This window comes from Paracoccus halophilus (genome assembly GCF_000763905.1).
Taxonomy (GTDB): domain Bacteria; phylum Pseudomonadota; class Alphaproteobacteria; order Rhodobacterales; family Rhodobacteraceae; genus Paracoccus; species Paracoccus halophilus.
Genome location: NZ_JRKN01000019.1, coordinates 1 through 55,095 on the forward strand (window position 1 = coordinate 1; position 55,095 = coordinate 55,095).

At 66.7% G+C, this 55,095-nt stretch carries 53 protein-coding genes, 2 tRNA genes and 1 pseudogene (1 of these 56 only partly in view); 25 read left to right on the top strand and 31 right to left on the bottom strand.

The window, feature by feature from the left end:
• Positions 1-288 precede the first annotated feature (288 nt).
• Positions 289-687, top strand: a complete 399-nt coding sequence (gene msrB / locus IT41_RS12840) for a peptide-methionine (R)-S-oxide reductase MsrB (protein ID WP_036742012.1) — start codon at positions 289-291, stop codon at positions 685-687.
• 33 nt (positions 688-720) lie between these two features.
• On the opposite strand, the gene IT41_RS12845 is transcribed toward msrB, so the two are convergent.
• Positions 721-1,179, bottom strand: a complete 459-nt coding sequence (locus IT41_RS12845; protein ID WP_052081518.1) for an outer membrane protein assembly factor BamE — start codon at positions 1,177-1,179, stop codon at positions 721-723.
• Between the two features lie 113 nt (positions 1,180-1,292).
• Here IT41_RS12845 and IT41_RS12850 point away from each other — a divergent pair, with 113 nt between their 5' ends.
• Entirely contained in the window at positions 1,293-1,814 is a 522-nt protein-coding gene (locus IT41_RS12850; protein WP_036742015.1) for a YceD family protein, read from the top strand.
• Positions 1,815-1,824: 10 nt separating this feature from the next.
• Here the strand turns inward: IT41_RS12850 and betA are convergent, their stop codons facing one another.
• The 3 genes from betA to betI form a co-directional block, all read right to left on the bottom strand.
• Complete coding sequence (gene betA / locus IT41_RS12855; RefSeq protein WP_036742017.1) at positions 1,825-3,477, bottom strand: choline dehydrogenase; 1,653 nt, start codon at positions 3,475-3,477, stop codon at positions 1,825-1,827.
• 83 nt (positions 3,478-3,560) lie between these two features.
• Positions 3,561-5,006 (bottom strand): betaine-aldehyde dehydrogenase, encoded by a 1,446-nt coding sequence (gene betB / locus IT41_RS12860; RefSeq protein ID WP_036742019.1) that lies wholly within the window; start codon positions 5,004-5,006, stop codon positions 3,561-3,563.
• Positions 5,003-5,572 carry a choline-binding transcriptional repressor BetI gene (gene betI, locus IT41_RS12865; RefSeq protein WP_036742021.1) on the bottom strand — a complete coding sequence of 190 codons (570 nt, stop codon included), beginning with the start codon at positions 5,570-5,572 and terminating at the stop codon, positions 5,003-5,005. The genes betB and betI overlap by 4 nt, the downstream gene beginning before the upstream one ends.
• Before the next feature lie 120 nt (positions 5,573-5,692).
• Here betI and choX point away from each other — a divergent pair, with 120 nt between their 5' ends.
• The 3 genes from choX (at position 5,693) to choV (ending at position 8,640) form a co-directional block, all read left to right on the top strand.
• Positions 5,693-6,646: a choline ABC transporter substrate-binding protein gene (gene choX / locus IT41_RS12870; RefSeq protein ID WP_036742023.1), complete on the top strand. Its 954-nt coding sequence runs from the start codon at positions 5,693-5,695 to the stop codon at positions 6,644-6,646.
• 109 nt (positions 6,647-6,755) lie between these two features.
• Complete coding sequence (gene choW, locus IT41_RS12875; protein WP_036742026.1) at positions 6,756-7,607, top strand: choline ABC transporter permease subunit; 852 nt, start codon at positions 6,756-6,758, stop codon at positions 7,605-7,607.
• A complete protein-coding gene (gene choV / locus IT41_RS12880) occupies positions 7,600-8,640 on the top strand; it encodes a choline ABC transporter ATP-binding protein (protein ID WP_036742028.1) in 1,041 nt (346 codons plus the stop codon). Before choW ends, choV begins: the two co-directional genes overlap by 8 nt.
• 78 nt (positions 8,641-8,718) lie before the next feature.
• On the opposite strand, the gene IT41_RS12885 is transcribed toward choV, so the two are convergent.
• The gene (locus IT41_RS12885; RefSeq protein ID WP_231564745.1) at positions 8,719-9,642 is read right to left on the bottom strand and encodes a DMT family transporter; all 924 of its coding nucleotides are present in this window, start codon (positions 9,640-9,642) and stop codon (positions 8,719-8,721) included.
• A 38-nt stretch (positions 9,643-9,680) separates the two neighbouring features.
• A complete protein-coding gene (locus IT41_RS12890; protein ID WP_036742030.1) occupies positions 9,681-10,277 on the bottom strand; it encodes a LysE/ArgO family amino acid transporter in 597 nt (198 codons plus the stop codon).
• 83 nt (positions 10,278-10,360) lie between these two features.
• Between IT41_RS12890 and IT41_RS12895 the strand changes: the two genes are divergently transcribed.
• Positions 10,361-11,230, top strand: coding sequence for a LysR family transcriptional regulator ArgP (locus IT41_RS12895; protein WP_036742031.1), 870 nt, complete (start codon positions 10,361-10,363; stop codon positions 11,228-11,230).
• A gap of 41 nt (positions 11,231-11,271) precedes the next feature.
• Here IT41_RS12895 and IT41_RS12900 read toward each other — a convergent pair whose 3' ends face one another.
• From IT41_RS12900 to IT41_RS12945, 10 genes are all read right to left on the bottom strand, one after another.
• A complete protein-coding gene (locus IT41_RS12900; RefSeq protein WP_036742032.1) occupies positions 11,272-12,015 on the bottom strand; it encodes a YebC/PmpR family DNA-binding transcriptional regulator in 744 nt (247 codons plus the stop codon).
• A gap of 38 nt (positions 12,016-12,053) precedes the next feature.
• Positions 12,054-12,311 carry a ribbon-helix-helix domain-containing protein gene (locus IT41_RS12905; RefSeq protein WP_081967557.1) on the bottom strand — a complete coding sequence of 86 codons (258 nt, stop codon included), beginning with the start codon at positions 12,309-12,311 and terminating at the stop codon, positions 12,054-12,056.
• Positions 12,304-12,516, bottom strand: coding sequence for a DUF4169 family protein (locus IT41_RS12910; RefSeq protein ID WP_036742180.1), 213 nt, complete (start codon positions 12,514-12,516; stop codon positions 12,304-12,306). Before IT41_RS12910 ends, IT41_RS12905 begins: the two co-directional genes overlap by 8 nt.
• A gap of 5 nt (positions 12,517-12,521) precedes the next feature.
• Positions 12,522-13,916 carry a class II fumarate hydratase gene (gene fumC / locus IT41_RS12915; RefSeq protein WP_036742038.1) on the bottom strand — a complete coding sequence of 465 codons (1,395 nt, stop codon included), beginning with the start codon at positions 13,914-13,916 and terminating at the stop codon, positions 12,522-12,524.
• A 106-nt stretch (positions 13,917-14,022) separates the two neighbouring features.
• On the bottom strand, positions 14,023-14,592 hold the full coding sequence (locus IT41_RS12920) for a class I SAM-dependent methyltransferase (RefSeq protein WP_074948139.1): 570 nt from the start codon (positions 14,590-14,592) through the stop codon (positions 14,023-14,025).
• Positions 14,593-14,656: 64 nt separating this feature from the next.
• Positions 14,657-15,139 carry an SspB family protein gene (locus tag IT41_RS12925; protein ID WP_036742181.1) on the bottom strand — a complete coding sequence of 161 codons (483 nt, stop codon included), beginning with the start codon at positions 15,137-15,139 and terminating at the stop codon, positions 14,657-14,659.
• A 140-nt stretch (positions 15,140-15,279) separates the two neighbouring features.
• Positions 15,280-15,356 (bottom strand) — tRNA-Asp (locus IT41_RS12930).
• Between the two features lie 27 nt (positions 15,357-15,383).
• Positions 15,384-15,460: transfer RNA gene (locus tag IT41_RS12935), tRNA-Asp, on the bottom strand.
• 163 nt (positions 15,461-15,623) lie between these two features.
• Entirely contained in the window at positions 15,624-16,439 is an 816-nt protein-coding gene (locus IT41_RS12940; protein ID WP_036742044.1) for a PRC-barrel domain-containing protein, read from the bottom strand.
• Between the two features lie 136 nt (positions 16,440-16,575).
• Positions 16,576-17,691, bottom strand: coding sequence for an anhydro-N-acetylmuramic acid kinase (locus tag IT41_RS12945; RefSeq protein WP_036742046.1), 1,116 nt, complete (start codon positions 17,689-17,691; stop codon positions 16,576-16,578).
• A 56-nt stretch (positions 17,692-17,747) separates the two neighbouring features.
• On the opposite strand from IT41_RS12945, the gene tyrS reads away from it, so the two are divergent.
• Positions 17,748-18,986: a tyrosine--tRNA ligase gene (gene tyrS / locus IT41_RS12950; protein WP_036742049.1), complete on the top strand. Its 1,239-nt coding sequence runs from the start codon at positions 17,748-17,750 to the stop codon at positions 18,984-18,986.
• Positions 18,987-19,217: 231 nt separating this feature from the next.
• On the top strand, positions 19,218-19,979 hold the full coding sequence (locus tag IT41_RS20765) for a hypothetical protein (RefSeq protein ID WP_139221703.1): 762 nt from the start codon (positions 19,218-19,220) through the stop codon (positions 19,977-19,979).
• Positions 19,980-20,259: 280 nt separating this feature from the next.
• On the opposite strand, the gene IT41_RS12955 is transcribed toward IT41_RS20765, so the two are convergent.
• The 3 genes from IT41_RS12955 to IT41_RS12965 all read right to left on the bottom strand — a co-directional run bounded on the left by IT41_RS12955 (position 20,260) and on the right by IT41_RS12965 (position 21,905).
• Positions 20,260-20,712, bottom strand: coding sequence for a YaiI/YqxD family protein (locus IT41_RS12955; protein WP_036742051.1), 453 nt, complete (start codon positions 20,710-20,712; stop codon positions 20,260-20,262).
• A gap of 100 nt (positions 20,713-20,812) precedes the next feature.
• Positions 20,813-21,406 carry a peptidylprolyl isomerase gene (locus IT41_RS12960; protein WP_036742053.1) on the bottom strand — a complete coding sequence of 198 codons (594 nt, stop codon included), beginning with the start codon at positions 21,404-21,406 and terminating at the stop codon, positions 20,813-20,815.
• Positions 21,396-21,905, bottom strand: a complete 510-nt coding sequence (locus tag IT41_RS12965; protein ID WP_036742055.1) for a peptidylprolyl isomerase — start codon at positions 21,903-21,905, stop codon at positions 21,396-21,398. Before IT41_RS12965 ends, IT41_RS12960 begins: the two co-directional genes overlap by 11 nt.
• 177 nt (positions 21,906-22,082) lie before the next feature.
• On the opposite strand from IT41_RS12965, the gene IT41_RS12970 reads away from it, so the two are divergent.
• The 3 genes from IT41_RS12970 (at position 22,083) to ftsY (ending at position 25,504) form a co-directional block, all read left to right on the top strand.
• Positions 22,083-23,279 carry a phosphoglycerate kinase gene (locus IT41_RS12970; RefSeq protein ID WP_036742056.1) on the top strand — a complete coding sequence of 399 codons (1,197 nt, stop codon included), beginning with the start codon at positions 22,083-22,085 and terminating at the stop codon, positions 23,277-23,279.
• 121 nt (positions 23,280-23,400) lie between these two features.
• Complete coding sequence (locus IT41_RS12975; protein ID WP_036742184.1) at positions 23,401-24,330, top strand: class I fructose-bisphosphate aldolase; 930 nt, start codon at positions 23,401-23,403, stop codon at positions 24,328-24,330.
• 121 nt (positions 24,331-24,451) lie between these two features.
• Complete coding sequence (gene ftsY, locus IT41_RS12980; protein ID WP_036742059.1) at positions 24,452-25,504, top strand: signal recognition particle-docking protein FtsY; 1,053 nt, start codon at positions 24,452-24,454, stop codon at positions 25,502-25,504.
• A gap of 59 nt (positions 25,505-25,563) precedes the next feature.
• Here ftsY and hisG read toward each other — a convergent pair whose 3' ends face one another.
• From hisG to hisS, 3 genes are read right to left on the bottom strand one after another with little or no spacing between them, the layout of a single operon-like run.
• The gene (gene hisG / locus IT41_RS12985) at positions 25,564-26,241 is read right to left on the bottom strand and encodes an ATP phosphoribosyltransferase (RefSeq protein ID WP_036742063.1); all 678 of its coding nucleotides are present in this window, start codon (positions 26,239-26,241) and stop codon (positions 25,564-25,566) included.
• Positions 26,238-27,299, bottom strand: coding sequence for an ATP phosphoribosyltransferase regulatory subunit (locus IT41_RS12990; RefSeq protein WP_036742066.1), 1,062 nt, complete (start codon positions 27,297-27,299; stop codon positions 26,238-26,240). Before IT41_RS12990 ends, hisG begins: the two co-directional genes overlap by 4 nt.
• Entirely contained in the window at positions 27,296-28,777 is a 1,482-nt protein-coding gene (gene hisS / locus IT41_RS12995; protein ID WP_036742069.1) for a histidine--tRNA ligase, read from the bottom strand. Before hisS ends, IT41_RS12990 begins: the two co-directional genes overlap by 4 nt.
• Before the next feature lie 47 nt (positions 28,778-28,824).
• On the opposite strand from hisS, the gene IT41_RS13000 reads away from it, so the two are divergent.
• Positions 28,825-29,037, top strand: coding sequence for a SlyX family protein (locus tag IT41_RS13000; RefSeq protein ID WP_036742071.1), 213 nt, complete (start codon positions 28,825-28,827; stop codon positions 29,035-29,037).
• Positions 29,038-29,104: 67 nt separating this feature from the next.
• Here the strand turns inward: IT41_RS13000 and IT41_RS13005 are convergent, their stop codons facing one another.
• Positions 29,105-29,614, bottom strand: a complete 510-nt coding sequence (locus IT41_RS13005) for a DUF4177 domain-containing protein (RefSeq protein WP_036742073.1) — start codon at positions 29,612-29,614, stop codon at positions 29,105-29,107.
• A 190-nt stretch (positions 29,615-29,804) separates the two neighbouring features.
• On the opposite strand from IT41_RS13005, the gene fabI reads away from it, so the two are divergent.
• Genes fabI through IT41_RS13040 form a run of 7 tightly spaced genes read left to right on the top strand, consistent with a single transcriptional unit; the run spans position 29,805 to position 37,881 of the window.
• The gene (gene fabI, locus IT41_RS13010) at positions 29,805-30,569 is read left to right on the top strand and encodes an enoyl-ACP reductase FabI (protein ID WP_036742076.1); all 765 of its coding nucleotides are present in this window, start codon (positions 29,805-29,807) and stop codon (positions 30,567-30,569) included.
• A 13-nt stretch (positions 30,570-30,582) separates the two neighbouring features.
• The gene (locus tag IT41_RS13015; protein WP_081967559.1) at positions 30,583-33,060 is read left to right on the top strand and encodes a DUF3141 domain-containing protein; all 2,478 of its coding nucleotides are present in this window, start codon (positions 30,583-30,585) and stop codon (positions 33,058-33,060) included.
• Positions 33,060-34,469: a bifunctional enoyl-CoA hydratase/phosphate acetyltransferase gene (locus IT41_RS13020; RefSeq protein ID WP_052081520.1), complete on the top strand. Its 1,410-nt coding sequence runs from the start codon at positions 33,060-33,062 to the stop codon at positions 34,467-34,469. Before IT41_RS13015 ends, IT41_RS13020 begins: the two co-directional genes overlap by 1 nt.
• A complete protein-coding gene (locus IT41_RS13025) occupies positions 34,466-35,650 on the top strand; it encodes an acetate/propionate family kinase (protein WP_036742078.1) in 1,185 nt (394 codons plus the stop codon). The genes IT41_RS13020 and IT41_RS13025 overlap by 4 nt, the downstream gene beginning before the upstream one ends.
• A complete protein-coding gene (locus IT41_RS13030; RefSeq protein WP_036742080.1) occupies positions 35,647-36,300 on the top strand; it encodes a CoA transferase subunit A in 654 nt (217 codons plus the stop codon). The genes IT41_RS13025 and IT41_RS13030 overlap by 4 nt, the downstream gene beginning before the upstream one ends.
• Before the next feature lie 9 nt (positions 36,301-36,309).
• Positions 36,310-36,966: a 3-oxoacid CoA-transferase subunit B gene (locus IT41_RS13035; RefSeq protein WP_036742082.1), complete on the top strand. Its 657-nt coding sequence runs from the start codon at positions 36,310-36,312 to the stop codon at positions 36,964-36,966.
• A gap of 48 nt (positions 36,967-37,014) precedes the next feature.
• Positions 37,015-37,881: an alpha/beta fold hydrolase gene (locus tag IT41_RS13040; RefSeq protein WP_052081522.1), complete on the top strand. Its 867-nt coding sequence runs from the start codon at positions 37,015-37,017 to the stop codon at positions 37,879-37,881.
• Positions 37,882-41,876: 3,995 nt separating this feature from the next.
• Here IT41_RS13040 and IT41_RS22055 read toward each other — a convergent pair.
• Positions 41,877-42,035, bottom strand: a pseudogene (locus tag IT41_RS22055) (peptidoglycan-binding domain-containing protein); the annotation flags it as partial.
• 39 nt (positions 42,036-42,074) lie between these two features.
• Between IT41_RS22055 and IT41_RS21340 the strand changes: the two are divergent.
• A complete protein-coding gene (locus IT41_RS21340; protein ID WP_175496425.1) occupies positions 42,075-42,329 on the top strand; it encodes a hypothetical protein in 255 nt (84 codons plus the stop codon).
• Positions 42,330-42,565: 236 nt separating this feature from the next.
• On the top strand, positions 42,566-43,183 hold the full coding sequence (locus IT41_RS13055) for a hypothetical protein (RefSeq protein WP_036742089.1): 618 nt from the start codon (positions 42,566-42,568) through the stop codon (positions 43,181-43,183).
• 2 nt (positions 43,184-43,185) lie between these two features.
• On the opposite strand, the gene IT41_RS13060 is transcribed toward IT41_RS13055, so the two are convergent.
• The 5 genes from IT41_RS13060 to IT41_RS13080 form a co-directional block, all read right to left on the bottom strand.
• The gene (locus IT41_RS13060; RefSeq protein WP_036742092.1) at positions 43,186-44,298 is read right to left on the bottom strand and encodes a hypothetical protein; all 1,113 of its coding nucleotides are present in this window, start codon (positions 44,296-44,298) and stop codon (positions 43,186-43,188) included.
• A gap of 8 nt (positions 44,299-44,306) precedes the next feature.
• Positions 44,307-45,302, bottom strand: a complete 996-nt coding sequence (locus IT41_RS13065; RefSeq protein ID WP_139221702.1) for a hypothetical protein — start codon at positions 45,300-45,302, stop codon at positions 44,307-44,309.
• On the bottom strand, positions 45,299-46,030 hold the full coding sequence (locus IT41_RS13070; protein WP_036742098.1) for a hypothetical protein: 732 nt from the start codon (positions 46,028-46,030) through the stop codon (positions 45,299-45,301). Before IT41_RS13070 ends, IT41_RS13065 begins: the two co-directional genes overlap by 4 nt.
• Positions 46,031-46,154: 124 nt before the next feature.
• The gene (gene miaB / locus IT41_RS13075) at positions 46,155-47,480 is read right to left on the bottom strand and encodes a tRNA (N6-isopentenyl adenosine(37)-C2)-methylthiotransferase MiaB (protein ID WP_036742195.1); all 1,326 of its coding nucleotides are present in this window, start codon (positions 47,478-47,480) and stop codon (positions 46,155-46,157) included.
• Positions 47,481-47,551: 71 nt separating this feature from the next.
• On the bottom strand, positions 47,552-49,228 hold the full coding sequence (locus IT41_RS13080; protein WP_036742101.1) for an amidohydrolase family protein: 1,677 nt from the start codon (positions 49,226-49,228) through the stop codon (positions 47,552-47,554).
• A 153-nt stretch (positions 49,229-49,381) separates the two neighbouring features.
• Between IT41_RS13080 and IT41_RS13085 the strand changes: the two genes are divergently transcribed.
• Complete coding sequence (locus tag IT41_RS13085; protein WP_036742104.1) at positions 49,382-50,743, top strand: aminotransferase; 1,362 nt, start codon at positions 49,382-49,384, stop codon at positions 50,741-50,743.
• 24 nt (positions 50,744-50,767) lie between these two features.
• Here the strand turns inward: IT41_RS13085 and IT41_RS13090 are convergent, their stop codons facing one another.
• On the bottom strand, positions 50,768-51,037 hold the full coding sequence (locus IT41_RS13090; RefSeq protein WP_036742108.1) for a DUF3572 domain-containing protein: 270 nt from the start codon (positions 51,035-51,037) through the stop codon (positions 50,768-50,770).
• Positions 51,038-51,152: 115 nt separating this feature from the next.
• Between IT41_RS13090 and IT41_RS13095 the strand changes: the two genes are divergently transcribed.
• The 3 genes from IT41_RS13095 to IT41_RS13105 all read left to right on the top strand — a co-directional run bounded on the left by IT41_RS13095 (position 51,153) and on the right by IT41_RS13105 (position 53,788).
• Positions 51,153-52,547, top strand: a complete 1,395-nt coding sequence (locus IT41_RS13095) for a diguanylate cyclase domain-containing protein (protein WP_036742110.1) — start codon at positions 51,153-51,155, stop codon at positions 52,545-52,547.
• Between the two features lie 105 nt (positions 52,548-52,652).
• A complete protein-coding gene (locus tag IT41_RS13100) occupies positions 52,653-53,078 on the top strand; it encodes a DUF983 domain-containing protein (RefSeq protein WP_231564746.1) in 426 nt (141 codons plus the stop codon).
• Positions 53,075-53,788 carry an NUDIX hydrolase gene (locus IT41_RS13105; protein ID WP_036742113.1) on the top strand — a complete coding sequence of 238 codons (714 nt, stop codon included), beginning with the start codon at positions 53,075-53,077 and terminating at the stop codon, positions 53,786-53,788. Before IT41_RS13100 ends, IT41_RS13105 begins: the two co-directional genes overlap by 4 nt.
• Before the next feature lie 79 nt (positions 53,789-53,867).
• On the opposite strand, the gene gltX is transcribed toward IT41_RS13105, so the two are convergent.
• Positions 53,868-55,095, bottom strand: partial view of a glutamate--tRNA ligase gene (gltX, locus tag IT41_RS13110; protein WP_036742116.1) — the 3' portion only. Its footprint extends 113 nt past the window's final position; the window shows 1,228 of its 1,341 coding nt (coding positions 114-1,341); its start codon lies beyond the right edge, outside the window — the gene reads right to left on this strand; its stop codon occupies positions 53,868-53,870.

A 55,095-nucleotide genomic window follows, 5' to 3' on the forward strand; every position in this document is an offset into this window, starting at 1 on the left:
GAGCCGCTTTGCGCTCGTATCGTTTCCGGGTGATTTCGGTCCAGGGCATCATGATCTCCGTTCGTTCTCACAAACAAACAGAATCATAACTCGCTGAAATCACCCAACTCATTTCCGATCAGGCTCTCAGCGTCGCTGGCCGCGATAGCGATCTGATAACGCCCCTTGGTCATGGCCATGACCGCACCCCTGAATGACCGATCCGGGCCGCGATCGACACGGCCGCCTTGCTCGTATCCTATCTGCCCCTATCTTGTAACAAGGGCGCAACAGGAAAGAAGAGGCAAGATGTCTGACCGGATCAAAAAAACCGACGAGGAATGGCGCGCGGAGCTGGACCCCGAGACCTTTCGCGTCACCCGCCAGGCCGGCACCGAACGGCCATTCTCGCATCCCGGCTTTCCGAACGGGCCGGGACATTACGCCTGCGTCTGCTGCGGCGCAGAATTGTTCGAGGGCGATGCGAAATTCGAAAGCCATTGCGGCTGGCCCAGCTTTTCGCGCCCCGGCGGCGCTATCGACGAACACAGCGACACCAGCCATGGCATGATCCGCACCGAGGTCCGCTGCCATCGCTGCGACGCGCATCTGGGCCATGTCTTCCCCGACGGGCCGCCACCCACGGGTCTGCGCTACTGCATCAACGGCGTCGCGCTGCGCTTCGTGCCCCAGGACCGGGCCGGTTGAAACCGGCCCCGCCCTTGCCGCGCGGGGCGGCGATCAGGTTTCGCTCAGCAGCTCGCCCGCCTGAACGCGGCCGACATTGCCCAGGAGCTGGCGGATCAGGCCGATGCTGGTGATGCCGCTGTCGGTGACGCGGCGCGACAGGACGACGACCTGGCCGCGCTCCAGCCCGAAGCGCTCGATATTGGCGACGGTGCCGGATTCGTCAAAGCTGATCGCCACCACCTGGCGGTCGATCTCCTGCGGTTCGCGCGGGCCATAGAAGCGCCAGCGCGAGCCGACATAATACCATGCCGAGCCGGTCAGCAGACCCTGCGCCGAAGGCCGGCCGATCAGCCCCTCGAGCTCGCCCAGCGAGGTCTGGCCGACCACGACCTGCGCCAGTTCCTCGTCCGGGGGCACATAGCCGTGATTGCGATAGGTCGCCGTGCAGGCAGCAAGCCCCAGGGGAGCAGCCAAAGCCAGGGCCACGATCTGCCGCCGGGAAATCTTCATTGTCACTCTGTCCCTCATCGCGCCTGTTGACGCCGCCCGACCGGCTTAGCAAACTCGCGCCCGGCGCTCAAGATTATCCAGACCAAGGGCTGATTTGCCCGCGAAAGGCCCCGATGACCGAACCGAAAAACACACCGACCAGCTATCGGGTCGCCCATCTGAACCCGCATCAGCCGACCGAATTCGCGCTGGCGCCCGATGCCGCCAGACGTCAGGCGCTGGCGGGCGAACTGGATCTGCGCGACCTGCCGCGGCTGGATTTCTCGGGCCGGATCCGTGCCATCGGCAATGATTCCTGGCGCGTCGAGGGCAGGCTGTCGGCGCGCGTCGTCCAGCCCTGCGTGGTCACGCTGGCGCCCGTCACCACCGATCTGCACGAGGATGTCGAGCGCATCTTTTCCCCCCATGTCACGCCACCCGAGGGCGAGGAGGTGGAGATGCCCGACGATGCCATCGAGCCGCTGGGCCAGTTCATCGACCTCGATGCGATCATGGCCGAGGCGATTGCACTTGCCCTGCCGCTTTACCCAAGGGCCAGGGGCGCCGCGCTGGACGCCCACGAGGAACCCCCGGCCGAGGAAACGCGCAAGCCCTTTTCCGGTCTGGCCGACCTGCTGGGAAAAGGCGGCGAATAGCCGCCCGGGCCTAGGACGAGCGCTGCTCGGTCTGCCAGTCGCGGCTGATCTCCGGGCCCAGATTCAGCGGCGCCAGCATGCCCTGACCCAGAATGTGATCGGCGGCCTTCTCGCCGGTCATGATCGAGGGCGCGTTCAGGTTGCCATTGGTGACGCGCGGAAAAACCGAGCTGTCGGCGACGCGCAGCCCCTCGACCCCGATCACGCGCAGTTCCGGATCGACCACCGCCATCGGATCCGTGGCGGCGCCCATCCGCGCCGTACCGCAAGGGTGATAGGCCGATTCCGCATGTTCTCGAATGAAATCGTCGATCTGGGCATCGCTGACCACCTCCTCCCCCGGCTGGATCTCGTGACCTTTGTATTCGGCGAAGGCAGTCTGTCCGAAGATCTCGCGCGTCAGCCGGACACAGGCGCGGAACTCGGCCCAGTCATCGGCATGCGACATATAGTTGAAACGGATCTCGGGCGCCTCCTGCGGATCGGCCGATTTCAGCCTGATCGTGCCGCGCGATTTCGAGCGCATCGGCCCGACATGAACCTGGAAACCATGCCCCTCGGAGGCGGCCTTGCCATCGTAGCGCACCGCCAGCGGCAGGAAATGATACTGGATATCGGGATATTCGATCCCGGCAGCCGACCGGATGAAACCGCAGCTCTCGAACTGGTTCGAGGCCCCCAGCCCGGTCCCCGTCGCCAGCCATTGCGCCCCGATCGAGCCCTTGCCCCACAGGTTCCAATGCTTGTAAAGCGTGATCGGCTTGGTGGCGGCATATTGCATATAGACCTCCAGATGGTCCTGCAAATTGGCCCCGACGCCGGGCCGGTCCGCCCGCACCTCGATCCCGTGGTCGCGCAGATGCCCGGCCGGTCCGATCCCCGACAGCATCAGAAGCTTGGGCGTGTTGATCGAGCTGGCCGACAGGATCACCTCGCGTTTCGCGCGAAAGACATTGATCCCGCGCGTGTTCCTGACCTCGACCCCGACCGCGCGGCCAGCCTCGAAGATCACCCGCCGCGCCAGCCCGCGCCGCAGCCGCAGCAGGCCGGTCTCCTGCGCCGGGCGCAGATAGGCATTGGCGGCGGACCAGCGCCGGCCCTCCCAGATGGTGGCCTCCATGGCGCCGAACCCCTCCTGCCGGGCGCCGTTGTAATCCTCGGTAAAGCCATAGCCGGCCTCGCGCCCGGCCCGGATAAAGGCATTGAACAGCGGATTTTTGCGCGAACCGCGCGTCACATGCAGCGGCCCCTCGGTGCCGCGGTAATCGCTCACCGCGCCATGCGAGGTCTCCATGCGCTTGAAATAGGGCAGGACATCGGCATAGGACCAGCCCGCCGCGCCGGATTCCGCCCAGAAATCAAAATCCTTCGCATGGCCCCGGACAAAGACCATGCCGTTGATCGAACTCGAGCCGCCAACCACCTTGCCGCGCGGCGTGACCAGCCGCCGGCCACCCAGATGCGGCTCCGGCTCGGTGGAAAACCCCCAGTCGTAGCGACGCATGTTCATCGGATAGCTCAGCGCCGCCGGCATCTGGATGAAGGGGCCGGCATCCGTGCCGCCATATTCGATCACATCGACGCGCTTGCCGGCCATGACCAGCCGATAGGCCAGCGCGCAGCCGGCCGAGCCCGCCCCCACGATAACATAATCCGCCTCCATGACAGCCTCCTCTCGCGCAAAGCCCGCGCATTTTCTTCTTCACACAAATATCCATGCCGGCCGCGCGACCGGCATGACGGCGCTCAATAGGGCGCCTCGACCGGGCTCATGCCGACATAGACGGTCTTGAGCTGCGAATAATGCTCGATCGCGGCGGCCGAGTTCTCGCGCCCGATCCCGGACAGCTTGACGCCGCCAAAGGGCGCCTCGACCGGCGTCAGGTTATAGGCGTTGATCCAGGCGGTTCCCGCCTGCAGGGCGCCCGCGACACGGTGTCCGCGCGCCAGATCGCGGGTGAACACGCCGGCGGCCAGACCGTAGGGCGTGGCATTGGCGCGGGCGATCGCCTCGGCCTCGGTCGCGAAACCCAGAACCGACATGACCGGGCCGAATATCTCCTCGCGCGCGATCCACATCCCGTCCGCGACATCGGCGAATACCGTGGGCGGCACGAATGCCCCCTCGCCGGGGCCGCCGCAGATCAGCCGCGCGCCCTCGGCCTGGCCCTTGGCAATCGCCTCGCGAATCCTGGCGGCCTGGGCCGGGCTGACAATGGGCCCGTGCTGGGTGGCCTCGTCCAGCGGATCGCCGATCCTGACCCGGGCCGCGCGCTCGGCCAGCCGGTCGAGGAATTGCGGCAGGATCCCGTTCTGCACGAAAACCCGCGTGCCATTGGAACAGATCTGCCCCGAACTGTAGAAATTCGCCAGAATCGCCGCGCCCACGGCATCCTCAAGGCTGGCATCGTCAAAGACGATCAGCGGCGACTTGCCACCCAGTTCCATGGTGACATGGCGCATATCGGCGGCGGCGGCGGCATAGACCCTTTTGCCGGTGCCGACCGAGCCGGTCAGCGAGACCTTGGCCACGCGCGGATCGGTGACCAGCGCCGCCCCCACCGCGCCGCGCCCCTGCACGACGTTGAAGATGCCGGCGGGCAGCCCGGCCTCGGCAAGGATCGCGGCCAGTTGCAGCGCGCCGAGCGGCGTTTCCTCGCTGGGCTTGAAGACCATGGCATTGCCCATGGCCAGCGCCGGCGCGGCCTTCCAGCAGGCGATCTGGCTAGGATAGTTCCAGGTGCCGATCCCCGCGCAGACCCCCAGGGCCTCGCGGATGGTATAGACGAAATCGCCGCCCAGCGGGATGCTTTGTCCGGTCACGGTGGGCGCGAGCCCGCCGAAATATTCCAGCGCATCCGCGCCCGAGGGCCAGTCAGCGACCCGCGTTTCCTGAATCGGCTTGCCGGTATCCAGCGTCTCCAGCCGCGCCAGTTCCTCGCCACGCTCGCGGATGATCCGGGCCGCGGCGATCAGCACCCGGCCACGCTCCACCGGGCGCAGGGCGGCCCAGGCGGGCTGGGCGGCCTGGGCGGCGGCGGTCGCCTGCGCCACCTGCTCCGCGCTGGCCTCGCGCAGATTGGCGATGACCTCGCCGGTATAGGGATAGTGGACCGCGAGTTCGGCCCCCGCGCCCTCGACAAAGGCGCCATCGATATACAGGCTGGCGGTCGGCTGTGCGGAGTGGCTCATGGTAGCACCTTTTTCAGATAATCCAGAATCAGCCCCTCGGCCCCGGCCCCGTCCACCTGGTCGGACAGGGCGGCGCGCAGGTAAAGGCCGTCGATCAGCGCGCCCAGCGTGCGCCCGACATGATCCGCCTCAGCGCCGACCAGCGGCCGCAGGTCGTTGACCAGATTGGAATGCAACCGGCGGTGATAGACATGCAGCAGCCGCGCCGCCTGCGGCTCGACCAGCGCCAGCGCATAGAAGTTCAGCCAGGCGGCAACGGTTTCGCGGTGAAAGTTCACGTCGTCGAAACTGGCATGGATAATGGCCAGCAGACGCGCCCGCGGCGTGCCCGCCCCCTTCAGCGCGGCCCGCGCCGAGCGGCCGTACTGGGTCAGGACGTGACGCATCGCGGCCAGAAAGATCTGCTCTTTCGAGCCGAAATAGTGATGCGCCAGCGCCGGCGACATCCCCGCCGCGCGCGCGATCTGGGCGACGGTCACGTCCAGCGTGCCCGCCCGCCCCACGGTCGAGATGACAGCGTTGATTATCGCTGCCTTTCGGATAGGTTCGGCACCCAGTTTGGGCATGATGCCACCGCTTCGCTGACCCGTCGCGCGATCGGTGTCGCGTCCGGCTGTTATTTGATTGACTGATCAGTCAATATAAGCTTACCTTGAACCAAGGGTCAATAACGCAGGGAGATAAAGATGACATTACGTCGCACCGCCACCGCCACCGCAGCCGGGTGCCTCGCGGCGGCGCTTGCCGCGAGCGGCGCCATGGCGCAGGAGCCGGTCGCCTGCCGGCAGGTGGTCTTTTCGGATGTGGGCTGGACCGATATCAGCGCCACCACGGCGCTGGCGACGACCGTGCTGCAGGCGCTCGGCTATCAGACCGAGATCAAGATCCTGTCCCTGCCGGTGACCTATACCGGCATGGCGCAAGAGGATATCGACGTGTTCCTGGGCAACTGGATGCCCAGCCAGGAAAACGACATCAAGCCCTATCGCGATTCGGGCACCGTCGAGGTGCTGCGCACCAATCTGACCGGTGCCAAGTACACGCTGGCCACCAACCAGGCCGGCGCCGATCTGGGCATCGACGATTTCGCCCGGATCGCCGAGCACAAGGACGCGCTGGACGGCAAGATCTATGCCATCGAGCCGGGCAATGACGGCAACCGCCTGCTGCTGGAAATGGTGGCGGAAAACAAGTTCGAACTGGGCACGTTCGAGATCGCCGAAAGCAGCGAACAGGGCATGCTGGCGCAGGTCGCCCGCGCCGACTCTGCCGGCGAGCCGATCGTTTTCCTGGGCTGGGAGCCGCATCCGATGAACAGCCAGTTCAAGATGACCTATCTGGCCGGCGGCGACGATATCTTCGGCCCCGATTTCGGTGGCGCCCGCGTCGACACCAATATCCGCGCCGGCTATGTCGAGGCCTGCCCGAATGTCGGCAAGTTCCTGCAAAACCTGGAATTCACCCTGCCCATGGAGAACGAGATCATGGGCATGATCCTGAACGACAATGAAAGCCCGGCGGATGCGGCAAAGGCATGGCTCAAGGCCAATCCCGACGCGGCCAAACCGTGGATCGAGGGCGTCACCACCGCCGATGGCGGCGATGCCGCCGCCGCGCTGGACGAGGCCCTGTCGCAATAGGCCATGACCGGGGCGGGTGTCCCGCCTGCCCCGCGCCCTCGCCGGGCACGCCGGGACCGGCCGCCTGGCCCGCCGGCATTCCCGCGCATCTGGCAGAAAGAAAGGACGCATGGAGAAACTGACCGCGCTACTGACCGAAACCAAGATCCCGGTGGGCAAGACCGCCAAGTCGATCTTTGACTGGCTGAACGCCAATGCCACCTTCATCTTCAACGCGATCTCGAACCTGCTCGACGGGTTGATCAACGGCATTCTCGCCGCTCTCGAGTATCCGCATCCGCTGGTGTTCACCGCCCTCGCGGTGGCGCTGACCTGGGCGCTGCAACGCAGATGGCAGACCTGCCTGCTGATCGCGCTCGGTTTTCTCTTCGTGCTCAATCAGGGCTATTGGGAGGAAACGCTGCAATCGCTGACCCTGGTACTCTCGGCCTGCGTGGTCTGCATGGCGATCGGCCTGCCCATCGGCATCGCCGCCGCGCACCGGCCGCGACTTTACGCCTGGATGCGCCCGGTGCTGGACCTGATGCAGACGCTGCCGACCTTTGTCTATCTGATCCCGGCCATCGTGTTTTTCGGCATCGGCATGGTGCCGGGCCTGATCGCCACGGTGATCTTCGTGCTGCCGGCGCCGATCCGGCTGACGCATCTGGGCATCAGTTCGACCCCGCAGGCCCTGGTCGAGGCCGCCACCGCCTTCGGCGCCACACCGCGCCAGCTGCTGTGGAAGGTCGAATTGCCAAGCGCCCTGCCGCAGATCATGGCGGGGCTGAACCAGACCATCATGCTGTCGCTCTCGATGGTCGTCATCGCGGCGCTGGTCGGGGCCTCGGGCCTGGGCGTGCCGGTGGTGCGGGCACTGAACAGCGTGAACACCGCGCTTGGTTTCGAAAGTGGATTCATCATCGTGGTGGTCGCGATCATGCTGGACCGGATGATGCGGGTAAGGGGGCGCGATGACTGAGCATAACGCGGTCGAATTCGATCAGGTGAACATCGTCTTCGGCGACGATCCGCTATCCGCCCTGCCGCTGATGGATCAGGGGCTTGAGCGCGGCCCGATCAAGGCCGAAACCGGGCAGGTGCTTGGCGTCCACGATTGCAGCCTGACCGTCCGCGAGGGCGAGATCCTGGTGCTGATGGGTCTTTCCGGCTCGGGCAAGTCGACGCTGCTGCGGGCGGTGAACGGGCTCAACCATGTCTGCCGGGGCGAGGTGCGGATCTGGGACGGCGACGGCATGGCCTCGGTCACGCAGGCAAGCAATGCCGAGTTGCGCCGCCTGCGCCGCGAGCGCGTCGCCATGGTGTTCCAGCAATTCGGGCTGCTGCCCTGGCGCACGGTGCGCGAGAATGTCGGCCTCGGGCTGGAACTCGCGGGCCTGCCCAAGGCCGAGCGGCTGGCGCGGGTCGATGCGCAACTGGCCACCGTCGGCCTGACCGAATGGGCCGGGCGCAAGGTCGGCGAACTGTCGGGCGGCATGCAGCAGCGCGTGGGCCTGGCCCGCGCCTTTGCGACCGAAGCGCCGATCCTGCTGATGGACGAGCCCTTCTCGGCCCTGGATCCGCTGATCCGCAACCGGCTGCAGGACGAGCTTCTGGAACTGCAGGCGCAGACGCGCCGCACCATCATCTTCGTCAGCCACGACCTCGACGAGGCCTTTCGCATCGGCAACCGCATCGCGCTGATGGAGGGCGGCCGCATCGTCCAGATCGGCACCGCGCGCGAGATCATCGCCGATCCCGCCAATGCCTATGTCGAGGATTTCGTGGCCCACATGAACCCCTTGGGCGTGCTCACGGCCGAGGACATGGCAGAGCCGGGCGAGGCAAGCGGCACCCCGATCGACCGCGAGACGCCGGTGCGCGACATCATCCGCATGATGACCGAAAGCGACATCGAGATGCTGCCCCTGACAGGCGGCGGACGCGTCAGCCGCCGGGGCATCATGTCACGGCTGATCGCCGCGCCCGCGGGCGGCGGCGCGCGCGAGATGTGACCGCCGCCGCGAACCCCCGGAACCGCGTTCCCCGGCCCCGCGTCGGGGAACGCGGCGATGCGACCGGGCGCGGTGCGCTCAGCCTTCCCGCGTCGCTCCGGGCGGCGGCGTGATCGCGGGGCGCCGCAGCCCGGATTCGCGCCAGGTGATATAGCTGATCGCACCGATCATCACGGCGCCGCCGATCAGCACCCAGATATCGACCGGCTCGCTGAATGCCAGCGCCCCCAGAAGTGCCGCCCAAAGCAATTGCAACAGCGTGACCGGCTGTGTGACGGTCATCGGCGCCGCGGCAAAGGCCCGCGTCATCGCGTAATGCCCCGCCGTCGCGAACAGCGCCGTGCCGGCCAGCACCGCGCATTGCACCAGCGTCGGCGGCACCCAGACCGCCAGCGCCAGCGGCGCCAGCCCGATACAGACCGTCAGCGACATCATCGCCACCACCGTCGCCGCCGGCACCTGCTCGGACAGGCGCTTGGCCACCAGATACGAGGTTCCAAAGGTCAGTGCCGCGCCAAGCTGTGCCAGATGCCCCACGCCCAGCACGCGGATACCGGGCCGCAGCACGATCATCGCGCCGATCAGCGCCACCGCGACGGCCAGCGCCCGCCGCCACGAGATACGCTCGCCCATCAGCAGCGCGGCGCCGATGGTGACGACGATGGGGTTGAGAAAACCGATGGCGGTGACCTCGGCCACGGTGATCCGGGCCATGGCATAGAACCACAGCGTGACCGCCAGCACATGCAGCCCGCCGCGCAGCGCGAACAGCCGCCAGATGCGCGGCGCAAAGCCCCGTCTCAGGGCAGGCAGCAGGGCCGGCATCAGAAAGATCAGCCCGAACACGAAGCGGATGAATGCCCCCTCGGCCGCGGGCAGCGCCTGACCCAGCCAGCGCACAGTGCCGTTCACCGCGACAAAGCACAGCCCCGCCGCCAGCATCCACAGGATGCCGCTCAGGTCGCTGCGCGGGCGCTCGGCGGGGGAAATCGAAAGGCTCATCGCCCAGCCATGCCCCGCCCCGGTGACGGGCGCAAGGGTCAGCCCTTCAGGATCAGCCCCAGGGCGATCGCCCACATGACCAGCCCGACCAGCGCATCCAGAACCTGCCACGCCCTTGGCCGCGCAAAGAGCGGCGCCAGCAGCCGCGCGCCATAACCAAGCGCAAAGAAGAACAGGATCGAGCCGGAAACCGCGCCGATGGCGAAGCCCCGCCTGTCCTCCCACCCGGCCGAGATCGAGCCAAGCAGCACCACCGTATCCAGCCAGACATGCGGATTCAGCCAGGTCAGCGCCGCCAGCACCGTCAGCGTCGCGCCCAGCCCGGCCGCGCCCTGCCCGGCCCGCAGCGCCTCGCCGCCCCGCCAGGCGGCGCGAAAGGCCCGTGCGCCATAGACCAGCAGGAACGCCGCCCCGCCCCAACGCATCGCCTCCAGAAACCAGGGCGCACGCGCGGCCAGCGCACCAGCCCCCAAAACCCCGGCGGCAATCAGCACCGCATCCGACAGCGCGCAAAAGGCACAGGCCGCGAAAACATGCTGCCGCAACAGACCCTGCTTCAACACAAAGGCGTTCTGCGCCCCGATGACGACGATCAGCGACAGGCTGGTGGCCAGACCGGCAATATAGGCATTCATGACGGGCTCCTTTCCCGTCCGCTCTTGCCAGCACAAGGATATTAAGACAAATTCATAATAATAACTTCAGTTAAGTTCTACTAATGCTCGACTACGCCGCCCTCGCCGCCCTGTCCGAGATCGTCCGCCGTGGCTCCTTCGAGGCGGCAGCCGCCGCCCTGGGCGTGACTCCCTCGGCGATATCGCAACGCATCAAGGGGCTCGAGGAACGGCTGGGTCAGGTGCTGATCCATCGCGGCCCACCCGCCACCGGCACCGGGACCGGGCTGCGGCTGGTCCAGCATCTCGATCAGGTCCGGCTGCTTGAACAAAGCCTCGGCAGCGGATTGAACCCCGAAACCGGCCCGGCATCGCTGCGGCTGGCGGTCAATGCCGACAGTCTCGCGACATGGTTTCCGCCGGTGATGACCGCCCTGCCGGTGCATTTCGACCTGGTGATCGACGATCAGGACCATGCCCGCGACTGGCTGCGCCAGGGACAGGTCTCAGCCGCGATCAGTTCGGATGCGGACCCGGTCCCCGGCTGCGACGCGACCCCGCTGGGCGCCATGCGCTATCAGGCGCTCGCCACGCCCGAATTCATCGCCCGCCACTTTACCCACGGCGTGACCGAGACGGCGCTGAAGGCCGCCCCCGCCATCACCTTCAACGTCCGGGACGCGCTGCAATCCCGCTGGGCGCAGCAGGTCACGGGCCGGCGCCTGCACCTGACCGGACACATGGTCCCGGCCTCCGAACCCTTTGCCCGCGCGGTCGAACTGGGTCTGGGCTGGGGCATGGTCCCCGACAGCATGTCGCAACGGGCCCGTGACGCCGGCCGCCTGCGCCCGTTGATCGCCGACCGCGCGCTGGACGTGCCGCTTTACTGGCATGTCCAGCGCGCCATGGCCCCGGCGCTCGCCCCGCTCACCGCCGCGATCAGAAAAAGGGCCGCAGCCGAGCTGCGACCCTGATTTCTTCTTCAGTCAAATATCCCCGCCGGAGGCTCCTGCCCTCACAGCTGGGCGGCCACGTCCTCGGACAGGTCGAAATTGCCGGTCACGTTCTGGACGTCGTCATCGTCCTCCAGCGTCTCGATCAGCTTCATCAGCTTCTGCGCTGTCTCCAGATCGTCGATCTCGGTCGGCGCCTGCGGTTTCCAGATCAGCTTGGCGGTCTCGGATTCGCCCAGCGAGGCTTCCAGCGCGGTCGAGACCTCGTTCAGATCCGTGTCCGAGGTATAGATCCAGTGCCCCTCCTCATCGGATTGCACATCCTCCGCGCCGGCCTCGAGGGCGGCCAGCATCACCGTATCGGCATCGCCCGCGCTGGCGGGATACATGATCTCGCCGACGCGGTCGAACATGAAGGCGACGCTGCCGATCTGCCCCAGATCGCCGCCGTTCTTGGTGAAATAGCTGCGCACGTTCGAGGCGGTGCGGTTGCGGTTGTCGGTCATCGCCTCGACCATGATCGCGATGCCGTTGGGGCCGTAGCCCTCATAGCGGATCTCGTCGTAATTCTCGGCGTCGCCGCCGATCGCCTTCTTGATCGCGCGGTCAATCACGTCCTTGGGGACCGAATTCGACTTTGCTTCCTTGACCGCCAGCCGCAGCCGCGGGTTCTTGTCGGGGTCGGGGTCGCCCATCTTCGCGGCGACGGTGATTTCCTTGGCCAGCTTCGAGAACAGCTTCGAGCGGATCGCGTCCTGCCGTCCCTTCCGGTGCTGGATATTCGCCCATTTGGAATGGCCTGCCATGCTTCCTTCCAGATCCTTCAAGATATCTGCCGGCGCTTTTAGTCAGCCGCGTCCCGTGCTGCAAGCATTTGGCGCAATTCCGCCAGCACGTAAAGCCGCAGCGCGGTGGCCAGCCCGACATCGGCGGGACGGCGGCTGTCGACCCGCGCCACCAGCGACGAAAGGGTGGTGTCGCGCCGCCGCGCCATCTCTTTCAGCTCGCGCCAGAAGGCATCCTCAAGACTGACCGAGGTGCGATGCCCGCCAATGGTCACCGACCGCTTGACCGGGGCGGCCATGGGCGGGATGTCAGGCATCCGAGTCGTCCCCGCCGGTTTCGCGCCGATGGCCGTCCAGATGCCGGGCGGCCCGCGCGGCGGCATCCTTTTCGGCGCGCTTCCCGGCCTTGCTGCGGCCGAATTTCGCCGCATTCGCATCGCCCTGACGTCGGGCGGCATCGCGGGCGGCGGATTTGCGCGCCGCCCGCAGGTTGATGACCTTGCCTGTGTCCGGCCCGGCCATCCGCATCAGTCCTCGGGACCGACCATCTGCTCGGGCCGCACGATCCGGTCGAAGGTTTCGCCATCGACGAAGCCAAGGGCAATCGCCTCTTCGCGCAGGGTGGTGCCGTTCTTGTGGGCGGTCTTGGCGACCTTGGTCGCGTTGTCATAGCCGATGGTCGGCGCCAGCGCGGTGACCAGCATCAGCGATTCCTTCATCAGCCGGTCGATCCGCTCGACATTGGCCTGCGTGCCGGTGACCATATTGTCGGTGAAGGACCCCGCCGCATCGCCCAGCAACTGCATGCTTTGCAGCACGTTATAGGACATCATCGGGTTATAGACGTTCAACTCGAAATGGCCCTGGCTACCGGCGAAGCCGACCGCCGCGTCATTGCCCATGACATGGGCGCAGACCATGGTCAGGGCCTCGGCCTGGGTGGGGTTCACCTTGCCCGGCATGATGGAACTGCCCGGCTCGTTTTCGGGCAGGATCAGCTCGCCCAGACCCGAACGCGGGCCCGAGCCCAGAAGCCGCATGTCATTGGCGATCTTGAACAGCGAGGCCGCCACGGTTTTCAGCGCCCCCGAGAACATGACCATCGCATCATGCGCCGCCAGCGCCTCGAACTTGTTCGGCGCGGTGACAAAGGGCAGATCGGTGATCTCGGCGATCTTGGCCGCGATCGCGGTGTCCCAACCCTTTTTCGTGTTCAGCCCGGTGCCGACTGCGGTGCCGCCCTGCGCCAGTTCATAGATATCGCCCAGCGACTGCCTGACCCGCTCGATCCCCTTGGCGACCTGATGGGCATAGCCGCCGAATTCCTGGCCCAGCGTCAGCGGCGTCGCATCCTGCGTATGGGTGCGGCCGATCTTGATGATGTCCTTGAACTCCTGCGCCTTGGCATCCAGCGCCCTGTGCAGCTTTTCCAGACCCGGCAGCAGCACGTCGCGGGCATGCATGGCAATGGCCACATGCATGGCGGTCGGGAAGGTGTCGTTCGAGGACTGGCCCATGTTCACATGGTCATTGGGATGGACGGGTTTCTTGGACCCCATCTCGCCGCCCAGAATCTCGATGGCACGGTTCGAGACCACCTCATTGGCGTTCATGTTCGACTGCGTGCCCGAGCCGGTCTGCCAGACCACCAGCGGGAAATTGTCGTCGAACTTGCCGGCGACGACCTCGCCTGCCGCCTGCACCATCGCCTTGCCGATCGCCGGGTCCAGCTTGCCGCTGGCCATGTTCACCTCGGCCGCGGCCTGCTTGATCACGCCAAGCGCGCGGATGATCGGCACCGGCTGGCGTTCCCAGCCGATGGGGAAATTCATGATCGAACGCTGGGTCTGCGCGCCCCAATACTTGTCGGCGGGAACCTCGAGCGGGCCGAAGCTGTCGGTCTCGGTGCGGGTCTTGGTCATGTCGGATATCCCTCACGGTTTTGTGGCGGTTGTAGCCGCCACGCGGGGGATTCGCAATTCGCATGCGAATGCATGCAGTTAGCGCAAACGCCGGGCCTCCGGCAGATCAGTCCTGACACCAGGCGCGGCTTTGCCGGAAAATATAGACCCGCGCCGGCGGCAGGTTCGACCAGATGCGCGGGCTTTTCATGTGGCTGAGGCCAAAGCGCTTGCGCACGGCTTCCGAGAGCGGCGCGACCGGCCCATAGGTGATCTGCACGAAGGGCGCGCCCGGCTTCATCATCTGCAGCGCCGCGCCGACGATCGAGGCCTGCAATTCATCCGGCATCGGCAGCGTCGGCACGCCCGAGACGACCGCATCGAAGGGACCGCGCCCGACATTGACCATCTCCTGCGCCGGCAGGTTATGGACGGTGACAGCGGGAAAACGCTCGCGCAGGCGGGCGCAGAAGGCGGCGTTCAGTTCGTAAAGTTCCAGCCGTTCGGGCGGCAGGCCGCGGCCCAGGATAGCCCGGGTGATGGTGCCGGTGCCGGCACCGATCTCGGCCACGGATGCCATCTCGGGCGTCACTGCCCGCGCCATTTCGCGCGCGGTGGCATTCCCGGTCGGGGCGATGGCGCGAATTTCGGACGGGCGGCGCAGAAACTGACGAAAGAACAGCGACAAGTCGGACAAGGCGGCCTCCTGCAAATATGCCGAGACAGCCTTTATTTCGCGCCGGTGACAGGGGTATGACGATTTATTTTCGCCATTTGTCCAGGCTGACGACCTCGGCCCCGCCCTTGGGCCGGTCCTCGTCGGGCTCTTCCTCGGGGGCGAGTTCCTCGTCCTCGACCTCGTCCTCTTCCAGCTCCAGTTCCGAATCGTCGTCGTGGTTCTCAAACCGCAGTCCGAACTCGACCGAAGGATCGACAAAGGTGCGCAGCGCGTCGAAGGGCACGTAAAGCGGCTCGGGCGAATTTCCGAAATTCAGCGTGATGTGAAAGCCGTCGGGCGTGACGGTAAGATTCTCGAACCAGTGCTGAATGACGATGGTCATTTCCTCGGGATAGCGTTCGCGCAGCCAGTCCGCCATCTCGACCTCCGAATCGCGGGTGTCGAAGGTGATGAAGAAATGGTGGTCGCCCGGCAGGCCCTCATCGGCGACGGCCCGCAGGACATCGGCGATCAGCCGCTGCATGGCACGGTGCATCATTCCGCCGTAGTCGATTCCGCGTGCCATGAACCCTCCGTCGCATTTCGCCGCCAGCATAGGGAATTGAAACAGGTTGAAAAGCCCCAGATCAACCCCGCAGCACTGCCGCAAAGCGGAAAAATCCCGCTTGGGATATTCCCCGGGCAGTGCTGAAAATTTCGGGAAAATGGCGCGGTTGACGGGGCTCGAACCCGCGACCCCCGGCGTGACAGGCCGGTACTCTAACCAACTGAGCTACAACCGCGCATCATTTCGGCGATCTATGTGGTGGTGGCGCGGTTGACGGGGCTCGAACCCGCGACCCCCGGCGTGACAGGCCGGTACTCTAACCAACTGAGCTACAACCGCGCAGACCACTGCCCCGGATCGCCGTCCGGGGTGCGAGGGGGTTTACGCATGGCACCCGCCCCCGTCAAGGCCGATCTTCAGCAAAACGCAAAGGGCGCCCCGGCGGGACGCCCCGATGATCGCCTGTCGGGCCGCAAAGCGCGGCCCGAGCGCGGCGCAGCCGTCAGTTGCGCACGGTCTTGGCGTCGAAATCGGGCAAGGCCTCAAGTTCGGCCTTGGTGTAATTGGTCACGAAGAAGGTATCGTTGCCGATGCTGACCAGATGGATCGCATCCACGCCCAGCAGCACCTTTTTCGCGCCGATGCCCAGAAAACCGCCGATATCGGCGATATAGCCCACGATCTGGCCCGAATCATCGAGCACGATATCGTTGACCTTGGCGATGTCCTGCCAGTCGGCCGGACGCTCGGCCAGCATCGGATCGACCCATTCCGTGGTCGAGGGCTGGTTGGTGGTCCAGATCCGGCGGCTGACCAGCCAGCTTCCCAGCAGGCCGGGATCCGCCTCGGAAATCGCGGGCGGGTTGACATCGGGGGCGACGACTTCGGGCGCGGCGGCGGTTTCGCCCTCGGCCCCGGCAGTCATTTCAGGGCTGTCCTCGGCCGGGCTGGCCATGTCACCCGCGCCCGAGGCGGCGGTGTCGGCCGCCATGGCCGCATCATCGGCCGCCTGATCGGCAGCGGCGGCGGCTTCGTCGGCGGCTTCCGCCGCCGCATCGGCGGCATCGGCGCCCATATCCGTGGCTTCGTCCCCCACCGCCATCGCGGCATCCTCGGCGGCCTGCGCAGCCTCGGCGGCGGCATCGGCGGCGGTGGCAGCGGCATCGCCGGCCGCCTCGGCGGCGGCGTTTCCGGCTTCGGTCGCGGCCTCTTCCATCTGCTCGACCTGCGGCGCGGCGGGCGCGGTCTGGGATTCGGCCTGCCCATAGGCTGCCCCGGCAAACGCAAGAGTCGTCGCGGCAATGACTAGAGATTTCATGGGCCTTGGTCCTTTCCTTCATGTGATTCATCAACGACTGCTGTCGTTTCGAGCAATGAACGCAGGCTGGCAGGCATTGTTCCCGCAGCGGCGTCACACAATCATCACAAGACAGAGACCCGGGACGGCCCGCAGCCTAGCCGCGCCCCGGATGACTGATCCGCCCGCCGCAGACCGGCCCCGGCGCGCCGGTCGTGCCGGGCCCCGAAGTGGGCAAGCCCCGCAGCACCCGCACGGCCAGCCAGCCGAAGGCCTGCGCCTCAAGCATGTCGCCATCGAGGCCCGCCTCCTCGACCGGGGCCACACGGGCCGGCAGACGTGCGTCAAGCGCCGCCATCATCGCCCCGTTATGCCGCCCGCCCCCACAGACCAGCACCCGGTCGGGAGCTTGCGGCAACAGGGCCAGCCCCGCCGCGACCGCCGCCGCCGCCGCATGGGTCAGGGTCGCGGCCGCATCCGCGTCGGGCAGATGCGCGACCGAGGCCGCCAGATCGGGAAAGGCGTCGCGGTCCAGCGATTTCGGCAGCGGCCGGGCGAAATGCGGATGTGTCAGGAAACGTGCAATCGCGCCTTCGTCGGGCTGGCCAAGGGCGGCCAGCGCGCCACCCTCGTCCCGCGCCTGCCCGCGCCGTGCCCGCATCAGGTCGTTCAGCGGCGCATTGGCGGGACCGGTGTCAAAGGCGATGCAGGCGCCCGGAGCCTCGGGCGCGGGGGCAGAGGGATCGACCCAGGTCAGGTTGCCGACCCCGCCAAGGTTCAGAAACGCCACCGGCGCGCGCGGCAGATGCCCCTGCGCCACGGCCCATTCCGCGCAGGCCCAGTGAAAGAACGGGGCCAAAGGCGCGCCCTCGCCGCCCTGACGGACATCCTCGGACCGGAAATCCCAGACCACCGGCCGGCCCAGCCTGCGCGCCAGCGCGGCACCGTCGCCCGCCTGATGCGTTCCCCGCCCGCCCGGATCATGGGCGAGCGTCTGGCCGTGATAGCCGACCAGTTCGGCCTCGGGGAAGCCATCCGCCAGCGCGGCATGGGCGGCGACAGAGAGCGCGCCGGCCTCGGCCGCGTCGGGACCGTCCTGCCATTGCCCAAGCGCGCCATGCAGCATCGCGGATTCATTGCCGGAATAGGCGCGATAGGCGCTGCGCCCGAAATCCGCGATCCGCACGCCGTCGGTTTCGATCAGCGCCGCATCCACCCCATCCAGCGAGGTCCCCGACATCATGCCAAGCGCGCGCGTCATTGCCTGTGTCATGGCTTTTCCTTTGCCCTTTCCCCCGGTATATCCGCGCCATTCGAAAGGAACAGCCCATGACCTATAAAGCCAAATCCGACTTCCTCCATGTGATGATGGAACGCGGCTATCTGGCGGACTGCACCGACCTGCAGGCGCTGGACGAGGCCCTGACCCAAGGCCCGGTGACGGCATATATCGGTTATGACGCGACCGCCGCCAGCCTGCATGTCGGGCACCTGCTGAACATCATGATGCTGCGCTGGTTCCAGAAGACCGGCAACCGCCCGATCACCCTGATGGGCGGCGGCACGACCAAGGTCGGCGATCCCAGCTTCCGCAGCGAGGAACGCCCGCTGCTGACCCCCGATGCCATTCAGGCCAATATCGACGGCATGCAGCAGGTCTTTGCCCGTTACCTGGATTACGGCGAGGGCAAGGCGATGATGCTTAACAATGCCGAATGGCTGGACGGGCTGAACTACCTGGATTTCCTGCGCGATATCGGGCGGCATTTTTCCGTGAACCGGATGCTGTCATTCGAATCCGTAAAATCCCGGCTGGATCGCGAGCAATCGCTGAGCTTTCTGGAATTCAACTACATGATCCTGCAGGCCTATGACTTTCTGGAACTGTACCGCCGCTATGGCTGCCAGTTGCAGATGGGCGGGTCCGACCAGTGGGGCAATATCGTCAACGGGATCGACCTGACCCGCCGCGTGCTCGATGGCGAGATCTGGGGCCTGACCTCGCCGCTGCTGACCACCTCGGACGGGCGCAAGATGGGCAAATCGGCGGGCGGCGCGGTCTGGCTGAACGGCGCGATGCTGTCGCCCTATGAGTTCTGGCAGTTCTGGCGCAATTCGACCGATGCCGATGTCGGCCGCTTCCTCAAGCTTTATACCGATCTTCCGGTCGATGAATGCGACCGCCTTGGCGCCCTGCAAGGATCCGAGATCAACGAGGGCAAGGTTCGGCTGGCCAATGAGGTGACGACGCTTCTGCACGGGGCCGAGGCCGCCGCTTCGGCCGAGGCCACCGCGCGCGAGGTCTTCGAGCAGGGCGGCGCCGGCAGCGATCTTGAGATCGTGACCGTCGGCGCGGATGCCCTGCCGGTTTCGGTCGTGCAGCTGCTGGCCCAGACCGGCATCACCGCCTCGGGCAAGGAGGCCAAGCGCCTGATCGCCGAGGGCGGGCTGCGGCTGAACAACGACCCCGTCAGCGACCCGCTTTTGCCCGTGGACGCGGCGCTGATCGGGGACGGGCTGAAGGTCTCGGTCGGGAAGAAGAAGCACCGGATGGTGCAGGTGGGGTAAGAGAAAGGCCGGGGCGAGAGCGCCGGCCTTTTTCGTTGGGGGGTAGAGCGGTGGTCGGCTATGCGAACTAAGTGAGCTTTCGCTACAACTACGTCAAAGGTAACTTTCAGCAGCGTTCAACAAGCGGTTATTTATCGACGGGAAAAGGCGACCTACTACCTTGGCGCAACACCCCAAAATTTACTATGATGATATCATAGAGTTGTGTTTATAGCCCTAGGAGTGGACAGTTTGGCAGATGAGCCTTCAAGTTCTGTTAGCACAGCACTGCAAGTAAAGTCATATAAGTTCGAAAAAGTTGCAAGCTTTCGGAATCTAGCGATTTTTTCTAGCGCAGTTTCAATAATATTTGAGGGAAGCTACCTGAGCGCGATATCCCCAGCGCTCCTTTCCTACATGTCTTTACAAGACACTATCTTTAAGACAGCTTTGATATTGCCAGTGTTTGGAATCCTGCTTGGCACTATTATTAATTTTGTTGAAAATTTCGAAGCTAGACTCGATTCGAGAGACAGCTATCGAGGTTCAGAAGCAGAGCGGACTGTTAGGGGTTTTTGGTATATTTCTATGTTATTGATTGCCGTCGTGCTGGCCTACTGTTCATACAATATTTTCATAGTTGAAGAGCCGATTTCTGAACAGATGGAATGGTTTAAAACAGCAGCTTCACTATTTGTCTTACCTTGCTTTGCATACCTGCTTTCGCGCTATCTTTGGCAGTTTGCAGTTGTGCGTCATAATGCTGAGCAAACGGGAATGATCGCGAGTCAAGACCTTACAAATTTGGTATATTTTAACGTCGTTGGAGCGTTCGCACTAGGCCTGCTTAGCGGCTCAATGAAGGAAGGGACCCCTTGCAAAATTACGGCTGGAGAAAATGTCTTTGAGGCGCACTTCATTGTATATGTAGGTGACGTTACTGTTTTCAAAATAGTTGATCAAGTCGCGATTATAAATAGTTCGAAAATTGAGAAAATGATTTGTGGCCGTTGACTTTTATCCCAGCATTCAGATAGTAATGCGATTTAAATCTATCCGTTGAGGTGGTCGTTTTAGAAAACATAATAGATTATCGCCGCGCTGGTTAAGGAACTCTAAGACCGTTCACTAAGCCCTCGCTTGCGGAACATGTGCAAACGAACTCGTGTGAGGCCACCCAAAAATCGATTCCAAACAGAGATAATTATTGAGAGTTTTGACCCTTTCGTGACAGCCGACATTCGCTGCGTAGCAGAATTCCGGAAAAATGAGCTCAGAGCCCCCTATCCTTACCCTACCCCCGCAACACCGCCGCCATCACCCGATCCAGCGATTGCAGGAAATACGACCGATCCGCCTTGGAAAACGCCGCCCCTCCGCCCTGATGGAACGGGTTCGCGGAACGGATATCCTGCATCAGGTCGCGGGTCGCCAGGCGCGGGCCGATATTGGCCTCGGTCAGCACCTCGCCGTTATGCTGGATGACCTGCGCGCCGGCCTTGATGCAGCGATCCGCAAGCGGCAGGTCCGAGGTCACCACCACATCGCCCGGCCCGCAATGCGCGGCAATCCATTGATCGGCCTCATCCGGGCCCTGATCGACGATCACCAATGAGACCAGCGGATTGGCCGAGGGACGCAGGCCCCCGTTGCAGACCAGCACCATGGGCACGCGCAGGCGCGTCGCGACCCGCTCGGCCTCGGCTTTCACGGGGCAGGCATCGGCGTCGATGTAAAGCACTGTCATGTTTCTGCCTTAGCGGGCCATGGCGGGGTCAGGCAATGGCCATGGCAAAAGGCCCCGCGACACCATGCGCGGGGCCCTTTTCCGGCGTGAGCCGGAGCGTTCATTTCTCGACGGTGACCTTGACCATGTAATCGGGGTCCAAGACCAGACCATTGGCGGCCGGGTCGCCCTTTTTCACCATGTTCAGCACCTCCCAGCCATCGACCAGCTGCCCGACGGCGGTATATTGCCCGTCCAGAAACTCGGCCGGCGCCAGATCGATGAAGAACTGGCTGTTGGCGGAATTCGGGTTGTCCGAGCGCGCCATGCCCACGGTCCCGGCCTGAAAGCTGACATCGTTGAACTCGGCCGGCAGGTCCGGCAGGTCCGAGCCGCCCATGCCGGCGCGGGCGGTGTCGCCGCCCTGCTTGCCGAATTCGACATCGCCGGTCTGCGCCATGAACCCGTCGATCACACGATGGAACACGACCCCGTCATAGGCGCCGGATTCCGCCAGCGTCACCAGACGCTCGACATGCCCGGGCGCCTTGTCGGCATAAAGGTCGAGCACGATCGTGCCCTTGGATTCGCCGCCGGAACCGGCGATCTCGATCACCAGATTCGGACCGGGGCCATCGATCACGCCCGGCAGGCCCTGCGCCTGCGCCGAGGCCGCGGCAAGCGTGAAGGCGGGGATCAGCAGCTTATTCAGCATCGGCGGCCACCTTGACCGAGATCATGCGGTCGGGATTCGCCGGCGGCTCGCCGCGCTGGATCTTGTCGACATGCTCCATCCCCGCGATGACCCGGCCATAGACGGTGTACTGGCCGTTCAGGAAATGGTTGTCGCTGAAATTGATGAAGAACTGGCTGTTGGCGCTGTTGGGATTGGCCGAGCGCGCGGCGCCCAGCGTGCCCCGGTCATGCGGCAGGCGCGAGAATTCGGCCGGCAGGTCGGGCAGGTCCGAGCCGCCGGTGCCGGCACGGCCCGGATTGTGGTCGCTTTCCATATTGGCATGCTCGACATCGCCGGTCTGGGCCATGAAGCCCTCGATCACGCGGTGAAAGGCGACATTGTCGTATTTCCCGGCGCGGGCCAGTTCCTTCATCCTCTCGACATGCTTCGGCGCCACGTCGGGCAGCAGTTCGATCACCACCGGGCCGTCTTTCAGCGCGATGATGACCGTGTTCTCGGGATCCTTGATCTCGGCCATGGGAGTCTCCTTGGTAAAAGCTTCAGCCGCAGCCTTACGCATTTCGCCCCGCGCAGACAACGCCGGCGATGAGCGTCGCGACGCGGTGGCAAAGCCATGCCTGCACCAGTTGACGGGAATGTCATGATGCGTGACAAGCACACAAAGGCGCGAGAGCCTATCAGGAAAGGATGCGACATGGCGGATTTCAACACGATCGACGACCTGGAGCTTGACGGCAAGGTGGTGCTGGTCCGCGTGGACCTGAACGCCCCGGTCGAGAATGGCCGGGTGACCGATACGACCCGGATCGAAAAGATCGTGCCCACCGTCAATGATATCCAGGAAAAGGGCGGCATCCCGGTGCTGCTGGCCCATTTCGGCCGCCCCAAGGGCCAGCGCGTCGACGACATGAGCCTGAAACTGGTCCTCCCGGCGCTGGAGGCCGCGCTTGGCCAGCCGGTGAAATTCGCCGAAGAGGCGATCGGCGGCCCCGCCAAACGCGCTGTGGCGGATTTGCAGCCCGGCGACGTGCTGCTGCTGGAAAACACCCGATTCTATCCGGGAGAAGAGGCGAATGATTCGACTTTTGCCGCCTCGCTGGGCGCCCTGGGTCAGGCCTATGTGAACGACGCCTTCTCGGCCGCGCATCGCGCCCATGCCTCGACCGAGGGGCTGGCGCATCTGCTGCCCGCCGCCGCCGGCCGCCTGATGGAGGCGGAACTCAAGGCGCTGGACGCGGCGCTTGGCAATCCGCAGCGCCCGGTCGCGGCCGTGGTCGGCGGCGCCAAGGTCTCGACCAAGCTGGATCTGCTGGGCAACCTGATCGACAAGGTGGACCACCTGATCATCGGCGGCGGCATGGCGAACACCTTCCTCGTCGCCCAGGGTATCGAGATCGGCACATCGCTGGCCGAGCGCGACATGGCCGAGACCGCGCGCGAGATCATGGACAAGGCCGAGCGCGGCGGCTGCAGCATTCACCTGCCAGCCGATGTCGTGGTGGCGCGCGAATTCAAGGCCGGCGCGGCAAACGAAACCGTCGCGGCGGATGCCTGCCCCGCCGACGCGATGATCCTGGATGCCGGCCCGCAAACCGTCGCCGCCATTCGGCAGACCCTGGCATCCTGCCGCACGCTGATCTGGAACGGCCCGCTGGGCGCCTTCGAGATCGCGCCCTTCGACGCCGCCACCAATGCCGCCGCGCAGGCTGCCGCGGAACTGACCCGCGCCGGCAAGCTGACCTCGGTCGCCGGCGGCGGCGATACGGTGGCGGCGCTGAACAAGGCGGGCGCCGCGGGCGATTTCACATTCATCTCGACCGCCGGCGGCGCCTTCCTGGAATGGATGGAGGGCAAGGAGCTGCCGGGCGTGGCGGCGCTGAACAAGCGCTGATGTCGCGACAGCGCCCGGTTTCGCGGCCTGCCGCAGCCGTCAGCCCCTACGTTAGCGCAACCCTGATTGCCCTTGCCCGCCGGTCTGCTAAGCAGCCAGCAGACACAGGATGGAGTCCCCGATGCAGATGACCGATACCGTTCGCAAGATTCTGGCCAATTACGAAGGCGAAACTCCCGGCGTCAAGGCGCAGCTCGCGCGCATGCTGATGACCGGCAAGCTGGCCGGCACCGGCAAGATGATCATCCTGCCCGTCGATCAGGGCTTTGAACACGGCCCGGCGCGGTCCTTCGCGCCGAACCCCGCCGGCTATGATCCCCATTATCACTACCAGCTGGCGATTGACGCCGGGCTGAACGCCTATGCCGCGCCCCTGGGCATGATCGAGGCCGGCGCCGACAGCTTCGCCGGCCAGATCCCGACCATCCTCAAGGTGAACAGCGCCAACAGCCTGATGTCCGACACCGCCGGCAAGAACCAGGCGGTGACGGCCAGCGTGGATGACGCGCTGCGGCTGGGCTGCGCCGCCATCGGCTTCACCATCTATCCCGGCTCGGACATGGCGCTGGACATGTTCGAAGAGATCGTCGCGATGCGCAAGGAAGCCGCCGCCAAGGGCGTGGCGACGGTGATCTGGTCCTATCCGCGCGGCGAGGCGATCTCGAAGGATGGCGAAACCGCGATCGACATCGCCGCCTATGCCGCCCAGATCGCGGCGCTGATCGGCGCCCATATCATCAAGATCAAGCTCTCGACCGATCATCTGGAACTGAAAGAGGCCAAAAAGGTCTACGAGGACAGAAAGATCGACGTCTCGACCCAGGCCAAACGGGTCGAACATTGCATGCAGTCGGCCTTCAACGGGCGCCGGATCGTGGTGTTCTCGGGCGGCGCGGCCAAGGGCGCCGACGCGGTCTATGACGATGCCCGCGCGATCCGCGACGGCGGCGGCAACGGCTCGATCATCGGGCGCAACAGCTTCCAGCGCTCGCGCGAGGATGCGCTGGAGATGCTGGGCAAGCTGGTCGACATCTATCTGGGCAAGGCCTGATCGCAAGGCCGCGGGGCAACCCCCGGCATATCCGGCATGAAAGGGGGGCGTCCGTGCGGGCGCCCTTTTCCTTTGGGCCGCGAGCCCTTAGTTTCGGCGCGACGCACAGAAGGATTGGGGCATGTCGTTTTTCTCGAAGCTGCGCGACCGGCTGACGCGGTCCTCCTCGAAGATCGGGGCGGGGCTCGACGATATCGTGGCCGAGGGCGCGGAGGACCGGCCCGACGCCCCGCCGCCAGCGCCACAGGCAGCAGCGCCCGTCCCGCCGCCCGCCACGCCCGCGCCCGAACGTCCCGGCATGCTCGACCGGCTGATCGGCCGCCGCGCGGATGCCGAGCCACGGCGCGAACTCGACGATGCCATGCTCGAGGAACTGGAGGAAATGCTGATCCAGGCCGATATGGGCGTCGAGACGGCCCTGCGCGTCACCGCCAATATCGCCGAGGGGCGGATGGGCAGGCGCATCTCGGCCAGCGAACTCAAGGGGCTTCTGGCCGATGAAATCGCCCGCATCATGGAGCCGGTGGCCAGGCCCCTGCCGCTTTATCCGAAACGGCCGCAGGTGGTGCTGGTCGTGGGCGTCAACGGCTCGGGCAAGACCACGACCATCGGCAAGCTGGCCAGCCAGTTCAGGGCGGCGGGCAAGAACGTGGTGATCGCCGCCGGCGACACGTTCCGCGCCGCGGCCGTCGAACAGTTGCAGGTCTGGGGCCAGCGCGCCGGCGTGCCGGTGATGACCGCGCCCGAGGGCTCGGACCCGGCCAGCCTCGCCTTCGACGCCATGACCCGGGCCGAGGCCGAGGGCGCGGACCTGCTGATGATCGACACGGCCGGGCGCCTGCAGAACCGTCAGGACCTGATGGAGGAACTGGCCAAGATCGTCCGCGTCATCCGCAAAAAGGACGCCAGCGCCCCCCATAACACCCTGCTGGTCCTGGATGCCACGACCGGCCAGAACGCGCTGAGCCAGGTCGAGACCTTCCGCAAGCTGGCCGATGTCTCGGGGCTGGTGATGACCAAGCTGGATGGGACCGCGCGCGGCGGCGTGCTGGTGGCGCTGGCCGACAGGTTCGGCCTGCCCATTCACGCCATCGGCGTGGGCGAACAGATCGACGATCTGGATGCGTTCGATGCGCGGGATTTCGCCCGGGCGCTTGTCGGCCTCGGCGAGTGATCCCTTTCTTCTTCATTCAAATATCCATGCGACCGCGCAACCGGAGATGCCGCCGCCCGTTACAGCCCCAGCCGCGCGGCAAAGGCACGGACCTCGCCCTCGTCCCCGGCGGCCAGTGACCGGAACAGCACCGCCTGCGAACGCAGGATCGGCTCGGCCGCGATGACCTTCAGGTGATTGGCGCGCAGCGTCGCACCCGACGAGGTGATATCGGCAATCGCCTCGGCGGTCTGGTTCGCCACCGTTCCCTCGGTCGCGCCCTGACTGTCCACCAGCTGGTAATCGGCGACCTCCCCGGCCGACAGCCAGGCCCGAACGAGCCGGTGGTATTTGGTGGCGATACGCAGGCGAAAGCCGTGCGCGGCGCGGAAATCGCGGGCGATGGTGGCGAAATCGTCCAGATCCTCGCAATCGCTCCAGCAGGCGGGCACGGCCAGGATCAGATCGGCATGGCCGAAACCCATCGGCGCCACTTCCTCGACATGGCTGCGCCAGCCGGCCAGCTTCTCGCGGATCAGATCGATGCCGGTCACCCCCAGATGGATCCGCCCCGCCCGCAGCTCGCGCGGGATCTCGCCCGCCGACAAAAGCACCAGCGCGACGTTTTCCGCACCCTCGACCCGACCGGCATATTCGCGATCCGATCCGGCGCGCGACAGCGTCACGCCCCGCGCCGCGAACCAGTCGAAGCTCTGCTCCATCAGCCGCCCCTTCGAGGGCACGCCCAGCCGGATCATGACAGCCCCCCCAGTTCATGGACAAGGCCCGGCCGGATGACACCGCCCACCGCCGGGATCGAGCGCCCCTGCCCCAGCACCGCCGTCAGCGCGTCATAGCGCCCCCCCGTCGCCACCGGCGGCCAGTCGGCCCGGCCCGGCGTGGCAAAGCTGAAGGTCATGCCGTCGTAATATTCCATCGTATGGCGGCCGTGGCTGGCGTCGAAGCGGATGGTCGCCAGATCGATCCCGCGCGCCGCAAGCCGCGACAGGCTGGCCGCCAGACGTTCGACCGCATCGGCGATATCGGGAATTTCCCCGGCAAGCTGGCGAAGCTCGGCCAGCGCCTGCGGCGCCGGGGCCTGCACGGCGAAAAGCCGCTGCAGGCGCGCAACCGATTCCGCGGGCAGCGGCGGCTCGGCCCTGTCGGCCTGCAGCCGCGCGATCCGCGCCTGCATCTCGTCGGGGCTGCGCAGCCCGGTCCAGGGCGCCCCCGGATCCTCGAAGATGCGCGGGGCAGCGACGGCCGAGAAACGATCCAGCAGCCGCGAAAAGCGCCCCGGCCGCCAGATATGGTGCAGAAGCGCGGCGCGGCGCGCCCCGGACAGGGGCAGCGCGCGCACGGCATCCATCAGCAGATCCATATCCCCCATCGTCGCCTGCAGGCGAAGCGGCGCGAGGATGCCGTGGAACAGCGCGAAAACCTCGGCATCGGCATCGGCATCGCGGGCGAACAGCTCGAATCCCGCCTGCAGATATTCGTTGTCGCGGGGCTGCGCCGGCTGGGTGTCGCCGTGGTCCTGCTTGCGGAACACCTCGCCCAGATAGCAATAGCGGGCGGGCTCGGCGCCGTTTTCCATATGCATCTGCACGACCGGCACGGTGAAATCGGGGCGCAGCATGACCTCGCCCCGGATCGGGTCCTGGGTGACATAGGCGCGGGCGCGGATATCCTCGCCGTAAAGATCCAGAAGCGTCTCGGCCGGCAGCAGGATATCGGGCGCGACCTCGACCGCGCCGGCTGCGCGAAAGGCGGCCAGGATCTGCTGGCCGATGGCCTGTTTCCCGGGCTTGCTCATTCCAGGATGCGCCGCACTTCGGCGACCAGATCGGCGCGCGGGACCTCGGTCTGGGCGGGCTGGGCCTTCCATTCCTCGTGGCTGGCCCCGGCGGCGATACGGGCGCCAAGGATCAGGTCCTTGACCTGCACGACGCCGCGCGCAGCCTCGTCCCCGCCCTGGATGATCGCCACCGGCGATTGGCGCTTGTCGGCATATTTCAGCTGGTTGCCGAAATTCTTCGGGTTGCCCAGATAGACCTCGGCGCGGATGCCCGCGGCGCGCAGCTCGGCCCCCATGGCCTGATAATCGGCCATGCGGTCGCGATCCATCACCGTGACGACGACCGGGCCCTGCGCATCCGTGCCGGCCAGCCCCCTGGCGCGCAAGGCGGCCAGCAGCCGGTCCACGCCGATGGAAACGCCGGTCGCGGGCACCTTCTGCCCGGTAAAGCGTTCCACCAGCCCGTCATAGCGCCCGCCGCCGGCGACCGATCCGAATTGCCGCCTGCGGCCCTTGTCGTCGAGGATTTCAAAAGTCAGTTCGGCCTCGAAGACCGGGCCGGTGTAATAGCCAAGCCCGCGCACGATCGAGGGGTCGATGATCGCGCGATCCTCGCCCACGCCCATGGCGGCCAGCATGTCCGATATCTGCGCGAGTTCCTCGACACCCTCGGCGCCGCTGGCCGAGCCGCCGACAGCGGCGCGCAGATTGGCCAGCGTTCCGGCATTGTCGGCGCCCTTGGAGGTCAGGAAGGCAAGCACCGGAGCGGCCTGCTCCGGCGCAAGCCCGACGCCCTCGATGAAGGCGCCGGACTCGTCCTTGCGGCCACTGGTCAGAAGCTGGCGCACGCCCTCCTCGCCCACCTTGTCGAACTTGTCGATGCTGCGCAGGATATCGTCGGCCAGGCCTGCCGCAGCGCCCATCGCCTCGATGATGCCGTTCAGCACCTTGCGGTTGTTGATGCGGATCAGATAATCGCCCCGCCGGATGCCGGCATGTTCCAGCGCATCCGCCAGCATGGCGCAGATCTCCGCATCCGCGGCGACGGACGCGCTGCCTACCGTATCGGCATCGCATTGATAGAATTGACGAAAGCGCCCCGGCCCCGGCTTTTCATTACGCCAGACCGGCCCCATCGCATAGCGCCGGTAAGGGCTGGGCAGGTCATTGCGGAACTGCGCCGCCACCCGCGCCAGCGGCGCGGTCAGGTCGTAGCGCAGCGCCAGCCAGTCGCCCGCGCCGCCGCCCGGCACCTCGGCCTCCTGCCAGGCGAAGACGCCGGCATTGGGGCGGTCCACGTCGGGCAGGAATTTTCCCAGGGCCTCGACCGTTTCCACGGCGCTGGTCTCGAGCGGGTCGAAGCCGTGGCGATGATAGATTTCCGCGATCCGGTCCAGCATCTGCTTGCGCTCGGTCACGTCTGCGCCGAAATAGTCGCGGAACCCCTTGGGCGTGTCGGCCTTGGGTCGGGGCTGTTTTTTCTGATCTTTCGCCATGGTCTGCCTCGGGCTGGTCCACGCGGGGTCTAGCGGATGGAGGATTGATGGACAAGCAGGCGGAACGGGTGCTGCGCCTGGAAGAGGCCGTCGCGCATCTGACGCGAGCGACCGACGAGTTGTCGGCCATCGTCGCCCGGCAGGAGCGCGAGATCGCGCGGCTGTCGCGGCGGGTCGGCCTGCTGATGGAGCGCGAGGCCGAACGCGAGGGTGAGGGTGGCGGGATTCCGCTGGCCGATCAGCGCCCGCCGCATTGGTAAGCTCAAGGGGCGCTGCCCCTCGGCCCGTGCCGGGCCTCACCCCGGGATATTTTCCTGAAGAAGAAATTCAGCGGTTGGCGGGGCCGAGGCGCGGGCCGCCGGATGCCGGTTTTTCCTCGGGCGCGGTGACCGGGGGTTCGGCCATGCGGGCGCGGCCATGGTTTTCCTCGGTCAACTTGGGACTGGCGCGCAAGGGGGCGCTGAAGGGGCCGCGGGCGGCCGGGCCCGGCTCGGCCGGTTTTTCGGGACGGGCCTGCGGCGGGGCGGCTTCGGGTTCGACATGGCGCGCGGGGCGGACGGGCTCGGGGCGCTGCGCGGCGGGGCGGTCCTGTGCGGGCTGCGCCTCAAGGGCGCGGCGGAAGACGAGGATATTGTGATAGACGGTCGAGCGGCTGGTCAGGCCCGAGCGCTCCTCGGACGGGAGAGTCTCGGCGCGCACATATTCCCAGCCATTCCTGGCCATTTCGTTCAGCGTCTCGCTGAGGGTGACGGCGAAACGCTCGATCCCGGTCTTGGCATTCCTGACCTTTTCGCCGCGGGCGGGGGCGGGGATGACGGTATATTCGTAACTGCTCATGCGTCGGCCTTTCCTTTGCGCGCAAGGTTAGGCGAGATGAACCGTCAAGGGAAGTGCCGCGCGCATAAGTCTGGCGCGCGGCGGATAACCCGGCGCAGGCAGCGGCAAGCGGTCGCAGCCTGCCGGCGCGGCCCGTCACAACCCCGACTTATATGCGCGATAGAACCGATTCGCAGACAGAGGCTGAGCAATGTTTTCTCTTGTTGGACAAAAAGCGCTTGTCGTCGGAATCGCCAATGACAGTTCGATTGCCTGGGGTTGCGCCCAGGCGCTGAAGGCGCAGGGGGCGGATCTGGCCGTCACCTGGCTCAATGACCGGGCCGAAGCCCATGTCCGCCCGCTGGCGGAACGGCTCGGGGCCGAGATCATGGCCCCTCTGGACGTCACCCGCCCGGGCGAGCTGGAGGCGGTCTTTGCGCAGATCGCCGAGCGTTGGGGACGGCTGGACACGCTGCTGCATTCCATCGCCTTCGCGCCCAGGCAGGATCTGCACGGCCGCGTGATCGACTGTTCCCCCGAGGGTTTCGGCATGGCGATGGATATCTCGGTCCATTCCTTCCTGCGCATGATCCGCCTGGCCGAGCCGCTGATGCCGGATGGCGGCACCTGCATGGCGGTGTCGTTCTTTGGCTCGGCTCGGGTGGTGGATCATTACAACATCATGGGGCCGGTCAAGGCGGCGCTGGAAAGCGCGGTGCGCTATGCCGCCGCGGAGCTGGGCCCCAAGGGCATCTCGGTCCATGCGCTGTCGCCGGGGCCGCTGGCGACGCGGGCAGCCTCGGGGATCGGCCATTTCGACGAGCTGCTGCGCAAGGCGGCCGAACGCGCGCTGACCAGCCAGCTCGCGACAATCGAGGATGTCGGGGCGGTGGCCGCCTTTCTGGCATCGCGCGAAGCGAAAAACCTGACCGGTGGCGTGCATCCCATAGACGGCGGTTACTCCATCACGGCCTGAAGGATCATCACCGATGAACACTGTATTCGAACTCTTCGATCCGGCGGGGGGCATGCTTGCCGCCCCCGCCCATGACACGGCGGACAAACTGCGCAAGCTGGTGCAGGTGACGCGGGCCGAATCCGCGGCCTCGGTCGAGATCGGCGATATTCTGGCCTCGGCGCTGTCGCGCCAGATGCGCCGGATCCACGACCAGCACAGCAGCCGCAGCGCCAAGCTGTCGGGCGATGCCGGAGAACTGGCCGCCGGGCTGAGCGATTCGGTCGGCGACCGGAGCCTGGCCGAAAGCTGGTCGGAATATCTGACCGACGCATCCGAGCGCGCGGTGCTCAGCATGGACGCCCTGCGCAAGCGCGGCGATATCTTCCTGCGGCACGAAGCCGCCGATTGCCCGCCGGTGCTGATCTATGATTACCAGCTGGTGATGGACGGCGCGGATCTGCCCTTTCCCTCGAACTACACGCTGCTGCGCATCGTGCCGCCCGAAGGCGTCACCGTGGACGAGACGCGCCGCCCCTATATCATCATCGACCCGCGCGCCGGGCACGGCCCCGGGATCGGCGGCTTCAAGACCGACAGCCAGGTCGGCGTTGCGATGCGCGCCGGCCACCCGGTCTATTTTGTCTCGTTCCGCCGCACGCCGGAGCCGGGGCAGTATATTTCGCATGTCACGCGAACCGAGGCGGCATTCGTGCGCGAGGTGATCCGTCGCCACCCGGAGAGCCCGGACCCGGTGATCATCGGCAACTGCCAGGGCGGATGGGCGACGCTGCTTCTGGCGGCGACCAATCCCGACCTGACCGGGCCGATTGTCGTGAACGGTGCGCCGGTCGCGCCCTGGTCGGGCAAGGTGGGCGAAAATCCGATGCGCTACAATGCCGGCGTCCTGGGCGGCACCTGGATTCCGATGTTCCTGTCCGATCTGGGCGGCGGCATCTTTGACGGCGCCCATCTGGTGCAGAATTTCGAGCTGCTGAATCCCGGCCGCACGATGTTCCGCAAATATACCGATCTGTTTCGCGATATCGACAAGGGCGAGCATCGCTTTCTGGAATTCGAGACCTGGTGGGGCGGTTTCTTCCTGCTCAACGAGGCCGAGATCCGCTGGATCGTCGAGCAGCTTTTCGTCGGCAACCGGCTGGTCAAGAACGAGGCGCGGATCGAGCCGGGCCGGCCGCTGGACCTCAAGGCGATCCGGGCGCCGATCATTGTCTTTGCCAGCCATGGCGACAACATCACCCCGCCGCAGCAGGCGCTGAACTGGATTTCCGAGACCTATGCCGATGTGAACGAGATCCGCATCCGGGGACAGCGCATCGTCTACATGGTGCATGAACAGGTCGGCCATCTGGGCATCTTCGTGTCCTCGCAGATCGCCAATCGCGAGCATAACGAGATGACCTCGACCATGCAGACCATCGAGGCGCTGGCGCCGGGGCTTTACGAAATGTGCATCGAGGACGTCACCGAACAGGATGGCGGCACGCATTTCACCGTCGGCTTCGTCGAGCGCAACCTGAGCGATATCCAGGCGCTTGACGACGGCTTCGACGATGAACGCCCCTTTGCCGCCGTGGCCCGCGCCTCGGAGGTGCAGGCCCAGCTTTACGAGGCGCTGGTGCGTCCCGCCGTGCAGGCGATGGTGACGCCAAGCATGGCCGGCGCCAGCCGCGCGCTGCACCCGCTGCGGCTGACGCGGGCCCTGGCCTCGTCCCGCAATCCGCTGATGGCCGCGATCGAGCCGGCGGCCGAGGCGGTGCGGCGCAACCGGCGCAAGGCCGCGGCCGGCAATCCCTTTCTGGCGGCCGAGGCGCTATGGGCGGACAGCGTCGAACAGATGCTGGATTTCTGGCGCGACTGGCGCGACATGAACCATGAGATGATCTTTCATCTGGCCTGGTCGACCCCATGGGCGCGCGCCTTTGGCCGCAACCATGAAGCGCGCCGGACGCTGAAAAACGCCGATGAGCTGCGCGGCCTGCCCGAGGTTTCCAATACGCTGATGAACATCGATCAGGGCGGCTTTGCCGAGGCGGTGATCCGCATGCTGATCCTGATGGCGGACAACCGTGGCACGGTGCGCCGCGACCGGCTGGAACGCTCCAGCCGGGTGCTGACCTGCGACGAGCCGTTCAGCAGCCTGGGCGCCGCCCGGCGCGCGGTGATCATCCATCAGCAGACGCTGATCGCCACGTATGAGCCCGAGCGCGCCATCGAGACGCTGCCGCGGCTTCTGCCCGACAAAAAGGATCGCGAACTGGCCCTGCGGGTGGCGCAATATGTCCCCGGCCGTCTGGACGAGATGTCGCCCGAAACGCTGGCGCTCCTGGACCGCTTCCGCAAGGTGCTGGGGCTGGGTCCGGTCACCGGCGATGTGCTCGATGACCCGCTGGCCGACGACTCCGCAAAAGACGGCGGGAATGGCGCCACCCTGCCGCCGCCGAACCGGGGCGGCGCCCCGAATGGGCAGACGACGCGAAAGGCGGGCTGATGCGGCTGATCAATCGTACTCTGGACGAGTTGCAGATCGGTGAGACGGCCGAGATCCGCCGGCTGATCACGCCGGACGACCTGTATTCATTCGCCGCGGTTTCGGGCAATTTCAACCCGATGCACCTGCCCGATGCCGATGGCGATGGCGACGGGCAGATCGAAAGCGTGGCGCCGGGCATGTTCCTGGCGTCGATCTTCTCGGCGGTGCTGGGCACGCAGCTGCCGGGGCCCGGCTCGCTCTATCAGCGCCAGACGCTGAATTTCCACGCCCGCGCCCATGCCGGCGAAGAGGTGATCTGCCGGGTGCGCGTCACCGACAAGCAGGCGGACGGCACGGTGACGCTGGCGACCGAACTGCGCCGCGCCGGCGATGACGCCCTGTTGCTGGACGGCGAGGCGGTGCTGCAGGCGCCGCAGCGCAAGTTCGACCGCGACGGCATCGAGGTGCCCGGCCTGCTGGTCGAGCGCCACCGCCATTTCGACATGCTTCTGGAACAGGCGCGCCCCCTGCCCGCCATTCCGACCGCCGTGATCTGCCCCGACGAGCCGAATTCCCTGGGCGGCGCGCTGAAGGCGATGGAGGCCGGCATCATCACCCCGATCCTGATCGGCGACGCAGCCGCGATCCGGGGCGCGGCCGAAACCCTGGGCCGCGCGCTCGACGGGGTCGAGATCATCGACATCAAGGGCGATCTGGCCGCCGCGCAGAGGGGCTGCCGGCTGGTCCATGAGGGCCGCGCCGCCGCCGTCATGAAGGGGCATCTGCATACCGACGACCTGCTGCGCCCGATGCTGGACAAGGCCGAGGGGCTGCGCATCGGCCGCCGATTCACCCATGTCTTCGTGATGGACGTGCCCGGCCAGCCCGAGCCGGTTCTGGTCACCGATGCCGCGATCAATATCGCGCCCGATCTGGCCACCAAGGTCGATATCGTCCAGAACGCCATCGATCTGGCGCGCTCGATCGGGCTGGTGCCCCGCGCCGGCGTGCTGTCGGCGGTCGAGACGGTGAACCCGGCGATCCAGTCCTCGATCGACGCCGCGCTGCTGTCGAAAATGGCCGAGCGCGGCCAGATCAGGGGCGGCGAGGTGGACGGTCCACTGGCCATGGACAACGCGGTGAACATGGGGGCCGCGCGGATCAAGGGCCTGACCGGCGAGGTCGCGGGCCGGGCCAATATCCTGGTCGTGCCCGGCATCGACGCGGGCAACATGCTGGCCAAGCAGCTTGCCTTCATGAGCCATGCCGAGGGCGCGGGGCTGGTTCTGGGCGCGCGGGTGCCGGTGATTCTCAATTCCCGCTCGGATAGCGTCGCGTCACGACTGGCTTCCTGCGCCGTCGCGGCATTGCATCACGCCGCCACAGGCGAGACAATGGCCGCTCTTCGAAAGGAGGTGGCGCAATGATCGGTGTTATCCTGACACTCAATGCGGGGTCATCCTCGCTGAAATTCGCGCTCTATGGCGAGGACGGCGATACGCCGCTGGCACAGGGCATGGTCGACCGGATCGGCGGCAATGAGGCCAGCCTTTCGCTCAAGGACGGCGCGGGCAACGCGCTGCCGGTCGCGGACATCTCGCCCAACGATCACACGCAGGCGCTGGCGGTGGTGCTGGACAATCTGCGCCAGGCATTCCCCGATACCGAACTGCGCGCCATCGGCCACCGCGTCGTGCATGGCGGAACCGATTACGCGCAGCCGGTGCTGGTCGACCAGACGGTTCTGAGCAAGCTCGACAAGCTGTCGCCCTTTGCGCCGCTGCATCAGCCGCATAACCTGGCCGGCATCCGCGCCGCCATGGAGGCCTTTCCGGGCGTGCCGCAGATCGCCTGTTTCGACACCGCCTTTCACCGCACCCACCCCTGGGTGAACGATGCCTTCGCGCTGCCGCGCGACCTCTACGATCGCGGCGTGCGGCGCTATGGCTTTCACGGGCTGAGCTACGAATACATCACCGGCGAGTTGCAGGCCTCGGCGCCGCTGATCGCGGCCAGCCGCGTGGTGGTGGCGCATCTTGGCAATGGCGCCTCCATGTGCGCGATCCAGAACGGCCGCTCGGTCGCCTCGACCATGGGCTTTTCGGCGCTGGACGGGCTGCCCATGGGCACGCGCTGCGGCCAGCTGGACCCCGGGGTGCTGCTGTATCTGCTGGATCAGGAGGGCATGAGCAGCGACGCGATCGCGGACATGCTCTATCGCCGTTCGGGCCTGCTGGGCCTGTCGGGCGGGCTGTCCAACGACATGCGCACGCTGGAGCAATCGGGCACGCCCGAGGCCCGTCAGGCGATCGAGTATTTCGTGTTTCGCATCCAGCGCGAACTGGGCGCCATGGCGGCGGCGATGGGCGGCATCGACGGGCTGGTCTTCTGCGGCGGCATCGGCGAGAATTCGCGCCTGATCCGGGCCCGGATCTGCGAACGCACCGAATGGATGGGCCTGGAAATCGACCATGCGCGCAATGACGAGAACGCGCGAATCATCTCGTCCGACATATCGCGGGTCACGGCGATGGTGATCCCGACCGACGAGGGTCTGGTCATCGTCCGCGCCGCCCGCGCCCATCTTGCACAGGAGAATGCCACATGAAGGGTGCCTTGACCCCGCGCGACGCCGCGGACATGATCGCCGACGGCGCCAGCCTGATGATTGCCGGTTTCATGGGCGTGGGTTCGCCGCATCGGCTGATCGACGCGCTGGTCGCCCGCAATGCCCGCGAACTGACGGTGATCGCCAATGACACCGCCCGCCCGGGCTTCGGCATCGGCAAGCTGATCTCGGCCGGGGCCGTGCGCCATGTCATCACCTCGCATATCGGGCTGAACCCTGAAACCCAGGCCGGCATGATCGAGGGCAGCATCACCGTCGAACTGGTGCCGCAAGGCACCCTGGTCGAGCGGATCCGCGCCGGCGGCATGGGGCTGGGCGGCGTGCTGACGCCGACCGGGCTCGGGACCGAGGTCGAAGAGGGCAAGCGGATCATCGAGGTCGAGGGCAATCATTTCCTGCTGGAAACGCCGCTGCGCGCCGATTTCTCGCTGCTCGCGGCGGGACAGGCCGATTATGTCGGCAACCTTGCCTATTCCCTGACGGCGCATAATTTCAACCCGGTGATGGCGCTGGCCGCCGATACGGTGATCGCCGAGGCGGAAAGCATCGTCCCGGTCGGCGTGATCCCGCCCGATGCCGTCAAAACGCCCAGCGTGTTGGTCGATCACCTGCTCTTGCGCGCCTGCTAGGAGAAAATCATGGACACCAAGGAACTGATCGCCCGCCGCGTGGCGCAGGAAATCCTTCCGGGCATGCTGGTCAATCTGGGCATCGGCCTGCCGAGCATGGTCGCCAATTACGTTCCCGCCGAACGGGGCGTGTTCTTCCAGGCGGAAAACGGGGTCATCGGCCTTGGCGCCCGCCCGCCCGAGGGGATGGAGGATCCGAACCTGACCGATGCCGGCGGCGGTTTCGTCTCGGCCGTTCCGGGGGCGGCCTCGATCGACAGCGCGATGAGCTTCGGGTTGATCCGGGGCGGGCATCTGGACATGACCGTTCTGGGCGGGCTCGAGGTCGATGAAAGCGGCCATCTGGCCAACTGGAAGGTGCCGGGCAAGATGGTGCCGGGCATGGGGGGCGCGATGGATCTGGTCACCGGCGCGGCGCGCGTGGTCGTGGCCATGCAGCACAGCGCGCGCGGCAAATCCAAGATCGTGCGCAAATGCTCGCTGCCGCTGACCGCGCTGCGCCGCGTCGACATGGTGGTGACCGATCTGGCGGTGATCGTGCCCAGCCCGGCCGGGCTGATCCTGCGCGAACGCGCGCCCGGCGTCAGCATCGAGGCCATCCGCGAGGCGACCGAAGCCGCGCTGGTGGTGCCCGATGAAGTGCCCGAAATGGGTTTCGACGCCTAAGCGCCATCCGGGCGCGGCCGCAGGCATTCGCGACCAGGGAGGTGTCCGGTGAGCCAGAAGACGTTTCCGGCGGAAGACGGCGCGCAGCTGGCCTATGGCGACGAAGGCCAGGGACTGCCGCTGCTGGCGCTGGCCGGGCTGACCCGCGACGGGCGCGATTTTGCCTATCTGGCGCGGCATCTGCGTGACGTGCGGCTGATCCGGCTCGACAGTCGCGGCCGCGGCGGATCGGAATGGACCGGCGCCGCCACCTATACTGTCGGCCAGGAGGCGCGCGACGCTCTGGCGCTCATGGACCATCTGGGCCTGGCGCGGGCCGCGATCATCGGTTCGTCGCGCGGCGGGCTGCTGGCAATGGCGATGGCCGCCTCGGCGCCGGACCGGATCAGCGGCATCTGCTTCAACGATACCGGCCCGGTGCTCGAACGCGAGGGGCTGCTGCGCATCGGCGGCTTCATCGGCATCCGTCCCACCGTTGGCACCCTGCAGGAGGTCGCCGACCGCCTGCCCGCCGCGATGCCGGGCTTTGCCAATGTCCCCGCCCAGCGTTGGGTCGAGGAAACCGTGCGCCATTACGTGCAGGAACGCGATGGCGTCGGGCTGACCTATGACCCGGCGCTGCGCGACGCCTTTGAACTGGCGATGCAGGCCAATCCGCTGCCCGATGCCTGGCCGCTTTTCGATGCCTGCGCCGGGCTGCCGCTGGCGCTGATCCGGGGCGCCGGCTCGGACGTGCTGACGCATGAAACCGCCATGGCCATGTGCGCGCGCCGCCCCGACATGCTGTACGCGGAAATCCCCGATCGCGGCCATATCCCGTTTCTGGACGAACCCGAAGCGCTGGCGGTGATCGCCGACTGGCTGGGCAAGGTCCGGCAGCACGAGGCGGAACTCGCCGGCGCCGGAGCGTCCTGACCGCGCGGCGCGGGGTATCGGCGGGGCGCGCGGGGAAACCCGGCGCCCCGGCGCGATCAGAACTCGACCTTGGGCCGCGCCAGTTCGGGCGGCGGCGCCTCGGCCGCGCCGCTTTCGGCCAGCTTGCGATCCATCAGCCACAGCTTGAGCACCAGCGTGTCGCGCTCTTCCGAGACGAAGGCGGTCACCACGGTGCCGCAGCGCGCGACATCGGGCGGCCGCGTATCGTTCTGCGTCCGGGTGGTCTGCGGCCAGCCATAGGTGTGCCAGAAGCTGTTATTCTCGTATCTGGTCCGCCCTGAATTGGGCGTTCCGTCCGCCGCCGCCATCTCGGGCAGTTCCCCGCCATCGTAGACATAGAAGGTCGAGCGGCCACCGCAAAAGCCGTACCTGTCCTCATCGACGGGCAGATCGCCCCATGTCCATTGCCCCTTGCCAAGTTCGGTCAGGCCGGGGCCGTATTTGTCGATCAGGCTTTGCTTGAGCCCGGCGATGGACACCTGGGCCGAATCGAATTCCAGCCAGCGCATGATGGCGACCACCTGTTGCGCGTCGGTATGGGGCGCATAGATGGCGGCCAGCGCCTCGGGGCGGTTCGGATCGACAAAGCCGCTGGCCGAGCCGAAGATGCTCTTGCCCGCCTTGCTGGTCGTGTAATGCACGCCTTCGGGCAGATGATCCCGGGCGGCTTTCTCGAATTCGGCCAGATCGATGCCAAGCTCGATCCCAAGAATGTCCACGGCGGCGGGGCCGGTGGCGACAACCGTGTCCCAATCGCCCTTTTTCAGCGTCGGGCCGCGCGTATCCGTGGTGCCGTCATCTTTCTGGATAAAGGTCTGCACGCCCTCGACGGCCGCCTTCAGCACCACCACGCCACGCATCCCGGCCGGCGCGTCGGCCAGCCCCTCGACCGGCACAAGCCGGCGATCGCTGACCGCGAGTTCATAAAGCGCCGAGAACACGCGACCGCCATCGGTCTTGCCGAGATCGGGCTGCTCGGCCACATGGACCAGAACCCCCACGCTGGCCGGGTCATCGGGCGCGAACTGGCGCAGATAACCCTGCCGCATGCCATTGGCATAGCCGCAATTGGCCATGGCGCGCGTGGCGCCCTGGACATAGGTCCAGACCCGATCCGGGCCGGGGCGCGCGCGCGTGCCCGCCAATTCCAGCACCGCGTCGTTCGGCGCCACCTCATAGCCCAGGATCCGCGCCATGTTGGTGATCGTGAAACGCTGTTGCGGCGCGCTCTGCATGCTGGCCTCGACCATGGCCGAGCAGCCAGAGACGGGATGCTCGCCGCCGCGCCCCACCGGCAGCATGATCCGTTCGGGAAGCTGCGCGGCGCGGGCCAAAGTCCAGGTCCTGAACGAGGGCAGCAGCACCTCGAGCTGGTCGGGGCGGAGGTCCTGCCGTGGGTCGCGGAAGAAATTGCCCCAGTCCAGCCGCATATGGCTGTTCGGCTCGTCCTGCTTGCGCTGCGCGTGGATGCGCTCCTTCAGCATGCGTTCCAGCATCATCCGGCGATAGCCGCTTTCGTCGTAAAGATCGGGTTGAAGCGACAGCGCCAGCAGATCGACGGCCTCGCCATCCAGCACCAGTTCCTCGGGCACGCCGGTCGGCTGTTCGGGATCGGCGGCCAGGGCGGCCAGCCGGTCGGGCTGGCCCAGCGTCACGCGGATCTCGGGCTGTTCCGGGAACCGGCCATTGGCCGCGCGGCCAAAGATCGCCTCTTGCGCGGGTCCGAACTGCAGCGAGGGCGTGATGCCGCCTTCGCCCACAACGCCGGTCATCGCCACCCTGATATAGCCCTTGAGGGTCCTGTCCTCGCCAAAGAGGGCGGCGACGGCATCGGCCTGTTCCGGCGGCACATGCAGCAGCGCGTAATCATCGGCCAGTTTCGGCGTCAGGTTCGGCGCCGGGACACCGGACATGTCCTGATCATAGGGCACCGGCATGAAATAGGTGTTGCGCACCGGGAATGCCCGCAGTTCCGGGTCGTAATCCTGTTCGATATAGAACTGCGCGCCGATCCAGTAGCTTTCCAGCGCCTGCCCCTGCATTTCCTCGCGGAAGGCGGCGGCGCGGTCGCGGCGCTGCGGCTCGGAAAGGCCGCGCCACTCGCCCGAGAAGCTGCTGAGCACCGCCTCGGCCGCATCGGGTTGCAGCGCCAGCAGCGCGCCGGCCAGGGTCTTGCCGCTGGTGGCGAAAAGCTCGGGCGGCAGTTCCTGCATTTCGCCCTCGGCCGGTTTGGTCAGCGCATCGGGAACCGGCAGGTCGCGAACCTTGGCATTGCCGGCGGCATCGGCATAAAGGGCGATCGCCTCGACATAGCTGGTCGGGCGCACGGTGTTCACCTCCTGCGCCTGAATGCGGCCGCTGCCGCCGGGGCGCGCCTTGAGGCTGGCCAGCGTGTAATCCACCACCAGATACAGGTAGCGGTTGCCCCGCCCGCCGGTCTGTTCCAGATAGTCCAGCAGCGATTGCGCGTCATCCATGCCGATGCGGAAGAAGGGGGTGATCAGCGGCTCGCGGCTGGTCTGCAACTGCTCGGGCAGCCACAGCCCGTAGAACTTGCTGACGTTCATCGGAAAGCCTTCGCTGTCGAAATCATATTCGCCCAGCGAGACCCTGCTGATCACGCGCAGGGGCACAGGGGTTTCCGGCGTCCGCTCGACAACCAGCCGGCGCATCGCGGCATCGTTTTCGTTCAGCGCCCGGCGCACCGCCAGTTCCGAAACGGTGCCGCCGCTGCTGTAGCCGCCGGGCTGGAACATGCCCATGGGGAACATCTCGACCCGCTCGCGTTCGGTCAGCATGGATTGCATGACCTGCTGCGCCAGATCGGCCTCCAGCGCGCGATCCGGTTGCGCCTCGATGATCGCGCCCAGCGTCATGGCGCGTTCCAAAAGCCCGTTGCCGTCCCTGGAATAGCCGCTGCCAAGCATCGGTTCGGCCTGTCCCGTCTGTTTGGCGTTCTGCGCGTCGGTCGCGGTCAGCACGCGGCCCTGATGCACCTGCACGCCGTAGATGGCCGCGATCTCCTCGGCCGTGGCTGGGCGGGTGATCTTGCGCATCTCGGGGGCTTCGCCGTCCCAGACATGCAGCACGCGCCCGTCGCCCTCGACCGGCTGCGCCGCATTGGGCAAGGCGGATTGCAGCACCAGAGAAGCGCGCTGGATCGTCGCCCGCGCCTGACCCGGCGCGTTGCGCCTGATCTGGGGGGCGGATTGCAGTTCGGACAGTTCCAGTTCCACCCGCAGAACCGGGCGCAGGCGCTGGTCCCGGCTGACTGCCCAGGCGGTCTTGTAATCGGCGGGCGGCGCCAGGAAGAACGGCGCATCAAGGGTGAAGGGCAGCGGATAGCGCTGCCCGTGCATGTCCAGCCGGGTGATCGCCGGCACGCCGCTGATCTGCGCGAAGCCCTGCCTCAGTTCGGGATACCATTGCGTGGTCGGCTTGCTCAGCCCGTCCTCGTCAATATTGTCCTGGCCCTGGTTCACGCGCAATTCGATGACCGCGCGGCGCGGCGGATTGGCGGCGTGATAGGCGGCGGCGGATTCGACAGCGGCCTTGAGCCGGTCCTGCGAGAGCGTGCGGTCGGGCAGGCTGCCATCGGGCATGAAGGGCATCGTGAGATAGGTCTGCGGATTGCCGGCCTGTTGCCAGAACTGATCCGGGCGCTGGCCCAGGGCCCAGAACAGAAATGCCGCGTAAAGCTGATCGGCGCCCTGAATGACATCGCTGGCATCGGGGTCGAAGCCGCCGGCGGGACGGGACGTGTCCGTATCGCCGGTGCCGGCCGAAGCGCCGGCCTCCGGCATGCTGGCCGGGTCGGGAAACAGCGAACTTTCGGTGACCGGGTCGGATTCGGCGAACATCGCGCCGCCGCCAGACGGCATTTGCCCGGCCTGCGCCTGATAAAGCGCATCGGCGGGCGGCGCGGCCGGGGCCGAGGGCGCCGAGGGCGCGATGCTGACCAGCCGCGTCGCCTGCTGCGGCTGCAGATAGCCGGTCGGCGCCGCGCCCACCGAGGATTGCCAGGCCGAGATCGCCCGGCGGCTGCCCGGGCCAAGAAGCCCGTCGATCTCGCCCCGGTAATAGCCTGCCTCGGCGAGGGCGCGCTGAACGGATTTGCGCTCTTCCAGCGACATGGAGGGTTGTTGCGGGCTTGGCGCCGCGGATCGCTGTTGTTGCTGGCGCTGCTGTTGCTGGCGCTGGATCTGCTGCTGCTGTTGTTGCTGGCGCTGCTGCTGTTGGCGCTGTTGCTGCTGCTGTTGCTGGCGCTGCTGTTCCTGAACCACGGCCCCCAGGAAACCACCCAGCAGACGCGCCGCATCGTCGGATCTCGCGGGTGTCCCGACCGCAAGCGACGAGCAGATCCCGGCAACGAAAACACCGCGAAGCAAATCCCGCATCAAACCTCTCCACCATTTGACGATGGGTAAAGCTTGCGTGATTCGCGACAGGCGGGTCAACTTGATTAAATGGTCAAAATTTCGGATGGCCTTGCGCGGTTCCGGCTGATCCCCGCCGCCCGCCACAATTGGGAAAGGCTTTCAATCCGGATATCGGCGTCATCCAACCGCCTTATTCTTCGGTAAAATCCATTTCCGTTTGAATGAATCCCGCGCGCGTGTTTCATTTTCCCGCAACCATATCCGTAATCATGCCGGAGTTGCCAATGTCCCGCCTGAACCTTTCCCGCGCCGTCGGTCTTGCGATTGCCATTCTCGCCACGCCGGCACTTGCACAAAAAACGCCGCAGGAAGTGGCGGCCGAACGCGAGCAATGGCGCCAGGTCTGTGCCGATCCCAATCCCGATCTTGCGGCGGGCTATTTGCAGCAGGCGCTGGAAAGCGGCGATCCGATGGCGCGGCGCATCTGCCTTCGCGCGACGCTGGAATCGGAAAACGAGGATCTGCGCTCTTCGGCGCTGCGGCAGGTGATCGGCAGCCTGATGCTGATCCGCTTCAACGTCACCGTTCCCGAGGAAGGGGGAAATCGCTATATCGCCCCACATCTTCAGAACGGGCTGATCTTTCACGCGACCGAGGGCGATCCGGTATCCGGCCGCGCCATGTGGAGCCCGCTGCTGGCCAATGTCGTCGTCGACGAGCGTGCGATCGGCCCGGCCAATGTCTTTGGCTCGGATATCATCTGGACCGGCGTCGCGGCATCGAGCGGCCGGCTGCACAATTGCAACCTAAGGGCATCATTGGCCCAGGGCTCGCAGGTCGAGGGGCAGCTGGTCTGCGACGGCGATGCCCCCTTTGCCGTGACCGCGAATCTGATGGACTGACGCTATTCCAGCGCGATCGCGCCGATCGCGACGCCGCCTTCGCCCGGATCCAGCCGCAGGCGCAGATCCATCGGACCGCTGCGCCGCACCGCGCAGCTTGCCGCGCCATCCGCGCTGATCGGGCATTGCGTGCTCAGCGTCCGCCATCCGCCCCCGGGCCAGCGCATTTCAAGCAGCGCGGCCGAGGGCGGGCCACAATCCTCCGTGACCGAGGCGCGCAGCGTCTCGATCCGCTGTCCCTCGGGGATCGAGATCACGATATCGACCCGGCGTTCGCCCGGCGCCGCCGCGATCCGCCAGCAACCGCCCTGCCCCGAGCTCAGCCGCGCCAGCGGCGGCGCGCCCGGCTCAAGCCGGCCCAGGATCGCCTCGACCTGATGCGCGACCTCGGCCTGCGGCGCTTGCGGCGCCTGTCCGCGCAGATGCGCTTCGACCAGCGCAAAGGCAGCGGCGATGCGGTCGAAACGCAGCGCGCGCATGGTATCCGAATCGGGCAGGACCTGCAGCACCATCGCCGCCGGAACCTCTTGCCCCTGATGATCCATGGTCGCGACCGCGCCGCTGATGCCGCCCTTGAGATAGCGCAGATCGGCCTGATCGCGCGGCGCCAGCAGCATCACCGCGCCCTGATCCTCGCCATTCACCATACGCTTGAGCTCGGCCGGGAAACTGGCGGTGGTGGCATCCTGCACGGTTCTGATCACAAACGCCCCGGCCTGTGGCAGGGTGATGCGAAACAGCCCCTCGGCCAGGCCCAGCCGCGAATTGCAGGCATCCTTGAGCCTCGCGCCTGAACCGACCGGCGCAAAGGCGAGATCGGTCGCTCCGGCGGCGGCCTCGACCGCGCCGGGCACCGCGCCGACCGGGATCGGGCGGTCGCTCTGGCCGCTGCGCCCGAGCGTGTCGTCAAAGACGAAAGCCGCCGGCTCTTGCGCGCCATCGGGCGCGATCACATGCAGCGGCAGCGCCAGCCAGCAGCGCCCGTCGCGGGGCGAGCCGAACAGCCAGCCCTGCCCGCGCTCGCCGAATCCGGCGCGTATCTGCACCGGCTCGGCCAGCAGCGCGCCGGGCAGCAGGATCAGGATCAGGGCTTTGGCCAGCATCGCGATACGCATGAACTCCCTCACTCCCGCGTGGCAACCAGCTGATAGATCGTGATCAGCGTCGGAAACAGAAAGATGAAGCTGGCCACGAACAGCAGCAGCGGCGCGATGGTCGGGTCGCTGACGGCGGTGACGACCGCGCCGGCGGCGAAAGTCGTGACGCTGGTGCTGGTCTTGACCTGCACGTCCGAGGCATTGGTCAGCGCCTGCACCGCCAGCCCGCGCCCCTCGGGGTCCAGAATGGCGGTGCCGCGCAGAACATCGGGCGCGCCGCCGTCCTGTCCGGTCGCGCCGATGCCGAAATCGACCCGGCTGCCGCGCGGGATCTGGAAATCCGCATCCGAAACGCGAAACACGGTCTGTTCATCGGCGCGGCTGGCGCGGCCATAGACGCTGACCGTGCCGCCATGCAGATAGTTCCCGGCCGAGGCGGTGGCGGCGATCGTCGCCGCGCCATCGCCCGCAGGCAGCAGCACCGGCGGGATGTCGCGGGGCAGCGCGACCTCGATCGTCTCGCTGCCGATCTGGCCGGTGCCCAGGATCGGCAGCGGCGCCATGGCCTCCAGCGCCGCATGCGGCAGGATCACGGTAAAGGGCCGGCCATCAAGCCCGCAATCGCGCTGGCCGTCGCGCATCACGGTCAGAAACCGGCCCCCGGTTCCGGCGCCGGCGGAATAGCGCAGCGACACCGTCTGCGGCCCCCAGATATATTCGACCCGCGCGCCCTGCGCCGGCGCCAGCAACGCGGCAAGCGGCGTCGGCGCGCCCGGCTGAGGGTCCAGACAATCCGGCGCGCGCAGCACCCAGCCGCCGCGCAGCGCCACCGTCGCCGCACCGGCGCGCGACACCTCGTAGGCAACGTAATTGCTTTGCAGATCCAGCATCAGAAGCGGATCCTGCCGGGGGCGGATCACGCCGAACAGGTAAACCACCGCCGTGGCCAGCGCCAGCGCCAGCAATGCAAGCCCAAGCGGCACCAGCAGCCGCGTCAGGCCGCGCCGCAATACCCAGTTCAATCGTCCCGTCCCGGCAGGAATATCTCGTAGCGGGTGCGATTCTCGACCAGACCGTCATCCACCACCAGTTCAAAGGCGCTGGTCTGGTGCGCGTCGTCCAGCGTGACCGGCAAGCGGCAGGTCATGTCGAAGCCGACCCGCAGATCGGCCGCGACCGGCTGGCATGCCACCTCGGCCTGTCCGGCGATCTCGATCCAGGCGGCGCCGCGCCCGCCGGCATTCAGCTGCACCAGCAATTCGGCGCGGTCGCCCTCGATCTGGCCAAGGCGCGGGATCAGGCTGGTCTCGCCGGCAAGGCAGCCCTGTTCCTGCGCCGGCATGGCGACGAGGGCGATGTCCTCGGCGTCATAGCCGCGCAGTTCCTCGGTCAGATTCGAGAACGGCTTGAGCAAGGTCCCGCCCTCGCCATCGGCCGGGCTGCGCAGGATATAGACATTGCGGGCGCTGTAGAAACCGTCGCGGCTGATCGCCCGCAGGCAGAGCGGCCGGCCATCGGCCGGTGTCGCGATCCGCACGCTGTCGGCCAGAAACGGGCCGGCGGCCAGCCCGCCCAGCACCGCGCCGACGATGACCCCGCCGCCGACATTGGCGGCGCGGCTGGGGTCGAAATATTCCTCGATCGGGTCATTGGCGGGCACCGCCTCGCGCAGCACCGGCGCATCCTGCGCGGCGGCAAGGCCCGGGACCTGCCCAAGGACGAACAAGACGGGAAAAAGCGGTTTCAGCATGGCAACCTGACGAATCGCAACCTGTGAACGGGACAGGTCCAGTTTGCGGCGCTGGCGATAAGGATCAAGTTCTTTATGGCCTTTTATCCGCTCCTGACCGAAATGACAGGCGCGGAGGGCATGGTCAGGCCGCCAGTTCCCCGGCCAGCGAATTGGGCGCGCTATGGGTGATGCGCACGCGCACCAGATCGCCCACACGCGCCTGCGGCGCCTCGACGAATACCGCGTGCAGGTAATCGGACTTGCCGACCATCTGGCCCGGATTGCGGCCCGGCTTTTCAAACAGCACGCCCAGTTCACGCCCGACCATGCTTTGCTGCGCGGCCTTTTGCTGGCTGGTCAGCAAGGCCTGCAATTCCTGCAGGCGCGCATCGGCGATATCGCTCTCCACCTCGGGGCGTTCATAGGCGGGCGTGCCGGGACGCGGCGAATACTTGAAGCTGAAGGCGGTGCCGAAATTCACGCGCGCCACCAGATCCAGCGTGGCGCGGTGGTCGTCATCCGTCTCGCCGGGAAAGCCGACGATGAAATCGCTGGTCAGCATGATGTCGGGGCGCGCCTCGCGGATACGCTCGATCAGGCGCAGATATGTCTCGACCGTGTGCTTGCGGTTCATCGCCTTCAGGATGCGGTCGCTGCCCGATTGCACCGGCAGATGCAGATAGGGCATCAGCTTCGGCTCGTCGCGATGGGCGGCGATCAGGTCGTCGGCCATGTCATTGGGATGGCTGGTCGTATAGCGGATGCGGTCCAGCCCGTCGATTTCGGCAATGGCGCGGATCAGCCGGCCAAAGCCCCATTCGCGACCCTCGGGACCCTCGCCATGCCAGCCATTGACGTTCTGGCCCAGCAGCGTGATCTCGCGCACGCCGCGCCCGACCAGATCGCGGGCCTCGGCCAGGATGCGGGCGACCGGGCGGCTGACCTCGGCCCCGCGGGTATAGGGCACCACGCAAAAGGCGCAGAACTTGTCGCAGCCCTCCTGCACGGTCAGAAAGGCCGCCGGCGCGCGGCGCGTGGCGGCGGGTTTGGGCAGATGCTCGAACTTGTCCTCGGCCGGGAATTCGGTATCGATGCCGCCGCCCTTGCGGACCATGGCGGGCAGGCGGTGATAGGCCTGCGGGCCGACGACCAGATCGACCAACGGCATGCGGCGCTGGATTTCCGCGCCCTCGGCCTGGGCGACGCAGCCGGCGACGCCGATCTTCAGATCGGGCCGCTCGGCCTTGAGCGGCTTCAGCCGGCCCAGATCGGAATAAAGCTTTTCCGCCGCCTTTTCGCGGATATGGCAGGTATTGAGCAGGACCATATCCGCCTCGGCCTGGTTTTCGGTCAGGACATAGCCTTCGCTGCCCATGGCCTCGGCCATGCGCTGGCTGTCATAGACATTCATCTGGCAGCCATAGGTCTTGATGAAAAGCTTCTTGGGCGTGCTGGGCGGGGTGGTCATGGTCATGTCCCGGGAATGATCCGCGCCCTATAGCGCATGGGCGCGGAAAAGCAAAGCGCGGGCCGCGCCGTTCAGCCCGCGAAATGGCTGCGCCAGACCGCGTTATCGACGAAGAAGCGGCCAAGCGCGTCATGGCGCTTGCGGCCGGGGCCAAGCAGGAAGCGGCTGGCATTGCCGCCCATCACCGCATCGAATTCCGCCGCATCGGGGATCACCTCGCGCAGGAACTCCTGCATGCCGGCCAGATAGGCGTTGAAGCCCGGCTCGCGCGCCACCATGGTCCAGTCCGATCCGTAGAGCATGCGTCCCAGAAAGCGGGCGCGATCCTCGCCCGTGCCGGCCAGCGCGCGCAGGCGCCCTACGGCGGTCGGACGGTCGGTGCTGTCCAGCGCGACCTCGTTCCAGTAGCCGGTATCGAACCAGACCTGCTGGCCGGCGCGGATCATGTCGGCGATCACCGCCAGCCAGTCGCGCCGGAACGCGATGCCGCAGCGCGTCGGCACCGGCCTTGTGTCGCTGATCCCGCCCAGATGCCCGGCATGGGACAGGTTCAGCCGCAAGGAGGCGAACCGCTGCAGCACCCGCTGCCAGTAGACCGGCGCGGAATAAAGCCCGGTCCCGTTCCCCGCCGCCATGCTGTTATTGGCATGGGCCTGGATCGGCACCTCCTCGTCCGCGCACCAGGCGTAAAGCCGGTTCAGCTCGCGGTCGATCTGCGCCCCGGTGACACCGGCCGGAAAGCGCGAATGGGCAAAGCTGATGCCGTCATTGCAGGTCGCGCGAAAGCCCATCGGCGGGTAGAGCTTGACGCCCGCAAAACCCTGGTTCCGGACCGCGTCCTGCACCCTTTGCAGGGTGCCCGGCCCGTCGATCACGGCGCGCAGCGGGCAGAAGGGGGCGAAATTCAGGATCAGCGTATCCTTGCGCGCCCGGGCCAGCGCCGACATGACCGCGATCTGATCGTCCGGCCCGGACAGCCAGCCGCCATCGCTGCTTTCCGAGTTCAGCCAGTATTCCAGATCCACCAGCGAGGTGACAAAGACCCGCATCCGCTTGCCGCCATCGCCGCCGTAAAGCCGGATCATCTCGGTGATCAGATCGCCCCGGCCGCGGGTCAGCAGCGCCGCCCATTGAATGGTCGGGATCAGCCTGCCCGGCCGCAGCGCCCCCTGCCGCGCGCCGGGCGCGGCGCGCATCGCGCTGGCCGTCGGGCCGCGATAGATCAGCGCGGCCAGCGTCTCGCCATCGGGCTGCGCGGCCGGGGCGATCCGTCGCGCGGCCATGGCCCGGGGCTCGGGCATCGGCTCGCCGCTGGCCTCGGCGCGGATCATCTCCAGGAGCAGCGCATCCTCGTCGCTGGTGCCGCCGGTGCCGGCCATCCGGGCCGCCGCCCCGGCGCCGCGAAACTCGTCGATGCCGCGCGCCACGCTTTTCTGGTCGTCGGCCACTGTCCGGGCGCGGATGCCCGCCGCCTCCGCCGCCGCCGAGGGGGTTCCGATGCGCAGGATATTGACCAGCAGCCGGATCAGGCTTTTCAACGGCACCCCGCCGGGCAAAGGCGTGCCCTCGGGGCCAAAGACGACCTGTTCCAGAAAGCCGATCGCGGGCACGTCGCGGCCGTTGAAGACATGGGCATGCGCGTCAATGCCCAGATCCAGCGGATAGGGAACCGGCAGCGATGGCGGCCGCGGCACGCAGCCCGAAAGAATTCCCGCCATGCCGCCCAGGAACAAGCGTCGATCCAGCATCGAAAAAACTCCTCTTGCGCAAATATCCACAGCCTAGCGCAAAAACGGCGCCTGTTCACGGCTTCGTGTGCGGCCTTTGCGACGCTGCGCCCCATTGAACGCGCGCGGCGCCGTGCTAGCCTGCGTGCAACCCTGTTCACGGAGGCCGCCGCCATGACGAAACCGCAAAGCTGGGACGCCCGGGCCAAGGAGTATTCGCTTTACGGATTCACCGACATGCCCTCGGTCCATGACCGCGGCACGGTGGTCGTCACCCATGGCGAAGGGCCTTATATCGTCGATACCAACGGGCGGCGCTATCTGGATGCCAATTCCGGCCTGTGGAACATGGTCGCCGGGTTCGACCACAAGGGGCTGATCGAGGCAGCGCAGGCGCAATATGCACGCTTTCCGGGCTATCACGCCTTTTTCGGGCGTATGTCCGACCAGACGGTGATGCTGTCGGAAAAGCTGGTCGAGGTCTCTCCCTTCGCCTCGGGCAAGGTGTTCTACACCAATTCGGGATCCGAGGCGAACGACACCATGGTCAAGATGCTGTGGTTCCTGCACGCGCATGAGGGCAATCCGCAGCGGCGCAAGATCCTGACCCGCTGGAACGCCTATCACGGCGTCACCGTGGTCTCCGCCAGCATGACCGGCAAACCCTATAACGAGGTTTTCGGCCTGCCGCTGGACGGCTTTATCCACCTGACCTGCCCGCATTACTGGCGCCATGGCGAGCCGGGCGAGACCGAGGAGAAATTCGTCGCCCGCCTGGCCCGCGAGCTCGAAGAGACCATCGAACGCGAGGGCGCCGATACCATCGCGGGTTTCTTTGCCGAGCCGGTGATGGGCGCAGGCGGCGTCATCCCGCCGGCGCGCGGCTATTTCCAGGCGATCCAGCCGATCCTTTGCCGGCACGGCATCCCGCTGATCTCGGACGAGGTGATCTGCGGTTTCGGCCGTACCGGCCAGACCTGGGGCTGCGAAACCTATGATTTCATCCCCGATGCGATCATTTCCTCAAAGAACCTCACCGCCGGGTTCTTTCCCATGGGCGCGGTGATCCTGGGGCCGGAACTGGCCGGCCGCATCGGCGCCGCCATCGAAGAGATCGAGGAGTTTCCGCATGGCTTTACCGCCTCGGGCCACCCGGTCGGCTGCGCCATCGCGCTGAAGGCGATCGACGTGGTGATGAACGAGGGGCTGGCGGACAATGTGAACCGGCTGGCCCCGCGCTTCGAGGCCAATCTGCAGCGCCTCGCCGAAAAGCCCAATATCGGCGAATATCGCGGCGTCGGCTTCATGTGGGCGCTTGAGGCGGTCCGCGACAAGGCCACCAAGACCCCCTTCGACGGCAAGCTCTCGGTCAGCGAACGCATCGCCAATAGCTGCACCGATCTGGGGCTGATCTGCCGGCCGCTGGGTCAGTCGGTGGTGCTGTGCCCGCCCTTCATCCTGACCGAGCCGCAGATGGACGAGATGTTCGAGAAACTGGAACAGGCGCTCGACAAGGTCTTTGCCGAGCTCGCCTGATCGGGCCCTCGCGCGCACCGCCCGCTACCAGGGATCGCCGCCGCCCAGCACCGCGCGGGCCATCTGCACGCGCTCGGGGCGGATGCCGGCCCGAGCGGCAAATTCCAGCACGCGCCGGTCATGCTCGAGCAGGAAATCCAGCACGAAAAGCGCGAATTCCGGCCGCGCCGCCATGGCCCGCAGCCCCGCCGCATCGCTGCCCGATTGCGCCAGCAGCGCCATCACCATCTCGCCATCCCCGGCGATATGCTCAAAGCCGGCATCCGCGATCCGGCGCGCCTCGTCTTCCGTCATTGCGCTCTCGCCTTTGTGACCCCGCAGGCCGGATTCCGGGTGTCCGGTAGGGAATTGTTAACCATTCCGGCGCAAGATGATCCCCCAGGAAATCGGTGTAAAGCGGACATTGCATATGGTAGGACGCATTCTTGTCATCGACGGCGTGCCGACCAATCGCATCACGATGAAGGTCCGGCTGCGATCGGCCTGCTACGAGGTGGCAGTCGCCGCCTCGGGACAGGAAGCGATCCGGATCGCGCGCCAGACCCATCCGCAGATGGTGCTGATCGGCCGCAGCCTGCCCGACATGTCGGGCGCCGCCCTTTGCGCCGAGATGCGCCGCCTGCCGCTGGGCGCGGACCTGCCGATCCTGATCCAGGCGACCGGGGCCGAACGCGTGGCGACGCTGCGCGCGGGCGCCTCGGCGCTGATCGAGCCCGATGGCGACGAACTGGCGCTGCTGGCGCGGATACGCGGATTGCTGCGCCATGACGGCGAGGTCACCCGCGAGGATGCGCTGACCGGCATGGCGGAACCGGCGGCCGGCTTTGAGCATGACAGCCGCCCGCAGGCCGTGTTCGTGGGCAACCAGCCCGCCACCGCGCTTGGCTGGCGGCATGCGCTGCAGGGTCGCGTCGGCTTTCGCATCACGGTCAGCGAAGCCGAACGCGCCCTGGCCGAGGCGTCGGTCGGCCGCGCGCCCGATCTTTACCTGATCGCCGCCGATATCCAGCAGCCGGGCGACGGGCTGCGGCTGCTCTCGGAACTGCGCTCGCGCCCGCATTCGCGCGAGGCGGCTTTCGTGATCGCGCTGCGCCCCGAACGCGCCGACATGATCCCGGTCGCGCTGGATCTGGGCGCAGGCGACGTGCTGCCCTGGAACCTCGCCAGCCCCGAGGCCGCGCCCGAAGCCGCGATCCGGCTGGACACGCAGCTGGCCCGCAAGCATCAGGCCGACCGTCGCCGGCATGAAACGCAGCGCAACATGCGATGGGCGATGACCGATCCGCTGACCGGGCTGCACAATCGCCGCTTTGCGCTGCCGCGCCTGCACGAACTGGCGGTCGAAACCGGCGAAAGCGGCCGCGACCTGGCGGTCATGGTTCTGGATCTGGACCGTTTCAAGCTGGTCAATGACATGCACGGCCACGCCGCCGGCGATGCCGTTCTGGCCGAGATCGCCGCCCGTCTGGCCGCCTCGCTGCCCGAGGCGGCGCTGCTCGCAAGGCTTGGCGGCGAGGAGTTCCTGGCGATCCTGCCCGATTGCCCGATGCCGGCCGCGCGGCGCATCGCCGAGGATATGCGCCGCGCGGTCATGTCCGCCCCGGTGCGGCTGCCCGATGGCAGTGGCCAGGCCGAACTGGGGGTCACCATATCGGCGGGCGTGGCGGTGCTGAGCGCGGCCGAGGCCGCATCCGCCCCCCCCGACGCCGAGGCGCTGCTGGCCCGTGCCGATCACGCGCTCTTGGCGGCGAAATCCTCGGGCCGGAACCGGATCGTGATGGCACCGCTGAGCATGGCCGCCTGACGCCCGCCCCGCTGCAATTTGTCGCAGCCGCCCGCGCGCAAGGCCGTGCTTTCATTTTCGCCCCTTTTCACATACATTCCCGAGCAGAAGAAAAGGAAGGCGCCCATGTCCCAGTTGCACGCTGATATGCCCCATGCCGCGGGCCGTCCGCTCAAGCCCGCGATGCTGCGCGGCGCGCTTGGCCGCTGCCCGGCCTGCGGTCAGGGCCGGATGTTCGGCGGCTATCTGAAAGTCCTGCCGAGCTGCCGCAATTGCGGCGAGGAACTGCACCATCAGCGCGCAGATGACGGCCCGGCCTATCTGACGATCCTGCTGGTCTCGCATCTGGGCGCGCCGCTTCTGCTGGCGATCTTCATGCTTTACCGCCCCTCGGCCATGTCGATGCTGATCAGCTTCAGCCTTGGCGCCATCATCCTGTCGCTGCTGCTGCTGCCGCGCATCAAGGGCGGTTTCATCGGCTTCCAATGGGCGCGGCGCATGCACGGCTTCGGCGATGAACCGCATACGCCGATCGAGGCCCAGACCTCGTGACCGCCGAAGCGGGCGATCACTCTCGGCCCGACGCTCCGATTCGCGACGCGGCGACGGTGATCGTCATTGATCGCAGCGATCGGCGCGGCGCCTCGGTCCTGATGGGGCAACGTGGCGCGAAGGCGGTCTTCATGCCATCGAAATACGTCTTTCCCGGCGGCGCCGTGGATGTCGAGGATGGCGCCATCGGGCTGAGCCGCCCTCTGGCCGCGGCGACCTCTGCCCAGCTGGCCGCCGAGCCGCGTGAAGGATCCGCCGTCACGCCCCAGGCGCTGGCCGCCGCCGCCCTGCGCGAACTCGCCGAAGAGACCGGCCTGCTGACAGGCACGTCCGGCACCGCGCCCGAGGGCTGGGACCATTATGCCAAGGCCGGGCTGACGCCCGACCCTTCGGGCCTGATCTACATGTTCCGCGCCATCACGCCGCCGGGACGTTCGCGGCGTTTCGATGCGCGTTTCATGGCGCTGGACGCGACCTGTCTGCATGGCGACCGTCATGATTTCAGCGCCGCCTGCGACGAGCTTTCGCATCTTCACTGGGTGCCGATCCCCGAGGCCCGGGCGCTGGATCTGCCCTTCATCACCGAGGTCGTGCTGGCCGAGGTTGCGGCACTGCTGCGCGCGGCGGGTGACGGGCCGCTGGCACAACCCGGCTCGGTCCCGTTCTTCGACAATCGCGGCGCCGCGCCGCGTTTCACCCGGATCGGCTGACCCCGGGCGCCTTTCGGGATTAACTCCCTTATCGCGTTTCGGTTACGCCTGATGCGCCCGCAGCCGGCCTTTTTCGGACTTAACCCGCATCGCCCTGGCCACGCGCCTGCACCACCTGCAAGAGCGGCATCAGATCGGACATGTCCGGCCCGTGCGCCTGCCCGGTCAGCGCCTTGCGCAACGGCATGAACAACCCCTTGCCCTTGCGCCCCGTGGCCTCTTTCACCGCCGCGGTGAATTCGCCCCAGCTGGCATCCGTATAGGGCGGCGGCGGCAGCAGCGCCATCGCCCGGGCGATGAACTCGGCATCCTCGGGGTCGATCTGCGGCTCGGCCCCTTGCGAAAAGATCTGCCACCAGCCGGCCAGATCCTCCAGCCGCGTGATGTTCTGCGAGGCGACGCGCCAGAACCGCTCGGCCAGATCGCCGGGCACGCCAAGCGCGGCAATGCGGTCGCGCACCGCCTCGAAGGGGCGGGACTGGTTCGCCTCGCGCGTGAGCGGCCAGAGATCCTCGGCATCGAACTTGGTGGGCGAGGCGCCGAACTGGCCGATATCGAACCCCTCGGCCAGATCGTCCATGGACATGCGCAGCTCGACAGGCTGCGAAGAGCCCAGCCGCGCCATCAGCGACAGAAGCGCCTCGGGCGCGACGCCGTTCTCGCGCAGGTCCCTGATCGCCAGCACGCCCAGGCGCTTGGACAGTTCCTCGCCCTGTGCGCCGGTCAGCAGGCTGTGATGGGCGAATTCCGGCGGCGTGCCGCCAAGCGCGCGGATGATCTGGATCTGGGTCGCGGTGTTGGTCACATGGTCCGAGCCGCGCACGATATGGGTGACGCCCATATCCGCGTCATCGACGGAACTGGCGAATGTGTATAGCACCTGCCCATCGGCGCGGATCAGCACCGGATCGGACACGCTGGCCGCGTCGATGGAAATATCGCCCAGGATGCCGTCGGCCCATTCGATCCGTTCCTGATCCAGCAGGAAGCGCCAGTAGCCGTCGCGCCCCTCGGCCCGCAGCCGGTCCTTGTCGGCATCCGACAGGGACAGCCCGGCGCGGTCATAGACCGGCGGCTTGCCCATGTTCAGCTGCTTCTTGCGCTTCAGGTCCAGCTCGGTCGGGGTCTCGAACACCTCGTACAGGCGGCCCGCGGCACGCAGCGCCCCGGCCGCCTCGGCATAACGCTCAAGCCGGTCCGACTGCCGCTCGATCCGGTCCCATTGCAGGCCCAGCCATTCCAGATCGCGCTGGATTCCGTCGGCATATTCCTGTTTGCTGCGTTCGCGATCGGTATCGTCAAGGCGC

Excerpts from the sequence above, each read along its gene's own strand:
- msrB (WP_036742012.1), top strand. The coding sequence starts at position 289 with ATGTCTGACCGGATCAAAAAAACCGACGAGGAATGGCGCGCGGAGCTG.
- IT41_RS12845 (WP_052081518.1), bottom strand. The coding sequence starts at position 1,179 with ATGAAGATTTCCCGGCGGCAGATCGTGGCCCTGGCTTTGGCTGCTCCC.
- IT41_RS12850 (WP_036742015.1), top strand. The coding sequence starts at position 1,293 with ATGACCGAACCGAAAAACACACCGACCAGCTATCGGGTCGCCCATCTG.
- betA (WP_036742017.1), bottom strand. The coding sequence starts at position 3,477 with ATGGAGGCGGATTATGTTATCGTGGGGGCGGGCTCGGCCGGCTGCGCG.
- betB (WP_036742019.1), bottom strand. The coding sequence starts at position 5,006 with ATGAGCCACTCCGCACAGCCGACCGCCAGCCTGTATATCGATGGCGCC.
- betI (WP_036742021.1), bottom strand. The coding sequence starts at position 5,572 with ATGCCCAAACTGGGTGCCGAACCTATCCGAAAGGCAGCGATAATCAAC.
- choX (WP_036742023.1), top strand. The coding sequence starts at position 5,693 with ATGACATTACGTCGCACCGCCACCGCCACCGCAGCCGGGTGCCTCGCG.
- choW (WP_036742026.1), top strand. The coding sequence starts at position 6,756 with ATGGAGAAACTGACCGCGCTACTGACCGAAACCAAGATCCCGGTGGGC.
- choV (WP_036742028.1), top strand. The coding sequence starts at position 7,600 with ATGACTGAGCATAACGCGGTCGAATTCGATCAGGTGAACATCGTCTTC.
- IT41_RS12885 (WP_231564745.1), bottom strand. The coding sequence starts at position 9,642 with ATGAGCCTTTCGATTTCCCCCGCCGAGCGCCCGCGCAGCGACCTGAGC.
- IT41_RS12890 (WP_036742030.1), bottom strand. The coding sequence starts at position 10,277 with ATGAATGCCTATATTGCCGGTCTGGCCACCAGCCTGTCGCTGATCGTC.
- IT41_RS12895 (WP_036742031.1), top strand. The coding sequence starts at position 10,361 with ATGCTCGACTACGCCGCCCTCGCCGCCCTGTCCGAGATCGTCCGCCGT.
- IT41_RS12900 (WP_036742032.1), bottom strand. The coding sequence starts at position 12,015 with ATGGCAGGCCATTCCAAATGGGCGAATATCCAGCACCGGAAGGGACGG.
- IT41_RS12905 (WP_081967557.1), bottom strand. The coding sequence starts at position 12,311 with ATGCCTGACATCCCGCCCATGGCCGCCCCGGTCAAGCGGTCGGTGACC.
- IT41_RS12910 (WP_036742180.1), bottom strand. The coding sequence starts at position 12,516 with ATGGCCGGGCCGGACACAGGCAAGGTCATCAACCTGCGGGCGGCGCGC.
- fumC (WP_036742038.1), bottom strand. The coding sequence starts at position 13,916 with ATGACCAAGACCCGCACCGAGACCGACAGCTTCGGCCCGCTCGAGGTT.
- IT41_RS12925 (WP_036742181.1), bottom strand. The coding sequence starts at position 15,139 with ATGGCACGCGGAATCGACTACGGCGGAATGATGCACCGTGCCATGCAG.
- IT41_RS12940 (WP_036742044.1), bottom strand. The coding sequence starts at position 16,439 with ATGAAATCTCTAGTCATTGCCGCGACGACTCTTGCGTTTGCCGGGGCA.
- IT41_RS12945 (WP_036742046.1), bottom strand. The coding sequence starts at position 17,691 with ATGACACAGGCAATGACGCGCGCGCTTGGCATGATGTCGGGGACCTCG.
- tyrS (WP_036742049.1), top strand. The coding sequence starts at position 17,748 with ATGACCTATAAAGCCAAATCCGACTTCCTCCATGTGATGATGGAACGC.
- IT41_RS12955 (WP_036742051.1), bottom strand. The coding sequence starts at position 20,712 with ATGACAGTGCTTTACATCGACGCCGATGCCTGCCCCGTGAAAGCCGAG.
- IT41_RS12960 (WP_036742053.1), bottom strand. The coding sequence starts at position 21,406 with ATGCTGAATAAGCTGCTGATCCCCGCCTTCACGCTTGCCGCGGCCTCG.
- IT41_RS12965 (WP_036742055.1), bottom strand. The coding sequence starts at position 21,905 with ATGGCCGAGATCAAGGATCCCGAGAACACGGTCATCATCGCGCTGAAA.
- IT41_RS12970 (WP_036742056.1), top strand. The coding sequence starts at position 22,083 with ATGGCGGATTTCAACACGATCGACGACCTGGAGCTTGACGGCAAGGTG.
- IT41_RS12975 (WP_036742184.1), top strand. The coding sequence starts at position 23,401 with ATGCAGATGACCGATACCGTTCGCAAGATTCTGGCCAATTACGAAGGC.
- ftsY (WP_036742059.1), top strand. The coding sequence starts at position 24,452 with ATGTCGTTTTTCTCGAAGCTGCGCGACCGGCTGACGCGGTCCTCCTCG.
- hisG (WP_036742063.1), bottom strand. The coding sequence starts at position 26,241 with ATGATCCGGCTGGGCGTGCCCTCGAAGGGGCGGCTGATGGAGCAGAGC.
- IT41_RS12990 (WP_036742066.1), bottom strand. The coding sequence starts at position 27,299 with ATGAGCAAGCCCGGGAAACAGGCCATCGGCCAGCAGATCCTGGCCGCC.
- hisS (WP_036742069.1), bottom strand. The coding sequence starts at position 28,777 with ATGGCGAAAGATCAGAAAAAACAGCCCCGACCCAAGGCCGACACGCCC.
- IT41_RS13000 (WP_036742071.1), top strand. The coding sequence starts at position 28,825 with ATGGACAAGCAGGCGGAACGGGTGCTGCGCCTGGAAGAGGCCGTCGCG.
- IT41_RS13005 (WP_036742073.1), bottom strand. The coding sequence starts at position 29,614 with ATGAGCAGTTACGAATATACCGTCATCCCCGCCCCCGCCCGCGGCGAA.
- fabI (WP_036742076.1), top strand. The coding sequence starts at position 29,805 with ATGTTTTCTCTTGTTGGACAAAAAGCGCTTGTCGTCGGAATCGCCAAT.
- IT41_RS13015 (WP_081967559.1), top strand. The coding sequence starts at position 30,583 with ATGAACACTGTATTCGAACTCTTCGATCCGGCGGGGGGCATGCTTGCC.
- IT41_RS13020 (WP_052081520.1), top strand. The coding sequence starts at position 33,060 with ATGCGGCTGATCAATCGTACTCTGGACGAGTTGCAGATCGGTGAGACG.
- IT41_RS13025 (WP_036742078.1), top strand. The coding sequence starts at position 34,466 with ATGATCGGTGTTATCCTGACACTCAATGCGGGGTCATCCTCGCTGAAA.
- IT41_RS13030 (WP_036742080.1), top strand. The coding sequence starts at position 35,647 with ATGAAGGGTGCCTTGACCCCGCGCGACGCCGCGGACATGATCGCCGAC.
- IT41_RS13035 (WP_036742082.1), top strand. The coding sequence starts at position 36,310 with ATGGACACCAAGGAACTGATCGCCCGCCGCGTGGCGCAGGAAATCCTT.
- IT41_RS13055 (WP_036742089.1), top strand. The coding sequence starts at position 42,566 with ATGTCCCGCCTGAACCTTTCCCGCGCCGTCGGTCTTGCGATTGCCATT.
- IT41_RS13060 (WP_036742092.1), bottom strand. The coding sequence starts at position 44,298 with ATGCGTATCGCGATGCTGGCCAAAGCCCTGATCCTGATCCTGCTGCCC.
- IT41_RS13070 (WP_036742098.1), bottom strand. The coding sequence starts at position 46,030 with ATGCTGAAACCGCTTTTTCCCGTCTTGTTCGTCCTTGGGCAGGTCCCG.
- miaB (WP_036742195.1), bottom strand. The coding sequence starts at position 47,480 with ATGACCACCCCGCCCAGCACGCCCAAGAAGCTTTTCATCAAGACCTAT.
- IT41_RS13080 (WP_036742101.1), bottom strand. The coding sequence starts at position 49,228 with ATGCTGGATCGACGCTTGTTCCTGGGCGGCATGGCGGGAATTCTTTCG.
- IT41_RS13085 (WP_036742104.1), top strand. The coding sequence starts at position 49,382 with ATGACGAAACCGCAAAGCTGGGACGCCCGGGCCAAGGAGTATTCGCTT.
- IT41_RS13090 (WP_036742108.1), bottom strand. The coding sequence starts at position 51,037 with ATGACGGAAGACGAGGCGCGCCGGATCGCGGATGCCGGCTTTGAGCAT.
- IT41_RS13095 (WP_036742110.1), top strand. The coding sequence starts at position 51,153 with ATGGTAGGACGCATTCTTGTCATCGACGGCGTGCCGACCAATCGCATC.
- IT41_RS13100 (WP_231564746.1), top strand. The coding sequence starts at position 52,653 with ATGTCCCAGTTGCACGCTGATATGCCCCATGCCGCGGGCCGTCCGCTC.